The organism is Chitinophaga rhizophila, from assembly GCF_019492185.1.
Taxonomy (GTDB): domain Bacteria; phylum Bacteroidota; class Bacteroidia; order Chitinophagales; family Chitinophagaceae; genus Chitinophaga; species Chitinophaga rhizophila.
The window spans coordinates 807,399-865,069 of the sequence record NZ_JAICCF010000004.1; the positions used below are offsets into that span (position 1 = coordinate 807,399).

Annotated in this window: 10 protein-coding genes (2 of these 10 cut by a window edge); all 10 read right to left on the reverse strand. The window is 45.9% G+C overall.

Annotated features, from left to right (window positions below):
* Tightly spaced (at most 35 nt apart), the 10 genes in view from K1Y79_RS22945 to K1Y79_RS29460 form a layout consistent with a single transcriptional unit that may run on beyond the window.
* A protein-coding gene (locus K1Y79_RS22945) for a serine hydrolase domain-containing protein (RefSeq protein WP_220252535.1) crosses the window boundary here: on the reverse strand, positions 1–835 show its 5' portion. 650 nt of this gene lie to the left of the window's left edge; only the first 835 of its 1,485 coding nucleotides appear in the window; its start codon is at positions 833–835; its stop codon lies off the left edge, out of view.
* Between the two features lie 35 nt (positions 836–870).
* Complete coding sequence (locus K1Y79_RS22950) at positions 871–3,966, reverse strand: cyclic peptide export ABC transporter (protein WP_220252536.1); 3,096 nt, start codon at positions 3,964–3,966, stop codon at positions 871–873.
* Positions 3,967–3,978: 12 nt separating this feature from the next.
* Positions 3,979–8,346 (reverse strand): SDR family NAD(P)-dependent oxidoreductase, encoded by a 4,368-nt coding sequence (locus K1Y79_RS22955; RefSeq protein WP_220252537.1) that lies wholly within the window; start codon positions 8,344–8,346, stop codon positions 3,979–3,981.
* Positions 8,347–8,364: 18 nt separating this feature from the next.
* Positions 8,365–15,783 (reverse strand): non-ribosomal peptide synthetase/type I polyketide synthase, encoded by a 7,419-nt coding sequence (locus K1Y79_RS22960; RefSeq protein ID WP_220252538.1) that lies wholly within the window; start codon positions 15,781–15,783, stop codon positions 8,365–8,367.
* A 10-nt stretch (positions 15,784–15,793) separates the two neighbouring features.
* The gene (locus K1Y79_RS22965) at positions 15,794–23,464 is read right to left on the reverse strand and encodes a non-ribosomal peptide synthetase/type I polyketide synthase (protein WP_220252539.1); all 7,671 of its coding nucleotides are present in this window, start codon (positions 23,462–23,464) and stop codon (positions 15,794–15,796) included.
* A 4-nt stretch (positions 23,465–23,468) separates the two neighbouring features.
* Positions 23,469–29,882, reverse strand: coding sequence for a non-ribosomal peptide synthetase (locus tag K1Y79_RS22970; protein WP_220252540.1), 6,414 nt, complete (start codon positions 29,880–29,882; stop codon positions 23,469–23,471).
* A 17-nt stretch (positions 29,883–29,899) separates the two neighbouring features.
* Positions 29,900–41,290, reverse strand: coding sequence for a non-ribosomal peptide synthetase (locus K1Y79_RS22975; RefSeq protein WP_220252541.1), 11,391 nt, complete (start codon positions 41,288–41,290; stop codon positions 29,900–29,902).
* A gap of 13 nt (positions 41,291–41,303) precedes the next feature.
* Entirely contained in the window at positions 41,304–44,417 is a 3,114-nt protein-coding gene (locus K1Y79_RS22980) for a non-ribosomal peptide synthetase (RefSeq protein WP_220252542.1), read from the reverse strand.
* An 18-nt stretch (positions 44,418–44,435) separates the two neighbouring features.
* On the reverse strand, positions 44,436–46,292 hold the full coding sequence (asnB, locus tag K1Y79_RS22985; protein ID WP_220252543.1) for an asparagine synthase (glutamine-hydrolyzing): 1,857 nt from the start codon (positions 46,290–46,292) through the stop codon (positions 44,436–44,438).
* 20 nt (positions 46,293–46,312) lie between these two features.
* Positions 46,313–57,671, reverse strand: partial view of a non-ribosomal peptide synthetase gene (locus K1Y79_RS29460; protein ID WP_220252544.1) — the 3' portion only. 446 nt of this gene lie beyond the right edge of the window; 11,359 of the gene's 11,805 nt are visible here — the last part of the coding sequence; its start codon lies off the right edge, out of view; it ends in the stop codon at positions 46,313–46,315.

Genomic DNA, 57,671 nt, shown 5'->3' on the forward strand with positions numbered 1-57,671 from the left:
TCTTGCGCGATAAATGCTTTTCATCAAACATACGCGTGATGAAATTGCCGTAATCAGTGGCAGTGGTGTTGATACCACCAGCAGGCACCGGCTGCAGATTCTTCCATTTATCTATCTTTTTACCCAGGGCGGTGTGGCCAATGGCATAGTTATCAGGGCCGCCGTTACGAAAACTTGTGAATGTATTAGGAAGTCCCAACGGATCGAATACGATACGTTTCATATACACCTCGTAAGGTTCATGGAGGATAGTTTCCAGTACCTTGGCAAGATATTCATAGCCTTCTCCCGAATAAATGAATTGTTGTCCGGGATTGGTTACGATCTCAAGTGTATCAGGATTATTATGGTCCTTCCAGTTTTCTATGCCGGAAGCATGACACATGACCATTCTGGGCGTAATCTGTTTGTAACGGCTGTCATGCTCCAAGGGCGGATATGGCAGGTATTCATACATCGGCTTATCCAGGTCTAGCTTACCCTCATCAACAACTTTATATACGGCATACGACAGGAAGGTCTTTGAGACAGAGCAGGCCTCAAATACAGTTGCTTTATCAACTTTGGATTCGTGACCTGCATCTTTGTAGCCGTAAGCCTGGTCATACACGATTCTGCCATCACTGATTATTGCCAGTGAAACACCGTTTACACCTGTCTCCTGCATGATATGCGCTACTTCCTTGTCAAAATATGCAATGTTGATCTTCTTGTTATTGGCCCTGAAGGTTGCCTTACGCTGCCCGAAAACATCCAACGAAAGGAATATTAGAAATAGTAATGCCAATTGGCAATAGCCTGCAGCAAAGCCTGAGATCCGTGGGTTGTTCTTCATAACAAAAATGATAATCGGGTTAATGGGTTTGCGGGTTAAAGCGCTTCCGTGGCAAATATCACCTCTCCGTTATAGGCTTCTAGTTTGCCTCGGTTCATTTTGAATACTTTGTCGGCTACATCGAAATAGTTATCGTCATGTGTAATGGCGATGACTATTTTCCCTGCTTTCTTCATTTCAGGCAACAGCACGCGGTAGAAGAAATTCCGATAAGAAGGATCCTGATCAGCGGCCCACTCATCGAAGAGGAATATCTGCCGGTCTTCCAGGTAACATTGGAGTAAGGCCAGCCGTTTTCTTTGTCCGCCGGACAGGCTGATAGTACTATAGTTATTCTCCTTAATAACAACTTTCTCTTCCAAATCCAGTAGTCGCAGGTAACGTTGTACTTCCGCTGACCTGTTACCAAGGTCTACATTGTATAGCTTATCGAAGAGATGTGCCGGACTGAAAACAGCCGAATAGTACTCGCTGAGCTCATATGGCTTTACTATGGTATCATTGATGAGTACATGTCCGCTATCCGGTTCATACAGTCCGGTAAGTAATTTGGCAAGCGTTGTTTTACCACTTCCGTTCCCACCGATAATGAAGATGATCTCGCCTGCGACAGCTTTCAGGTTAACAGGGCCTACCATGAATGGATGTTGTTCGCTCTCAGACTTGTACTGGTAGGAAACGTGTAAGGCTTCCAGGCTATGTACCTGTCGCTGAAGCTGTGGAGCCGGCGCACTAAGGTCCATATTAGCAGGAATATCTGCCTGGAACTTCCGGATGCGTTTCCAGGCAATTCTGAGGCGCATGATAGAAGGAACAGAATTGAGGATTTCATTTACCGGGCCAATGAGGTACAATAATACAACGACGAAACTCATTACCGTGTAAGACTTGATACCAGGAAACAATTTTGGTATACCGAAGGAGACTACCCCGAGTAATACTACCAATACGAGTTCTCCGATAAGGAAAGCGTTGACGAACCGAATCTCTGCCGTATTCATTTTTACTTTGTATTCTTCCGCAGTGTCACCCACATCACTTCTGTATTCCAGTTTCTTATTCCTTTGGAGGCTGATTTCCTTATACCCATCAATCATTCCGTTTACCAGGCGCATAAATACATTCTGTACGTCGCGGGCTTCTTCAAAGTAAATATTGGTAGAACGGCTAACCAGGTAATATATTGTAGTCAGCGACAGGATGATAAACACAGTGATAGCAGTAGCCCAGAAAGCGATAGATGCAAGGTAGATAAAGGCACCTATGGCAGTGAACATACTGGTGGCCAGCATGATAAACGTACTGATAGAGGAGCCAATTGTGTCAATATCATCATTTAATGCCGTATATATTCTACCTCTGTCTATTCTTTCAAACTTCTGGTAGGAAGTAGAGAATATCTTCTCTATCAGTTTCAGCTTCAGTTCGTATACAAGACTGCGGGTGATCTTTATCAGGTTGATCTGCACAAAGCGTCTGCCGGCAAGATATACTACAAGCGTCAGCGCGTAATAGTATAAGAGAAAGCGGAAAGGCATATCACTTTCAAAAGAAGAAGTCACTATGACAATGACAGACATATTCGCCAGACCGGACAGGATACTAAGCAGCAGGATCTGCGGCGCTTTACGCTTGTATACATTCGTACCGGGAAACAACAGGCTGACACAGAAAACGACGTAGCTGACTGCCAGCGCCGCCAGTATCATGATTACTGCAACCTGAAAACTTACAGGTGCCCAGACGATAATTGCCGGCCAGGTAAACTGCATCAGTGCATATGGCAATGCATACAGGCCATACACGAAGGGCAGCATTGCCAGCAGAAGCAGCACCATATTTCCCAATGTCTTCATCGTAAGCCCTTTGAAACGGCGCTCCTTGTTTATGATATCCCTTACAAACCAGATGGCAAAGGCAACCATGACCAGCATATAAAGCGCCATAACCAGGACGATGGTTGAGAAGAGTTTATCAATACCGGAATCATGGTTAAAAGACTTCTCCGGCGTTTCACCGCTAAGCATCTTCATGACCTCATAACCAATCAGGGGCGTAAAGGTGCTGTTTGAGTTGGCGAGAACAGCCACACCGTACTTTTGCTTGGCCCTCATGGCCATATAAGCCGTATAGTTTGGATTCAGGCCGCCATGATATACTTCCCCATTTCCACTCAATGAAACCTCCCATCCCATTGCATATGAAGACAAGCGATCGTATACATAGTCATACATATCATGAGGCAGGACAGTTTCATCACGTTGATGTGTAACAACTGCCTGGTCATAGAGCGGTGTTTTCAGGTAGCCAAGCTGAAATTTCATCCACGTAGCAAAGTCGCGAGCGTCGGTAATGACGTAGCCTGCAGCATAGTTCCCACGGAATACTGGCGCTTGATAAGCCCTGGGTGTCCAGAAGCCGATTTTATAGCCAACAGCCATTCTTGCGCTATCGACTGGTTTACCAACTGAAGTATTAGCCAGGTTTAAACGGTCGATCACCTGCTGTTGCAGGTAAGATTCAAAGGATTGGCCACTCACCTGTTGTACAATCAGCGCCAATACGTCATAGTTGATAGTAGCATACAGGAATTTCTTTCCCGGTGGATTATCCAGTTTGATACCTACCACTTGCCTGACTGTATTCTCCAGTGCATCATCAGCAGCAGATTCAGGTATGGAAGCAATCGTACGCCAAGGGATACCGCTGGTATGGTGTAAAAGATGCCTTACTGTTATAACAGCGGGTTTACGATTGTGTACAGCATTGAACCAGGGAATATATCGCTGAACAGGCGCATCAGGTTGTATCTTACCCTCACTGATTAACTGTTGTACTGCAAGTGCAGTAAAAGCCTTTGTACAGCTACCGATTTCAAATAGTGTACTATCAGTTACCGGTCTTTCGTTTTCCAGATCAGCATAACCATAGTGTCTTATCATCTGCTGATTGCCACTTACGACGATCAGGCTCACACCAGGTATTTTACCTTCATCCATCAGTTGCGTAATCTTGTGATCAAGCTTCTTCAGGGTGCTATCTGCAAAGACCTTTTGACCAAGTACTGTCATCGGCCCACAACAGGCTATCATTAACAACCATATATTCAGGCAGAAGTGTTTTCCATTCATGATGTCGTGGGTTTAAATAAAGCTTTCTTGTTTCATCCGGTTATGCATCTGCAATCTTTGTTTATCTGCGGCAGATTTCTTAAGTGCATTGTCCACACAAGCACTTATTTCTTTTATGGATGGGTTATCGAGAAATTCAGTGAACGAAATACTTACCTGGTAATGTTGCTGAATGCGGTCTATCATAGTCAACGCTTTCAGTGAGTCTCCACCTATCTCAAAGAAGTCATCATCAGGCTGAATATTTTGTATACCGAAAAACTCTTCCCATAGTTGCGTCAACGATGGAGCAATAGAAGTCGTGTTAGTATTTGACGAGGGCCTGGTGTACTGCACCTTTGGCTGCACACTACTCTCCTTCTCCATATTCTTCTTTTCCCTGGTTACCCATTGCTGTAAGCGTAGCTGCAGGTCAGAAACAGATATAACTACCCGGGGAAGATGGCGCACACTCATCAGGCGTTGCCATACCAATATCAGCTCTTCCTTGTTGATACCATTACTGTCTGCTTCATCATATGTCAGACCATCGAAGTCTATGCTCATCCACCGGCGTAATCTACCCTCGCTTACACCAGAGCTAATGTAGCTATCCAGATATGCATTGGCTGGCGCATATGCCCCGAATCCTATTCCACCCAGCACAGTCGAGAGAGAAGATGTTGCTACGAAGAAATCCAGGTCGTAGTCGGCAAAGACAGCGCCCAATACCTCCATTCCATACACTTTTGACTTGAATTGGGCTTCATATTCCGCACCCGTCAGTGTATCGATACCGTTATGGCTATGACCACTTACGATACCTGCTGCATGGATAACACCAGTGATCCGGCCTCCTAGTTGCGCCTCCGCATCTGTTACCAGTGCTGCCACTGATGCCCGGTCTGTCAGATCGCAGGTACTGTAGATTACCCGGCATCCCTGTGATTCAAGCGCCGCTATCCTGGCATTACTGTCTGCAGACAGTGCTGACCTACCAGTCAATATCAGACCAGCTGCCTTCCCGGCAAGCAGGCCCGCACTCAGGCTATACCCAAAGCCACCCAGACCACCTGTTACCAGGTAAATGCCGCCGGTGTTTATTGAAGTTTCTGTTGTTGTTAATGGTTCATAGTGTTGTTCCCAACGGTGGCCATGGCGAAGACTCACTACCCGTCCTCCTACTGCTGTATGTAATTCTGCCACTAGCCCGGACAACCAATCCGCCTCTGACATACTCACATCTATATGCCGCGTTTGCAAAGAAGGATATTCCTGGGACAGCACTTTCAGCAACACACCACCCATTCCTGCCGCCAGTGACAGGGAACCTTTGTCCAGTACTCGGTGTACATCGCTACTCACCAGCACCAGTTCTTTGATGCCCCTGCCTGTACGCGCAATGTGCAGTACACTGTAAAGTCCTGCATCATAAGATGTATCTGACAGGCTCCAGGTATGAATCACTCGCTCTGGATGTAGGCCATGACCTTTCAATACGGTAAACAATGTCTCATAAGAACGCGCATCACTAATATTCAGTTCATAGCGGAATGGCGATAGCTCTCTAAAGCTGTTACCGGCTTCTACCAGTATGACATGGTCGCCCAGTTCTGCATATAAGGTATTATCATTGGAAAATAGTAACGTCATTCCGGCGGGTTGCGTAGAAGGTTGTGCCGCAGGCAGCAGCTTCCAGGTAGGCGTATAGAACCAGTCTTTTATCTCCTGGCGCTGGCTACCGGCGGTAGGTAGCAGCTCACGAAGTAGCTCACCTGCATCTACATCCACCGGATAGGATTGCTTATCAAATGAGTAAGTAGGCAGAGACAAACGGTTACGCTTTTCTGACTGGCTGAAGGCCTTCCAGTTGGCAATAACCCCATACTGCCATAACGCGCCAATACCTTGCAGCAAATACTGCTGATCTTCACGATGCTCACGGGCATGACTTACCAGCGATACCACACGATGACGTTCACGGTTGTATTGGGTATGAGAACGGACAAAGGTGCATAAAGCATTACCAGGACCTACCTCTACGAATACAATATCCCTGTCTTTTAGTAACTCACTTAAGGCAGCGCTGAAGCGCACAGGCTCTCTTAGCTGTGACACCCAGTAACCGCCTGGTAGGCTAGTCACCGTCGCTGCTGATAAGGTGGACACCATCGGTATCTTGCTACTACTATACTGGTATTGACCGGCCACAGCTGTGAAGTCCGCCTTTACTACATCCATCATGCCCGAATGAAAGGCATGAGAGGTATGCAGCAGTGTACTCTTGTAACCTGATGCAGTTAAGATAGATTCAAATGCTTTGATTGCCTCCGTCGGACCTGATACCACACATAGCTCTGTACTATTCACAGCAGCTAGTGATAAGTCCGGATGGGAAGCTAACAGTGGCAACAATGCTGCTTCTGTGATACTAATGCTCAGCATACTGCCTGCGGGGGCAGCCTGCATCAGCGCTCCTCGCTTCATCACTAGTCTCAGGCAGGCTTCCAGCTCCAGCACACCTCCCAGACATGCAGCCGCATATTCCCCAATGCTATGACCAATCACCTGGTCTGGTGTTATCCCCCAGGACATCAGCAGACGGCTTAAGGCGTATTCCATAATGAACAACAGCGGTTGCGCATACTGTGTCTGAACAGTCTGATCCTGGCCACCACCATCATTAAATACGATTGAGGACAGGTCTACTCCGTTGATACCACGCACCAGTTGAAAACACTGGTCAACCGTCTGGCGGAAGGTAGGCTCCGTTGTATATAGCCCCCGATACATATTCACATATTGAGCGCCCTGACCAGAAAACATAAAGACAACGGCAGGTTTAGCCTTATCTCCAGTAACCACCACACCTGCACCAGCTGCCAATTGCGCTACTGCATCCTCGCGGTCACGACACACTACTATGCTACGGTGGCTCATCACCGCACGACCCTGTTGCAGGGTATAAGCTACGTCTGCCAGGGACACCTCCTGCTGGAGATATTGGCCCAGATCTGCTGTATTGCGTGCTAAAGCACTCTTTGTTTTAGCAGACAGCAACAACAACTGCCAGGGACGGCTGGCAGAGGAAGCCACAGCTGTAGGAGCTTCTTCCAGCACAATATGCGCATTGGTACCACCTATACCAAAAGAGCTGACACCCGCACGTAAAGGATGTGATCCATGGCTCCAGTCTTTGAGCTTTGTATTTACATAAAAAGGACCGTTCTCAAAGTTGATAGCAGGATTAGGAGACTGGTAATGCAGGGTAGGTACCAACTGCCTGTGTTGCAGAGACAACACTGTCTTTATAAATCCAGCAATACCTGCAGCAGCATCCAGGTGGCCAATATTAGTTTTCACCGCTCCCAGCGCACAATAAGGTTGTTCACTGTCTCCAAATACACGCCGTAGCGCTTCTATCTCAATCGGGTCTCCCAGATGAGTGCCCGTACCATGTGTCTCAACAAAGCTGATACTATCTGGCGTTACACCGGCCATATTAATCGCCTTCAGTACCGCATTATATTGTCCTTTTACGCCAGGAGCAGTAAATGACATTTTATCATGACCATCGTTATTAATACCGCTGCCTTTAATCACAGCGTAAATATGATCGCCTTCAGCGATAGCATCCGCCAGTCGCTTCAACACCACAACACCGCCACCTTCGCCGCTGATAGTACCCGTAGCTGCTTCATCGAATGCCCGGCAATGTCCGTCACGGGAATTAATCATACCATCCTGATAACGGTAACCTCTGCGAGAAAAGCTATTAAGAGTAATACCACCAGCAAGCGCCATTTTACATTCGCGCAACAAGAGACTCATACATGCCCGCTGTATTGCGACCAGTGATGTTGAGCAGGCCGTATTTACAAATATTGAAGGTCCTTGCAGATTTAGTTGATACGATACCCGGGAACACAAAAACGTGATATTCCGGAGCTGGGAAGCTGAATACTCATCGACCCGTTTCTGCTGCTGATTGGTCAGGATAGTATAATTCTCCCAGTTATTATCAGGTGAGCCACCTGCAAACAACCCTATCTTATCTGCATAATTAGTTACATCATAACCGGCATCTTCCATTGCTGTCCAGCAATACTGATGGAACAGCCGGATCTGTGGGTCCATGAGAGCTGCTTCATCCGGGCGATATCCAAAAAAGGCAGCGTCAAAGCCTTCCTTACCTTCGAGATAGGCATTTGCATTAACATAAGATGGATCCTCTATTACAGCCTTGCTTTCGCCGGCAGCAAGTAATTCCTCTTTTGAAAAGAAAGAGACAGATTCAGCACCTGCCGTAAGGTTCTTCCAGAATTGGTCAATGTTCTCAGCTCCCGGGAACTGCCCCGCCATTCCAATTACAGCTATTTCTACGCCATTGTATTTACTCATAATAATCTGGGATTACGCTTATTTAAAAATGTCAATCATGGTTTTCAGTCCTTCTACTTCTTCCCTGGCCACCTGTTCAAACTGTTCCTGGGCTTCTTTACCTTCATCAATGAATGCTGCCAACGCAGCAATAGACGAATAGGTAAATAGTTCTGCTACCGAGACGTTTACTCCTAACCGCTCATTGACTTTCACTTGCAACTTGATAAGGAGCAGTGAATTTCCGCCGAGTTCAAAGAAGGTGTTATTAATACTGATATGCGATTTATGTAGACGTAACATCTCCGACCAGATGTCTGCAAGTAATTCCTGTGTATGTCCGTAGGGTAATGTTTGTTTTTCTGTTGCGAAACTATTAATAGTTGGTAACGCCCTTTTATCGATCTTTCCATTACGGTTTACAGGAAACTGGTCCATTCTTATAAAATGATCTGGAATCATATGGGCAGGTAACACGTTACGCAGGTATTTGTCCAGTAACATAACATCAGCTCCGGTTCCAGAGACATAATATGCGGCAAGTGCAGGCAGTACACCGGTTTGTATCACCGCAACAATACAATCTGTGATTTCAGGATGTTCTCTTAGTTTCGCCGCAATTTCGCCTGGCTCCACACGGTATCCTCTGATCTTCACCTGTTCATCTACCCGACCCATAAAGCCTATTTGTCCGTCGGGAAGCCATCGCGCGTAGTCCCCGGTATCATAAATACGTTCTCCGGTCAACGGAAAAGACACAAACTTCTTTGCAATCAACTCCGGATCATTCACATAACCAGCTGTCAGGCCGTCTCCACCAATAAACAATCTGCCCTGTGCTCCTATTGGGAGCAATTCGAGGTGCTCACCCAGGATGTATACACGAGTATTGTTAAGAGGACGACCTATAGGTAGATACGGGGCCTGTTCTGTTACCGGGGTCATTTGATATTCTATGGATGTGACAGTTGTTTCCGTAGGACCATATTCATTAAAGAATGTTGCTACAGCAGCATATTTTTCTGCCAGTTTGAATGAACAGGCTTCTCCGCCTGCAATAATCCGTTTAAGGCTGCTAATATTTTCAAGCTGAATACTCTCAAGGAAAGACGGCGTAGCATGTAAATGAGTAACCTGATGGTGCCGTAGGTATTGATTAAACAGGTAATTATCCAGGATTGTCTCCCGGCTTACCATAACTAATGAAGCTCCACTTAGCAACGCAAGCCAGATTTGTTCTACAGAAGCATCAAAGCTTATAGTAGAGAATTGTAATATCCTCTCTTTATCAGTAATATTAAATGTCTCCCTTTGAGACCAGATCAAGTTAACGATTGGACGATGAGGTACCATTACTCCTTTAGGCTTACCTGTTGAGCCGGAAGTATAAATAATGTAAGCAATATTGTCAGCAGTGACAGTTGGCAATGTATTTACCATTGATGGTCCGAAGGCCGGGATTGTCTTTAATACGTGCCTTACTTTACATTCATCCAACATTTGCTTTAAATGTTCAACAGGGTATGTAGCATCCAAAGGCAGATATGTAGCGCCGGCCTTCAGAATACCTAGTAGACCTATGATCAGATCTATCGAACGTTCAATCATTAGTCCAACAACCTCTCCGGGTAGTACACCATCATTTATCAGCTGATAGGCCAGATTAGTAGATTTATCAGCCAACTCCTGGTAAGTGATCTGCTCATCATTGAATATAACTGCTATGCTACTGGGCGTCTGCTGTACCTGGGCATCAAATAAACTGACAAGACTCTTATGGGTTGGATAGTTTGCCACAGTATTGTTCCAGTCGTATAACAAACAGTGCTTTTCTGACTCCGAAAGCATAATAAGTTCCCGTAGCGTAATCTTTGGATCTTCAGCTATTTCCTGAAGGATGTTCTTGAAGTAAGTTACAAACCGGGCTACAGTCTCTTCCTTAAATAAGGAAGACGCATATTCCAGACTTAGATATAATTGTTGGTTGTTTTCATATGCAGACAGTGTCATGTCAAATTTCGCTACAGCATGACCGGTGCTATAAGGTTTTAATGTCAATCCAGGTAATTCCAGTACAGACTTATCATAATTCTGGAATACAAACATGACGTCAAAAAGCGGGTTCCGGCTGGCGTCTCTTGACAAGCGCAGGTCACTAATCAATGACTCGTATTGATAATCCTGATTATCAAAGCATGATAAAGTCTTTGCTTTGATACCGGCTAGCAATTCCTTAAAAGTCATGTGTCCGGAAACATTATTTCTTAAAGGGAGCGTATTGACAAACATACCCATCACCTGTTCCACATCGCTGTTATGGCGACCAGCTACAGGCGTACCAACTACGAGATCCTGCTGTCCGGAAAGCCTTGATAACATGATATTATAAGCCGCAAGCAATACCATAAACATCGTTGTCTTTTCGGCTTCCGCAAGATGCTGTAAACGGCTGGTAAGGATTGCGTCAGTCTCAAAGCTCAGAATATTGCCTTCCTGATCTTTAATGACTGGTCTATTGAAGTCATATGGCAAGTCAATTACTGGCGGTATCTCCTCAAATTCTTTCAACCAAAATTCCCGCTGCGTGTTCATCCAAGGTTGGTCCAAAGACTGATACTGCCATTCTGCGAAGTCTTTATATTGAAGCTGTAGCGGTGCCAATGGCTGCTCCATATACAACGCCATGAAATCATTTATGAGGATATTTTCAGACACTCCATCCATAATGATGTGGTGTACATCAACCATAAGTACATGCTGCTGTTCGCTTATTTTGGCAACACCAATCCGGATCAGTGGTGCAATTTGCAGATCGAATGGTTGTATAAATTTGCTGATTACCGAAGAAACTGTTTTTGAATCAGTCCTCACTAAAGGAATATCAATTGTGATATCTGACGCAATTTTTTGCACAGGTTCACCATCCTGTACATCAAAGTAAGTACGTAGGTTCTCGTGACGAGCTAACAGCTGGTTGAAAGCCTTATTCATCTTAACAAGGTCTAATGCTCCTTCAAGCATTACTACCTGTGGGAGATTATAGGCTACAGACAGCTTATCCATTTCAAAAAGGAAGTATAACCGCTTCTGTGCTGAGGAAAGCACGTAGGAAGATTTTAAGTCCGCTTTGGGTATAGCTGAATATGCCTTTGTATTGGTATTGCCACCCTCAATATAAGCAGCAAGCTTAGAGATTGTCGAATTATCAAAAAACGCTTTTACTGCTATTTCAATGTTGAACATTTTATGGATTCGTCCAATCATTGTCAGCGCCTTCAGAGAATTACCGCCTATTTCAAAGAAATCATCGTCAGCTGTAATTCCTGTTTTCCCAAAAAACTGTTCCCAAAGCGTTACGAGGGCAGTTGTCACATCGCTTGCCTGCTGACCACCGGTCACCCGGGTTACTGACTCATGATCTTCTTCTATAGGTTCCCTGGTTACCCACTGCTGTAAGCGTAGCTGCAAGTCAGAAACAGATATAACTACCCGGGGAAGATGGCGCACACTCATCAGGCGTTGCCATACCAATATCAGCTCTTCCTTGTTGATACCATTACTGTCTGCTTCATCATATGTCAGACCATCGAAGTCTATGCTCATCCACCGGCGTAATCTACCCTCGCCTACACCAGAGCTGATGTAGCTATCCAGGTACGCATTGGCTGGCGCATACGCCCCGAATCCTATTCCACCCAGCACGGTCGAGAGAGACGATGTTGCTACGAAGAACTCCAGGTCGTAGTCGGCAAAGACAGCTCCCAATACCTCCATTCCATACACTTTTGACTTGAACTGGGCTGCATATTCAGCATCCGTCAGCGTATCTATACCGTTATGGCTATGACCACTTACGATACCTGCTGCATGAATAACACCAGTGATCCGGCCGCCTAGTTGCGCCTCCGCATCTGTTACCAGTGCTGCCACTGATGCCTGGTCTGTCAGATCGCAGGTACTGTAGATTACCCGGCACCCCTGTGATTCAAGCGCCGCTATCCTGGCATTACTGTCTGCAGACAGTGCTGACCTACCAGTCAATATCAGACCAGCTGCCTTCCCGGCAAGCAGGCCCGCACTCAGGCTATACCCAAACCCGCCCAGACCACCTGTTACCAGGTAAATGCCGCCGGTGTTTATCGAAGTTTCTGTTGTTGTTAATGGTTCATAGTGTTGTTCCCAACGGTGGCCATGGCGAAGGCTGACTACCCGTCCTCCTACTGCTGTATGTAGTTCTGCCACTAGCCCGGACAACCAGTCCGCCTCTGACATACTCACATCTATATGCCGCGTTTGCAAAGAAGGATATTCCTGGGACAGCACTTTTAGCAACACACCACCCATTCCTGCCGCCAGTGTCAGGGAACCTTTGTCCAGTACTCGGTGTACATCGCTACTGACCAACACCAGTTCTTTGATGCCCCTGCCTGTACGCGCAATGTGCAGTACACTGTAAAGTCCTGCATCATAAGATGTATCTGACAGGCTCCAGGTATGAATCACCCGCTCTGGATGTAGGCCATGACCTTTCAATACGGTAAACAATGTCTCATAAGAACGGGCATCACTCATGTTCAGTTCATAGCGGAATGGCGATAGCTCTCTAAAGCTGTTACCGGCTTCTACCAGTATGACATGGTCGCCCAGTTCCGCATATAAGGTATTATCATTGGAAAATAGTAACGTTGTTCCTGCGGGTTGCGTAGAAGGTTGTGCCGCAGGCAGCAGCTTCCAGGTAGGCGTATAGAACCAGTCTTTTATCTCCTGACGCTGGTTACCGGCGGTAGGTAGCAACTCCCGAAGCAGCTCACCTGCATCTACATCCACCGGATAGGATTGCTTATCAAATGAGTAAGTAGGCAAAGACAAACGGTTACGCTTTTCTGACTGGCTGAAGGACTTCCAGTTGGCAATAACCCCATACTGCCATAAGGTACCAATACCTTGCAGCAAATACTGCTGATCTTCACGGCGCTCACGGGCATGACTCACCAGCGATACCACACGATGACGTTCACGGTTGTATTGGGTATGAGAACGGACAAAGGTGCATAAAGCATTACCAGGACCTACCTCTACGAATACGATATCCCTGTCCTTTAATAACTCACTTAAGGCAGCGCTGAAGCGCACAGGCTCTCTTAGCTGTGACACCCAGTAATCGCCTGTTAGACTAGTCACCGTCATTGCTGATAAGGTTGACACCATCGGTATCTTGCTACTACTATACTGGTATTGACCGGCCGCAGCTGTGAAGTCCGCCTTTACTACATCCATCATGCCCGAATGGAAGGCATGAGAGGTATGCAGCAGTGTACTCTTATAACCTGATGCAGTTAAGATAGATTCAAATGCTTTGATTGCCTCCGTAGGACCTGATACCACACATAGCTCTGTACTATTCACAGCAGCTAGTGATAACTCCGGATGGGAAGCTAACAGTGGCAACAGTGTTGCTTCTGTGATACTAATGCTCAGCATACTGCCTGCGGGGGCAGCCTGCATCAGCGCTCCTCGCTTCACCACTAGTCTCAGGCAAGCTTCCAGCTCCAGCACACCTCCCAGGCATGCAGCCGCATATTCCCCAATGCTATGACCAATCACCTGATCTGGGGTTATCCCCCAGGACATCAGCAGACGGCTTAAGGCGTATTCCATAATAAACAACAGCGGTTGCGCATACTGCGTCTGAACAGTCTGATCCTGGCCACCACCATCACTAAATACGATTGAGGACAAGTCTACTCCGTTGATGCCACGCACCAGTTGAAAACACTGGTCAACCGTCTGGCGGAAGGCAGGCTCTGTTGTATATAGCCCCCGGTACATATTAACATACTGAGCGCCCTGACCAGAAAACATAAAGACGACGGCAGGTTTAGCCTTATCGCCAGTAACCACCACACCTGGACCAGCTGCTAATTGGGCTATTGCATCCTCGCGGTCACGACACACTACTATGCTACGGTGGCTCATCACCGCACGACCCTGTTGCAGGGTATAAGCTACGTCTGCCAGGGACACCTCCTGCTGGAGATATTGGCCCAGATCCGCAGTATGACGTGCTAAAGCACTCTTTGTTTTAGCAGACAGTAACAACAACTGCCAGGGACGGCTGGCAGAGGAAGCCAAAGCTGTGGGAGCTTCTTCCAGCACAACATGCGCATTGGTACCACCTATACCAAAAGAGCTGACACCCGCACGTAAAGGATGTGATCCATGGCTCCAGTCTTTGAGCTTTGTATTTACATAAAAAGGACCGTTCTCAAAGTTGATAGCAGGATTAGGAGACTGGTAATGCAGGGTAGGCACCAACTGCCTGTGTTGCAGAGACAATACTGTCTTTATAAATCCAGCAATACCTGCAGCAGCATCCAGGTGGCCAATATTAGTTTTCACTGCTCCCAGCGCACAATAAGGTTGTTTACTGTCTCCAAATACACGCCTTAAAGCTTCTATCTCAATCGGGTCTCCCAGATGAGTGCCCGTACCATGTGTCTCAACAAAGCTGATACTATCTGGTGTTACACCAGCCCACTTCTGCGCCATAAGGATCGTTTCCGTTTGTCCGTCGATAGACGGTGCCGTATAGCCAACTTTCCCGCTACCATCATTGTTTATACCTGTACCCTTTATAATGGCATAAATATGATCTCCATCCTGCAGTGCATTCTTCAAAGATTTCAGCACTACTACACCTACTCCATCACCAGCGACAGTACCACTTGCAGCTTCATCGAAGGCTCGGCAATGTCCATCCCTGGATGTAATCATACCTTCCTGATAAATGTACCCCTCTTTAGATCTATTCTTTAAAGATGATGCACCGGCAATGGCAACATTACATTCTCCCATCAACAGGCTCTTGCAAGCCATGTGAATAGCTACCAGGGAAGTCGAACATGCGGTGTCAACAAATACTGAAGGTCCCCTAAGATTCAGACCATATGATATTAGCGTCGCCATAAAGTTGGCGTTCCTGAGCAAGGAAGCGGAATAGTCATCAACTAGCCCATCGCTGTTAGCTAGTTGAGCATATACCTGCCAGTTAGTATTACTGGAAGCGCCTGCAAAAAGCCCAGCTTTAAATAAGGGGTCATACGTATCATATCCGGCATCTTCGATAGCCTGCCACACACATTCATGGAAGATCCTTATCTGAGGATCCATCAGCGCCGCCTCGTCCGGCCTGTAATTGAAGAATGCTGCATCAAAATATTGTTTACCATCCATGTAAGCATTTGCACCTACATAATCGGGTCTATTTACGATTTTCGGATCCCGGCCATCTCCAATCAATTCTTCCTTTGTGAAGAATTTCACTGATTCGATGCCCTTCTTCAGATTATCCCAGTACGCAGCCAGGTCAGGTGCCCCAGGAAACCTCCCGGACATACCAATAACTGCGACTTCCAGCCCGGTATATTTCTTCGATTCAGATGATTTTTGTGCAGTCATATACTAGAAATCAGGGTTTATTAAGGATTTCGTTAAACAGGCTCAGATTTGCTGTAGCCTCAAGGAAAGCTTCATCTACTCTCGCTGCCTGATGGCTTAGCTGATAATCACCTTTGCGAATAAAATCAGCCATACTGGCAATTGTGGGCAACCGGAACATATTAGCAACAGAGATTTTACAGGAAAATGCCTTGTTGACCCGCTTGTTCAGGGCAATTATATGGATTGAGTTTCCTCCTAATTCAAAAAAGCCGTGGTTTATACTGATAACGGACTTATCCAATTTCAGTAGCTCCGCCCACATCTCAATTAACGTTTCCTCAATCTCGTCAATCGGCCCCTCTGTATGCGGATCAATATCCAAAACCGGCTCAGGTAATGCACGTTTGTCTACCTTTCCGTTAAGGGTGACAGGAAAGCGCTGCATATGTACACATATAGCTGGTATCATGTAATCTGGTAGACGTGCCGCTAGATGTTGTTGCAGTAATAACTTATCAAACTGAGTCTCCGCAGCATAGTAGGCAACCAAATATTGATTTCCCTGATGATCTTTACTCACTACTACAGCATCCTTTATACCTTCCCATTGCAGCAGCGCCTGTTCAATCTCGCCGGTTTCAATTCTAGCGCCCCTTACTTTAACCATTGTATCCCTACGACCGGCAAGCACTATGTTTCCGTCATGGTCCAGATATCCGACATCTCCGGTAAGATACAATGTGTTATATCCAGGTCTGGTGATTACTGGGTTTGGCACAAACTTCAATGCAGTTAGTGCTGCATCACCCTGATAGCCTTTTCCGACTCCTGGACCGGCTATACATATTTCTCCTTTTACGCCCACAGGACACAAATGCCGGTGCGCATCAAGTACGTACACGTGGAAATTCGGCAGAGGTGTACCTATAGGCAGAGCAGCAATACCTGTCTCCGGCAGATCGGCAGGTATAATATAATAGGTTGCATCGTCAGATGTCTCTGCTGGTCCATAGGCATTCAACAATCTAATTGCAGGATAGTGTTTATACCATGCTACAGCTAATTCCCGATTTAATGCCTCTCCTGTAGAAATCATCCAGCGGAGCCGGCCTAACGGCAAACTACCCAACATGGAGCGAATCACGGATGGCACAACCTCAAGAACCGTAATATTACCCGTCGTCACAACTGCGGAAAGTCTCTCAGGATCTAACATTACATCGCGATCAATAATATGGGTAGAACCTCCAACTGTTAAAGCGAGCAGCATCTGTACAACATAGACGTCAAAACTACATTCAGCAGTCTGTGCCATACAATCGTCAGCTGTCATAGACAGTATTTCATTCAAACCATAAAAGTGATTCATCATTCCTCCATGATGCAATAAAACCCCTTTCGGCATACCCGTAGAACCCGAAGTAAATGCGAGATAAGCAATCATATCTGGTGTGACCTCTGACGGCCGCAAAGGATATTCTACATTAGCATCAACTTCTTCTGCCAATATTACTGGAATCACAGTATGAAGTAAATTGGTATGATGCTGCGTCGTAATGATGATTCCAGGGTTACACGCTTCCAAAATCCTCGCTATACGCTCCCCTGGTTGTCTGGTGTCAAGAGAAACAAAGACGTGACCTGACTTTTGCACCGCGAGCATCCAGGCTAATAGCTGAATACCTCGATCCATAAGTAATGGTATAACTGTTCCCCCTGCCAGTTCTTTTGACTGGATGAAGCCTGCAAGCCTATCCGACAATGTATCTAACTCCTCGTACGTTAGTATTTCAGAATGATGAATTACGGCTGTTTTAGCAGGGAACCGGAGCACATTTTCCTTAAATAGGTCTATAAATGTCTCCGTCGGATAACTACGGTCAGTATCATTAAACTGATATAGAATCTGATTCCTTTCTTCTTCTGGAAGGATATTAATATCTGCCAGTAAAATGTCCTGATTTGACACAATGTCTTCAATTACCTCATTGAAATAATTCGCAAAACGCTGGATTGTGGAATCACGGAATAATTCAGCAGCATAGGCAAAATTTAAGGCTAACTTGTCGTCCACTTCAAAAGCAGATAATGTCAGGTCAAATTTGGACATACCTACCCCATGATGATAGGACTCCAATATCATACCTTCAAGTTCAAGTTTCCTGCCTTCAAAATTCTGATATACGAAATCTACGTCGAAAAGCGGATTACGACTGGTATCTCTGTCAATTTTGAGGTCTTCAATCAGTGTCTCGTATTGATAATCCTGATTTGCAAAGCAAAGCAGTGTATGTACCTTTACATGTTGAAGAAATTCGCGGAACGACAATCCACTTGCCGGCTTGTTCCTCAACACTAACGAATTAACAAACATCCCCACCATCTGTTCCAGATCTGCATGAGGACGACCCGCTGTAGAAGTACCTATGATTATATCTTCGCTGCCACTGAGTTTTGACAATAAAACATTATACACCGCCAGTAACAGCATAAACATAGAAACATTCTCCCTATCAGCGATTTGCTTAAGCTGGCCTGTTACTACAGGTGACAGCTCGAAGTCAAGAAAGCCGCCAACATGGCTTCTAGTCATTGGACGCGGAAAATCGACCGGGAGTTCCAATACAGGTATTTCGTCTGCAAACTCCTTCATCCAGAACACACGCTGCTCTTGTAATACAGATTGCATTAACTCTCCTTGTTGCCACTCTGAATAGTCTTTGTAATGAAGCTTCAACGGTGGCAATACGTGATCATTATACAATTTCATAAAGTCACTGACCATCACGCCTTGTGACACACCATCTGCAACAATATGATGCGAATCAATTATCACCAGATGCTGTTCTTCACTATGAGTCATGATGCCAACCCTGATCAACGGAGCAATTGATAAATCAAATGGCTGTACAAATGCCCGAATCATTGACTGAAGATCTCCATCTGTACTCTCCAGCGCCGTTACGCTAAAATCAAAATCGTCCATCACTATTTGGCGCGGCATATCATTGTCAAATATAAAAGCAGTACGCAAGCTCTCATGCCGCTGAATCAATCTGATGAACGTCTGTTCAATTTTCTTCTTATCTAACCTGCCATGCATCCAGAATACCTGCGTCTCATTATATACTTCTCTATTATCCTCCAATATTTGCAGAAAGAATAATCGCTTTTGAGCAGAAGACAGCACATAATCACGCTGAGGCGGCGCAACTGGTATATGTCGAAGCACGTTATTTGTCTCGTAGTTTTGTCTGGAATCTGCCAATTGCTGCACAGTTGGATATTGGTAAAGGTCACCAATAGTAAAATTTAAGCCCAGTTCCTTGTTTAACCTCGCTAACAAGATCATTCCCTTCAGAGAGTCACCGCCCAACTCAAAAAAGTTGTCTTGCGGTCTTATGTCGGATTTACCAAAGAAGCTTCCAAATATCTGAAGAATAGCATTTTGATAATCTGAAGTATTCTGTATAGCAAGAATAGGCGCTGGTGTTTCACCAACAACATTAGTTAGAGTAGCATGCTGATGTCGTCTTATCTGATATTTCAGACTGCCTTTAGAAATTGTCGCAACCGGAAGCCTCTGTCCCAGACATTGATGAAATACACGGATACCCTCAGACGGGTAAATTGCATCCGCGATAAGTGCGTTCACCGCAATTGTATCGTGGATACCAGTTTCTCTGACCCTGGTTTTGAAGGTCATACCGACATCCAGCCAATCACACCAATTAATCGTAAATGCATGCACACTGCTCTTCCGATGAATGTAGCGGGCGTAAGCCTGCAAAAACTCATTTGCAGCATTGTAAGCGACCTGACCGAATTTGGACTGATACAAGACATTGCCAACTGAAGAAAACAAGGCCAGAAAATCCAGCTGAGAAAAATTAAGATACTTTTCAAAAAGTAACAGCCCATGAATCTTAGATCTAACATACTGCATTAAGCCCTTTCCGTCACGATTCATCATAATACCTCCAAAATCAACTTCTCCTGCTGCCCAGATCAGGCCATTCACAGCAATACCTTTGGATTGCAGGAAATCAAAAAACAATTGTACCTGCTCTTCATCTGCTATATCTGCCTGGAATAACGTCACCTGATGCCCTGTCGCTCTCATTTCTTCCATGGACTGCAATACTTCTGTCCTATTTTCTATGGAAGACCTGTGTACGATCACCACATTTGCATCGTGTTCCATCACAATATCCCTTGCAACTGAAAATCCCATACCACCAGTACCTCCGGTTACCAGATATGTATTCCCAGCTACGATTTGAACGCCGGAAGCATAGCTCTCATTTGGCACAAAGGTCTTAAAAGATGGCGTCCAACGTTGACCATATCTATAGGCCACGAAAACGTCATCCGCATAATGATGTAACTCATTTATTAATAACGATACATGTTGTTGCAAAGCCACATCAGTAGAAAATGGATACGGAATATCTATAACCCTGCACCGAATATTCTGCTGTTCCACGGGGATAATTTTCGCGGGTGCATGAATGGCACATTTTAATGGATTTACCTGGTCAGCATCCATCACGCCTGCCAGATGATTGCCTGCCACCACTATCTGCACAGAATGCGTAAACCTGGCTCTTGCAATAGCACCAGCCAACAGCCCCAGACCAACATAACCTTTACTTAATAGAGGCGATATTGCCTCAAAATCAGCATCCTCCGTATGATCGTCTAATGAAGCGCAATAAAAAATCTTTCCTATAGGTGCAAACTCTAGCGCCAGTTGTTGAAATAAATCATCCCATGCAGCGGCAGAGTCAAAATCAACTTCCCAGGAATGATCACTAAACCGTACACAATCCTTTCCTGGCTGCACCATTACAATATTTGTCCCGGCCTTATGCAAAGCGGCTTTTAGCGCTAAACTGAAATTTTCATATCCTGCAATGATCAGGCAGGTGTCGTTAATGATGGGTGTTGCTGCATTGGGAGCCAGACTGCTTTCCCAATACGCAGCATTAATATGCACTTCTGAAGAAGGAATCTGCCCTGCCAATTGCTCCACAATAAGCTTTTCTGCATCAACATCGGCAGTGTAGGCTGTTTTATCAAAAACATATCCGGGCACGGACACGCGTTTCCTCTTTTCTGTACTATAAAAATTGTCCCATTGAATAGATACGCCCAATCCCCACAACTGACCGACTTTACTTATCAGATATTCCTGATCGTTTCTGACTTGCTTGATCTGTCTTACCGTATTCACTACACGATGTACCGGTTGCATAGACAGGCTCTCCTGCACATAATTGCACAGAGATCTGCCGGGGCCAACTTCTACTAGCACAGCCGGCCCTTTCTCAAGCAAATAGTCAATTCCTGCGGAGAATTGTACTGTACTCCTCAAATGCTGGGACCAGTACCCCGGACGACTGATCTGCTCAAATGTCACCGGCTGTCCGGTAACGTTTGATATATAAGGTATACTAGGAGTTCCAAAGGTGACATTCTTAAACTCTTTCTCAAATTCAGCAAGCACTCCTTCCATTAGTTTAGAATGGAAAGCATGAGAGGTATGTAACCGTTTTGCCTGACGGCCAGCTTTAGTCAGGTCGGCTTCAAATTCCCTAATCGCATTTTCGGTGCCGGAAACTACAACTGACGACGCACTATTAATAACAGCAATCTCCAAGTCATTGTGATATTGCAGTAATTCTCGCACCTGTTGCTCTGACATCGACAGACTAAGCATAGCGCCCTTTTCCGCCTCACTCATTAGTTGGCCACGGCGTATAACAATCCGGATAGCATCTGTCAGGCTCAAAACTCCACTAAGTGCCGCCGCAACATATTCACCAATACTATGACCGATCATACTTGCAGGACGGATTCCCCAATGTATTAGCTGTTGCGCCAACGCGTAGGATATAATAAATAAAAGTGGCTGTGCATATTCAGTTTCCTTTATGTCATTGCCATTGATATCGTTGGGGAACAAAATGCTATGTAAATCAACATTGGTGAATTGCGCAGCAATTTGCAAACATTCGTCCACTTTCCCTTTAAATGCAGGTTCCTTTTGATACAGGTCCCTGCACATATTTGCATACTGAGCTCCCTGACCAGAAAACATAAATATTATCTCCTGGTAATCTTCCTGTGTTCCTAAAGACTCATAGTTTTCTCCATGCCCCGCTTCCAGGGAGATCAATGCTCCCTCCCGGCTATTAACTGTCAGGGCTTGCCTGTATCTGAACCGGCTCCTGCCTTTCTGCAAAGTATAGGCTACGTCTGCTATGTTAATATCTTCTTGCCTGTTCAGAAACTGACGGAATGTGTCAATATTATTTCTTAATGCAGAAGGAGTCTTAGCGGAAAAAAGCAACAGCTGATGTTCCCGGCTACCTGTACCGGCTACTGAAGTGGGAGCTTCCTCCAGCACTACATGCGCATTCGTGCCACCAATTCCAAACGAACTTACACCCGCTCTTAAAGGTTTCCCATCCTTCTTCAAGTCAGATAAATAAGCATTTACATAAAACGGACCCAGATCAAAGGGAATTTTGGGATTTGCTGATTCAAAGTGCAAACTGGCGGGTAGCTGCTTGTGTTTCAATGACAGAACTGTTTTTATGAAACCTGCCACACCCGCTGCACTATCCAAATGCCCTATATTACTTTTTACAGTCCCAATGGCACAATGTTTTTGCAACGTACCGCCAAGACTTACAAAAGCTTCATTAAGCGCAGCTATCTCTGCCGGATCACCCAGATTAGTTGCAGTTCCGTGCGTTTCAACATAGCTGATAGTATCTGGATGTACTCCTGACATTTTGATTGCTCTGCGGATAACATCGGCCTGACCTTTCACACCTGGTGTAGTAAAACCAGCCTTGGCGCTGCCGTCATTGTTAGTTGCCGCACCACGGATTACGGCGTGAATATGATCACCAGCATTAAGCGCATCCTTCAACCTCTTAAGCGCTACCACTCCAACACCCTCTCCTCCGACCGTTCCACTTGCCGCACTATCGAACGCTCTGTTCTTTCCATCTCTCGAGTAAATCAGTCCTTCTTTATAAAGGTAACCTCTGATACTATCATTAGCGATACTGACACCTCCGGCCAATGCCATGGTACATTCCCCAAGTAATAAGCTATTACATGCCTGAACAATTGCTACAAGTGAAGAAGAACAAGCTGTCTGCACAAATACAGCTGGCCCACGCAGGTTTAGTTTGTAAGCCACTGTCGTACAAAGAAAACTTACCATTCTCAGATGTGAAGCGGCAAAGTCATCTACCTGAGCACTCCTGTTCTTTAACCGCGCATATAGCTCCCAATTAACATTGGGTGTACCACTGCCAAATAATCCTATTTTCACAGACGGGTCATCACTTACATAACCACTATCCTCTAAAGCATTCCAGCAACATTCATGAAAAAGTCGTATTTGTGGATCCATCAATTCCGCCTCATCAGGCGTATAGTTGAAAAAAGCCGCATCAAAGTATTGTTTGTCTGCCAGAAAGGCATTTGCTTTTACGTAATGAGGATTTTCCAGTAACATGGATGAAATGCCGGCAGCCGACAATTCCTCATCGGTGAAAGTCGTAATACAATTTTTTCCACCCTTGAGATTCTCCCAATATTCACTTATGTTGGCACTGCCAGGAAATCTTCCGGAAAGTCCTACAACTGCTATTTCTAAACCTGTATATTTTTCCATACTACTATCCAATTTGATTTAATATGTCAAGGGTTTCCTGCATATGCTGTATTCCATCATCTTCGTCAGACTCCTGAGATGTATCGTGACCTTGCAAATGTTCTGCAATGGCCGCTATTACTGGAAACCTGAATACACTGGCTACAGGAAGCTGCACCTGAAAATGTGTATTGATCCTGTTAACCATCCTTACCAGCCTGATAGAATTTCCTCCAAGATCAAAGAAATTCATATTCACACCTATCTGACCAATATCGACTCCCAACACGTCTGACCAAATACCTGCAAGTTCCCGTTGTAGCTGGCTGACAGGCAGCTGCCTTACAGCCAATTCTTCTATGCGGTATCCTGGTAAAGCGATCGTATCCAGCTTACCGTTAACCGTCAGCGGCAAACTCGTAAGATGAACAAAGAAAGACGGTATCATATACTCAGGCAATCTATGGCGTAGGAACGTTTTGATTCCATGCGCCTCCAAGGGCGTAATGGCTAAATAGTAGCAGACTAGCAACGGGTCTGTCTCAACCTCTTTTACCAATATAGCTGCTTCACTAATATGTTCATGTTGACACAACTGGGTAACAATATCTTCCGGCTCTATACGATTACCGCGAAGCTTAAGCTGACTATCCCGTCTTCCGTGATAAATAAGTCCATATTCAGGATGATATACCGCTACATCATTACTCCGATACATCCGCCCGTATCCGTGCAATGGAGAAGATATAAACGCTGAACTTGTCAATTCTTCCTGCTTGTAATAGCCATTAGCAAGTCCAACACCTGAAATGTAGATTTCACCTTCTACTCCAACCGGCACAGGATGCATATATCTGTCTAACAGGTGAATCCGCATATTATCAATCGGATACCCGATTGGCACATTTACACTGTCATCATTAGGGTTATACTGATAACACATACAACCAACGGTCGCCTCTGTAGGCCCATACTCATTGTAAATTTTTACGCGCCCGCCGAATCTTACGTGAATGGCTGCCGCAACGCGGCTTTCAAGCTGCTCTCCTCCTACTATCAGTGTATGCAAAACATTAGAATCTCCAACTGGAATTTCTGCCAGTATTTTCAGATGAGATGGGGTCATCTTCAGGATCGTGCTGCGATTAGCCTTAATCACCTGCTCAAGTAACATAGCACCACTATCTTCGTTATCATACAGAACCAGCCTATTTCCTGAAATCAGGGGCATAAATAGACTCGTCACGGTCAGGTCGAAAGCGATGGATGTGTGTAATGAATAAACATCGGCAGTGCTACCGGAGTAACGTCGTAATGCCCAGGTGAGGTAATTTAAAAGTGACCGGTGATTAATCATCACACCTTTAGGCACTCCTGTTGAGCCGGATGTATATATTACATAGGCAAGGCCATCACTATCAGGCAATGAAGTTAACTTCTCACCAGGGGCATCATGAACGTAATTATCTACGTTGATCAGTCCCCCTTGTTCCCATACATTTATAAACCTTGAACGGCTAATGACTGTTTTCACACCCGCCTCTTCAAAAATAGTTATCACCCTATTCATCGGGTAGTCAATATCAACAGGCACGTAAGCTGCGCCTGCTTTTAATACGCCTAAGATTGCTGCTATAAGAAATGGTTCCCGGTCTAACATAATACCTACCAGATCCCCTACGCCAATTCCAGACATATTAAGTTGAGTTGCAAATTGATCGGACAACCGATCCAGTTCCTGATATGTTATCTCCTTGTCACGATATTCGAGCGCTATTGATGTTGGTGCTGCAACTACACAACGATTAAACAACGTTATCACGGACACATCTTCAACAGGAGCTTCAATGACACCCTTATATAAAGCCAAATGTTCTTCCTCACTCAATATCCTGATATCCGACAATAGGATGGCAGGATCGTTGACAATAGTTCGCACAATATTCTTGTAATAGACAACAAATCGATCTATCGTACTCTTATCAAAGAGCTCAGTTGAATAGGTAAAACTTAGGTGCAAATCATCTACCGATTCACTAACAGTATGTGTCAGATCAAATTTGGCGAAATGCTCTTTATGTAAATACGGCTGCAACCGCAAACCCGGTATCTCCAGCACTGTATCATCAGGATTGTCATAAGCAAACATGACATCAAACAATGGATTCCGACTTGTATCTCTGTCCAAAGAGAGGTCATCCACCAATAATTCAAATGGATAAGACTGGTGCTCGAAATGCTTCAGCGTATTTTCCCGTATATGCAGTAGAAAGTCTTTAAATGTGGCGTCGCCAGTAACAGTATTACGTAAGGCAATGGTGTTCACGAACATACCTACCAAACCTTCCAGGTCCGCATGGTAACGCCCTGATACAGGTGTTCCGATGATAATGTCATCCTGATTACTTAACCGGGATAACAATATATTGTACAAAGACAACATCACCATAAATAATGTGGACTGTGATTCCGCAGCAATTCTCTTCAATGCCGACACTTCCTCCCGGGTCAATGCAAATTGAACAGTATCACCCTTATCTCCTAATATCTGAGGACGTTTATAGTCAAATGGCAGTGTTAACACTGGCACTTCTCCTGAGAATACATCCAGCCAATAAGCCCGATTGTTGCCACGTACTGCTAATTGCCTTTCGCTCTCCTGCCATACTGCATAATCCTTATAACCGATACGAAGTGCAGGCAGGGTCTCTCCTGCATAGATCTGCATAAACTCCCGTATCAGTATTATCTGGGACAGTCCATCTGTGATGATGTGATGCATATCCATCAGTAACAGATGCTCTTCTTTAGAGATCTTTACTAATCCAACCCTAATAAGTGGTGACTTACCAATATCAAAAGGATGATGAAACTCCTCAATAATCTGCCTTGCACTATCTTCTGTTCCCTCATATATGCTGATTGTAAAGTCAACCGAGTTCGCAACCTGCTGCATTACGCTATCACCTACCGGAACAATCGCTGTACGCAAACTCTCGTGACGCATGATTAACTTGTGAAAACATGCAGTCAGGTATGGGATATCCAATCGGCCATATAATCGTGTCACCTGTAACATATTGTAGGCTAACGACTGACGATTGAGTTCATACAGGAAATAAAGCCTCCTTTGGGTTGAGGATAAAGGATAAGCTATTGCCGGTAACGCAGGATCAATCGGTATATGCTGCTCAGGTATCCTGGAACGGATTATACTTGCCAGACTTCTGATGTCCTGATTGGTAAAGATCTCCTTTACCGACACCGGTACTGAAAGCGCCTGTTGGATCTTATTTGATAAGATTGTCACCTTCAGTGAATGGCCGCCCAGCTCAAAGAAGCTTCGCGTAACACTGATACGCTCTTCTTCCACCTTCAATACCTCTGACCAGATAGCTACCAACCTCGATTCCAGCTCATCCCCGGCAGGTACAAAGCTATCTTCCTCCCCTACTACCGGGGCCGGCAATGACCGGCGGTCAATCTTCCCATTACCGGTCAACGGTAATGACGATAAACGCATAAAATAGGATGGAACCATATGCTCCGGTAATTTGCTGGATAAGTACTGACGCAAACTACCATGGTCCAGCTCTGATGATGTCACGTAATACGCCACCAGGCTCTTCTCACCTGACTCCTCATACGGATGTACTACACTAGAGCTGATGCCAGCGTAACCTGACAGATGACTTTCTATCTCTCCCAACTCTATTCTAAAGCCCCGGATCTTCACCTGGCTATCAATGCGACCCAGATACTCCACGTCCCCACTGGCCAGCTGACGCCCCTGATCCCCGGATCGGTACAGCAGACCTGCACCATAAGGATTATCTATGAACCTACGGGAGGTTAATTCCGCTTTGTTCAGGTAGCCTTGCGCTACCCCAGCCCCACCAACATACAGCTCTCCTAAAACGCCACGAGGCACTGGCCGCATCTGTTCATCCAGAATATATAACGACAGTGTCGGAATAGGTTTCCCAATGTTGCTCAAATCCTGATCAAGATCTGCGGTGGTCAGTTCTTTATAGGTAACATGTACGGTTGTTTCCGTAATACCAAACATGTTGATCAGCTTCACCTGTGGGTATGTCTCATGAAACTGACGCAGCTTAGAAGGCACCAACGCTTCACCTCCAAATATTACATACCGAAGCCGAAAATCTTTCCGGGGACCTGAACTTAACTGATAGAAAGACCACGGGGTCTGATTCAACACCGTTACCCCTTCTTTCTCCAGCACTTCCAGGTAGGCCAGCGGATCGCGTGCCACTATCCTGGGTATGATCACAAGACGACCTCCATATAACAATGCCCCATACATCTCCCATACGCTGAAGTCAAAACAATGACTATGAAACATCGTCCATACATCGGACTCATTAAAATCAAACTGGAACGCTTCATTGAATAACAGCCGTACCACATGACTATGACCGACCATCACTCCTTTCGGATTACCCGTAGTCCCGGAGGTATAGATGATATAACAAAGATCTGCAGGACCGGAACCAGTCGTCCTGTCCAATGACCCGTCATAGGCAATACCATCTTCTATATAATACACCGGCACACCATAAGATGCGGCGTCCGTTACGTCTTTAGTACTTAACAACAACGGCGTTCCACTGTCTTCAACCATGTACGACTTACGCGATTCAGGATAGGTGACGTCAACAGGCAGGTAAGCACCACCTGCTTTTAGGATACCCAGCATGCCTATCACGGTTTCCATACCCCGATCTACCAGCAAACCAACAATTACACCTGGTTGTACACCTGCATTACGCAGATAGGCGGCCAGACACTCGCTGGCTTCATTCAGTTCACTGTAACTCATGGTCCGGTCGCCGAAGATCAACGCCGTCCTGTCTCCATGCAAAGCGACCTGCTTTTCAAATAAACTATGTACTGTCTCCGATACTGGAAAAGCTACCTCACTAAAATCAAGTGATTGCAGCAGCTGATGTTCCTGCGCCGCTGTCAATAGACGTATACTTGATATAGTCCTATTAGGATCAGCGATAACGCTGCTAACGATCTGTTTGAAATACCCGGCAAATTCCTGAATCGTTGACTGTTGAAATAACTGTGCGTTATATTCTATACTCAGACGTATATGATCTACCGACTCGTTTACAGACAAAGTAAGATCAAACTTTGATACAACTTTTCCTGTATCATACGAAGACAATTGTAACCCCGGCATTTCCAGGACTGCAGCATCTGCACTTTCGTAAGTAAATACTACGTCGAATAATGGATTCCGTTGCAGATTACGAACAATCTTCAAATCATCTATCATTTGTTCGTACTGATATTCTTCATGGTCCAGACAGCCTAATACGCGTTGTTTTACGGTAGTAAGAAATGCTGAAAAAGGCATTTTTCCAGAGGGGTAATTCCTGATAGGAAGCATGTTAACAAACATGCCTATAATATTTTCCAATTCAGGATGTGTACGTCCGGTAACAGGCGTACCAACTACAATATCATCCTGGGAGCTTAAAGCGCCCAGCAGAATATTATACAGCGCCAGCAGCATCATAAACATAGTCACCTCATTCCCGGCAGCCAGTTGTCTGAGGGCTGCTGTCGTAGCAGTGTCCAGCTCAAATGAACATATAGCGCCCTCGGTACTGCGAACAGGTGGTCTGGGGAAATCTACCGGTAATTCCAGCACAGGCGGAGGCGTTGCGAATACGGTTTTCCAGAATGCCTGATGATTGATCATATCCACAGACTGCATCCTTCTTTGCTGCCATTCTGAGTAATCCTTATACTGTAGTTTCAAAGGAGCCAATTCCTGACCCACATATAACTGCATAAAGTCATTAATCAGTATCTCCTGTGAAACACCATCAGTTATGATATGATGCATATCAATCATCAACAGGTGTTCTTCAGCTGAGATCTGCGTAAGTCCCACCCTTATCAATGGTGCCTTCGAGAGATCAAATGGCTTTCTGAACTGCTCTACATTATCGCATATCGCAATATTAAGGGTTATATTCTGCGCAATCTTCTGCACAGGTACGCCATCGGCTATTTCAAAATAAGTACGTAATCCTTCGTGCCTTTCCAACAGTGAGTTAAGAGACTGGGTAATACGGGCTCTGTCCAGTTGTCCCTGAAGCCTTATCACCTGCAGCATGTTATAACTCAGCGAAAGCCTGTCCATTTCATACAGAAAGTATAATCTTCTGGCGGCTGATGAAAGCGCATAGCTATCCTTATCGGCTACCGGCACTGGATAATCAATATCCTCCTTACCGGCAATTCCGTTAATATAGCTAATCAGGGAGTCTTTATGCTGCTTGATCTCTTCTAGCAGCTCCCTGGTAAGCACACCATTGGGAGCACTTGCTTTAAGTTTATTATCGACAAGCTTTAATTCAACTCCCAGCTTTCTGAGTTTCGAGATAATAGCGTTCATAAGAAAATTACAATCCGTTAATCAATTAAATATTCTTCATCCGACAAATTCTTCTGCTTCTGCTGCTGCTTTACCCATAGCTCATTGTCAATATACTCAGCAGCATGCTCTATCGTATTGTATTCAAATAGCTCCTTGAGACTCATATGCACATTAAAAGCATGATAGATCCTGTTTCTCAGTGTCAGCGCATTCAGTGAATGACCTCCCAGTGTGAAGAAGTTAGCCTTGGCACTGATCGAAGACACCTCGATCTTCAGTATGTCTGCCCAGATATCTGCCAGCTGCTGTGCAGTACCTGCCGACGGTGATTCATATTCATCCATACCTCCAACAGGGTCTGGTAACGCTCCCGTATCCAGCTTACCATTACTTGTCAGCGGTAACGACACCAGATGCACATAATGGGACGGTATCATATATGCTGGTAATACATCACCCAGTGTGATCTCACACGCTTCTTCCGATACATAATAACATACCAGTTGCTGATGACGTTCCAATACAACCGCTTCACGGATCCCGGCATGCTGACATACATGGTGTACGATCTCACCGGGTTCTATCCGGTATCCGCGGATTTTCAGCTGACTATCGCTACGCCCCGTGAACAGCAGACCACAACCTGCATCATAGATCCCCGTATCCTTACTACGGTACATCAATGTGCCGGGCATAAACGGATTCGGTATGAATACTTCCGCTGTCAGTGATGCTTTACCATAATAGCCCTGGGCTACACCCGCACCTCCTATGTACAACTCACCTACAGCTCCTGCTGGTACCGGGCGTTGATAGCGGTCCAGCAAGTAGATCTGTGTATTGGCGGCAGGGTAACCTATGGGCACATTGACATACTCGTCTGACGGCTGGTATACGTAGTACATACAGCCTACTGTTGCTTCCGTCGGACCATACTCATTATAAATCGATACCCGACCCTCAAACTGGTTGTATACTGCCGCAGCTACCCGGCTTTCCAGCTGCTCCCCACCTACTATCAACGTCTCCAGCGAGTGGCCTGCAGGTATTGATATCTCTGATAATAACTTCAGATGCGATGGTGTCATTTTCAGAACAGTCAGACGCGCATCTTTTATCACTTCTTCCAGCAATAAAGGATCGTGACTGCTGTACAGCAATAAACGACCACCTGTAACTAATGGCGTAAATAAACTTGTAATCGTCAGATCAAAAGACACGGAGGTATACAATGCAAATACCGCCGGACTTGATTTGATATATAGCCCTGCTGCCCAGGTGATGTAGTTCACCAGTGACCGATGAGAGATCATTACTCCTTTCGGTACACCTGTAGAGCCGGATGTATATATCATATATGCCAGTCGGTCCCCTCCTGCAAGCACAGGCTGTACTGCCTTGCTATCCATGGCAAGATCCTCCAGGACGAGTACCCGGAAACCTTCACATTGACCGGCATAGGCCTCACCGGTTATTACAGCTTTCACTTGTCCATCTGTAAATATGCCAGCTATTCTGCCGGATGGATAGGTGGTATCCACGGGTATATAAGCAGCCCCCAGCCGGAGAATACCCAGCACACTGTACACAAATCCCGGTTCGCGGTCCAGTAACACACCTACGAGGTCTCCCTCTTGAATACCAGCTGTTGATAAGGCTGCGGCTATACCATTAGACAGCGACTGTAATGCTGCATAGCTTATCGCCTTTCCTTCGTGCTCTATCGCTATAGCATCAGGTGTTCTGGCCGCCTGCTGATCAAACAAGGCAATGATAGACAGCTCTTCTTCAAATGCCTTAGCTGTATTGTTATAATTACCCAGATCGGTTGACAGCGATAGCTCTTTCACTCGCAGGGATGGATCATTGACTACTACAGTCATCAGCTGCTCAAGATGCATCATTACCTGTCCGATAAGCTGCTCGCTATAAATACCGCTGTTATAATCGAATCGAATAGTAAATGGTGTTCCAGGTACAATAACTACCGATAAATCATAATTCGTCTGCTCAAAAACATGCATATCACTTATGCGGTAATCACTGCTGTTGCTACCTACCTCTTCGGATACCGGGTAATTCTCATAAATCAGGATATGATCTAACAATTGCCTGCCTAATTCGCTTCTGCTTTGTATATCCGGCAAGGTATTATAATGGTACTCCTCACTGTCCAGCAACTGCCGCTGAACACGTTGGAACACATCACTGATGCTATCTTCGCCGGACGTATAGATACGTACGGGTACGGTATTGATAAACAGCCCAAGCATTGATTCTATTCCCTCCACTTCTGCTGGCCGGCCCGACACCACAGATCCAAAGACTACATCATCCTTGTCATTGTAAAACTGTAGTAAAAAGCCCCAGATACATTGAAGAATTGTATAAACGCTTACACCATATTTTACCGAAAGCTCATTCAGCGAAGCTGCCTGTGCATCCTGTAATGTCAACAGCTGACTGGAAGGAACAAATGCATTACCGCCAGAAGAAATGCCCTTCTTAGGTAAGCCTGCTGGCAGATCATATCCTTTCAGGTAATTGTCCCAGTAGGCAAGTCCTACCTTTGGATCGCGTTCTTCCAACCATTTAATGTACGCCGCATAAGGCTGTACAGGCTCCAATGCAGGACGACGTCCTTTCACTGCAGCATCATACAGTTCATTAAAATCCCTGATCAACAGTCCCATACACCATCCGTCCATCAGGATATGATGCATACTCCATATAAATCTATATGTATCAGCTGCTGTCTGCACAATCGTCAATCTCATTAAAACATCCCTGTTGAGCACAAACTTCCGCTGCTTATCCTGCTCCTGACATCGCGCAACTACGACTGCCGCCCCCTCCTCCAAACATGCTCTCCGCATGTCAAGGAATGAAAAATCCACCGTTCTCTCTTTGAGAACAACCTGCAACAACTGGTCGTAGCCCTCATACAAAAAGATTGTTCTTAAAATATCATAACGGGATGTTAAGGCTTGCAAAGTGTTTTCTACTGCCCGCACATTTAGCTTACCGTCCAGGTTATAGCAGATTTGCTCAAAGTAATGATCTGCTTCGCTGTCATACAGGGTATGAAACAACATCCCTTCCTGCATAGGCGATAACGGATAAATATCCTGCAATGCATATTGTGATTGCAGCTGGTCCAGCACCTCCATAGAAATGTTGTTGCCCGTGAGATCTGACGGACTGAGTGCTGCATGCGTTTTATCCAGGCAATAGTTAATGATTGCCAGGAGGCATGCTTCAAAATGCCCCAGCAATCCCTGTATCGTCTCGGCCGCGTATTGAAGGCTACTGTATGATATATTGACATGCAGTACCTCGCCGCTGATCATACCGGTAATGTCCCAGTCATATTCGCGCGTCTGTTGTGGATCAATATCATAACCTCTGCCCAGGTCGGATATCCGGTAATACTCATTTGATGTATCCGTATCAAATTGACCGAGATAATTAAAGCTGATACCAGACCGTTCAGCGTCTGCTGACCGGTATAGCAGGTAATCAATTCCCTTATTTGGAATAGTACGCAATGACTCTTTTACATTACGTAACCTATCTCCCCAGTTACTCCCTTTTTGTTCCAGCAAGACTGGGTATACACTTGTAAACCAGCCGATAGTCCGGCTTACATCTACCGCCCCGACTACGTCTTCCCTGCCATGCCCTTCCAGATCAATACGCACCTTAGACTGTCCGTATTGGAGAGATACCGCTGCCGTAAAAGCGGTTAATAATACCTCTTCTACTGAAGTCCTGAAGGAATCCGGCACCTCTCTCAGTAGTTGGCGGGTATATACCTCGTCTACAGAGAAACCTGTATGACGTACGTCAACACCACGATTCTCACCTGAAGGTATATCCCTGGCGATCATTCCGCACTGATGATTCTCAAATTTTTTCCAGTATGACTGCCCTTTCTGATAACCAGGAGTGGCCATATACTGTTGCAGATGACCTGCCCAGGAAAGAAATGACGCTGTTCTGCCTGGCAAAGAAAATGGTTGCTTCTGCAGCACCTGCTCGTATAATGTTGTAATATCTTCAAAAAGTATACGCCAGGATACCCCATCTATCACCAGGTGATGTATGACTATCAGCAGATGACTACCCTCTGCAAGATGAAACAGGCCAAGTTTCATCAGCGGTCCTGCAAACAAGTCTATACCGCTTTGTAAGTCTGTGCAGGCATCTTCGCTATAGGATGCATATTCCGTCAGAGATATAGGGAGATCAGGTGATTTAGTATCAAGTTGTAACCCAGCCGGACCTTCTTTCAAAACAATACGCAAAGCATCGTGATGCAATTGGAGGTAAGTGAAAATCTGTCTTACTACATCCCCTGAAATGCCAGCAGGAAAATGCAGCATCACGGATTGATTGTAATGCGCCTTGGCGGCAATTGCACCGTTCAGGTAGTATTTTTGTACCGGAGTGAGTACAGATGTACCCTGCACAACCTCCTGCTTAACTTTCGTCCGTAATACCTTCATGCGTCTGGCTAACGCTCTGATTGTCTGATTGGCGAAAATGTCTTTTACAGACAATTCATACCCGGCAGCACGTACCCGGGAACTGATCTGAATGGATTTGATAGAATCTCCGCCGAGAGAGAAGAAATTGTCAACAATGCCGACGCGGGCAACCCCGAGTATCTTCGTCCAGACTTCAGCGAGTAATATTTCTTCTTTTGTCGAAGGAGCCTGATATACTTCTTCCGCAAAAACCGGTTCCGGCAATGCCCGCTTATCTATTTTCCCGCTCAGCGTAAGGGGGAATGTTGTCAAATGAACATAGGCTGCCGGTACCATATACTCGGGTAACTTACCGGATAAATAGCCCGCCAATAGGTCACTCTCTATTTCGGCTGGCGCTGCGTAATATGCTACCAGGTATTTTTGTTCCCTGTTTTCCCGACATACCACCAGCGTCTGGCTGATACTGTCAAATTGCTGTAACAGTGCCTCTATATCTCCCGCTTCGATTCTGGCTCCACGGATTTTAATCATGTTGTCAACGCGACCACTCAGGTAAATCAGTCCCTGCTCATCCCGGTATCCAATGTCACCAGTACGGTACATTCTGCTATATGCTGCATCCGCTGCATATGGATTAACTACAAACTTTGATGCAGTTAAAGATCTGTCTTTGATATACCCTTTTCCTACTCCCACGCCTGCAATACAGATCTCTCCACTTACTCCGACCGGGCAAAGTCGAAGAGAGGAATCCAGTATATGAATGTGGAAATTAGGCAATGGATATCCCACAGGCAGATTGATGCTACCTTCTTCCTCCAGATCTTTCGGAACAATATAATAGCTGACATCATCTGAAGTTTCAGCGGGTCCATAAAGATTTATCAGCTGTATATCAGGGAAGGATCTGTACCACGCCAGCGCAAGCTCTCTTGTCAATGCCTCTCCGGTTGAGATAACGCACCGCAATTTTCCCAGTTGTAAAGGTCCGGCATTCGCTAACATGCGGATTACCGATGGTACAACCTCAAGTATAGTTATATCTCCTGCTATCAGTTCATCAGAAAGACGGTTTACATCTAACATTACCTCTCTGTCCACAATATGCGTACACCCACCAACTGTAAGCGCCAGTAACATCTGGACGAGATAAATATCGAAACTACATTCTGCTGTCTGTGCGAACCGGTCTGCGGCCGTAAGCTGTAATAGATCGCGCAGTCCATAAAAATGGTTGACCATTCCTGCATGATCCAGAAGTACTCCTTTGGGCACGCCGGTTGATCCGGATGTATAAACGATGTATGCGATATCTTCTGCTGATCGGATTACAGGTTGCCAGTTTTCAGCATTAGGCAGCTCATCCGAAATTGAATCTGCCAAAATCGTCTTTACATTGACACCTAAGCCAGATGCATACTTTTCCTGTGTAACCAGCAGGTAAGGTGAACAATCATTCAGTACGCCCGCTATACGGTCTGCCGGATGGCGCGTGTCAAGTGCAATAAAGACACCTCCCATCTTCTGAACACCTATAATCCATACTAACAAATCAATAGTACGATCCATTAATAAAGGAATCACAGCCCCTGGCACTGCGCCTGCTGAGATAAGCAATTGCGCTATGCTGTTTGACCTGGCATCTAATGTCTGGTAATCCAGTTCTACTGACTGATGCTTTACGGCAATAGCTTGTGCATGATGCTGTACCTGTTTGCTGAAAACTTCTGTAAAAGTAGCTTCTCCATACGGTCTGCCGGTATTATTAAATTCCTGTAATAATGCATACTTTTCCTCTACCGGTAGCATGGCAATATCTGACAACAACACATTACGATCATCAACTACCGCGCGTACTATTTGTTGATAGTATGTCGCAAAACGCACTATTGTATTCCGCTTAAACAAATCTGTGGCGTACTCAAAGTCCAGGTGTAAATCTTCGCTTGATTCAGTCACCGTTAGCGTCATATCAAACTTGGACAATAACTCATTATGGATGTATGGCTGAAGCTGTAATCCTGGTATGGCTAATGTGGCCACGTCAAAATTCTCATACGCAAACATTACATCGAACAACGGATTACGGCTCGTATCGCGTTGTACTGCCAGATCTTCAACCAGCAACTCAAAAGGATATGACTGGTGCTCAAGATCTTCAAGCGTACGCCTGCGCACATCCGCCAGGTAAGTCATGAATGACTGGTTCCTTCTGGGATAATTCCGTAAAGGAACTGTGTTGACAAACATACCTGTCAATGGTTCAAGGTCTGCATGGTATCGTCCTGAGACTGTTATACCTACCACTACATCGTCCTGATTACTCAGCCGGGACAACAGTATATTGTACAGTGATAACATTACCATAAACAATGTTGCCTGTGATTCCGTAGCCAGACTCTTAAGACCGGCTACCTCTTCCCTGCTAAGCGTAAAACGTACAACGTCGCCTTTGTCACCCGGTATGAGCGGACGCTTATAGTCCAGTGGCAGTGTCAATACTGGCAGCTCTCCTGAGAATACATCCAGCCAATAAGACCGGCGGTCTGCACGTATTGCCAGTTGACTTTCACTTTCCTGCCATACCGCATAATCCTTGTAACCGATACGAAGTGCAGGCAGGGCCTCTCCTGCATAGATCTGCATAAACTCCCGGATCAGTATTATCTGTGACAGTCCATCTGTGATAATGTGATGCATATCCATCAGTAACAGATGCTCTTCTTCAGAAATCTTCACCAATCCAACCCGGATAAGCGGAGACACGCTTAAATCGAAAGGTCGATGGAATCCTTCAATGATGCGCATGGCACTATCTTCGGTGCTTTCATATATACTGATTGTAAAGTCAACCGAGTTCGCTACCTGCTGCATTACGCTATCACCTACCGGCACAATCGCTGTACGCAAACTCTCGTGCCGCATGATTAACTTGTGAAAACATGCGGTCAGGTAAGGGATATCCACCCGGCCATACAATCGTGTCACCTGTAACATATTGTAGGCCAATGACTCACGATTCATCTCATACAGGAAGTAGAGTCTTTTTTGAGCTGATGATAATGGATATAACGCTGCCAATGGAGCTACCGGAACAGGATAATAACTCCCAGGAAGGCAGGAGCGAATGTAAGTTGCCAGACTTCTGATGTCCTGATTCGTAAAGATCTCCTTTACCGGCACCGATACTGAAAGCGCCTGTTGGATCTTATTTGATAAGATTGTCACCTTCAGTGAATGACCGCCCAGCTCAAAGAAGCTTCGCGTAACACTGATACGCTCTTCTTCCACCTTCAATACCTCTGACCAGATAGCTACCAACCTCGATTCCAGCTCATCCCCTGCAGGTACAAAGCTATCTTCCTCCCCTATTACCGGGGCCGGCAATGACCGGCGGTCAATCTTCCCATTACCGGTCAACGGTAATGACGATAAACGCATAAAATAGGATGGAACCATATGCTCCGGTAATTTGCTGGATAAGTACTGACGCAAACTACCATGGTCCAGCTCTGATGATGTCACATAATACGCTACCAGGCTCTTCTCACCTGACTCCTCATACGGGTGTACTACACTGGAGCTGATGCCAGCGTACCCTGACAGATGACTTTCTATCTCTCCCAACTCTATTCTAAAGCCCCGGATCTTCACCTGGCTATCAATGCGACCCAGATACTCCACGTCTCCACTGGCCAGCTGACGCCCCTGATCCCCGGATCGGTACAATAGACCTGCACCATAAGGATTATCTATGAATCTACGGGAGGTTAATTCCGCTTTGTTCAGGTAGCCTTGCGCTACCCCAGCCCCACCAACATACAGCTCCCCTAAAACGCCACGAGGCACTGGCCGCATCTGTTCATCCAGAATATATAACGACAGTGTCGGAATAGGTTTCCCAATGTTGCTCACATCCTGATCAAGGTCTGCGGTGGTCAGTTCTTTATAGGTAACATGTACGGTTGTTTCCGTAATACCAAACATGTTGATCAGCTTCACCTGTGGGTATGTCTCATGAAACTGACGCAGCTTAGACGGCACCAACGCTTCACCTCCAAATATCACATACCTAAGCCGAAGATCTTTCCGGGGACCTGAACTTAACTGATAGAAAGACCACGGGGTCTGATTTAACACCGTTACTCCTTCTTTCTCCAGCAATTCCAGGTAGGCCAGCGGATCGCGTGCCACTATCCTGGGAATGATCACAAGACGACCTCCATATAACAATGCCCCATACATCTCCCATACACTGAAGTCAAAACAATGACTATGAAACATCGTCCATACATCGGACTCATTAAAATCAAACTGAAACGCTTCATTGAATAACAGCCGTACCACATGACTATGACCGACCATCACTCCTTTCGGATTACCCGTAGTGCCGGAGGTGTAGATAATATAACAAAGATCTGCAGGACCGGAACCAGTCGTCCTGTCCAATGACCCGTCATAGGTAATACCATCTTCTATATAATACACCGGCACACCATAAGATGCGGCGTCCGTTACGTCTTTAGTACTTAACAACAACGGCGTACCACTGTCTTCAACCATGTACGACTTACGCGATTCAGGATATGTGACGTCAACAGGCAGGTAAGCACCACCTGCTTTTAGGATACCCAGCATGCCTATCACAGTTTCCATACCCCGATCTACCAACAAACCAACGATCACACCTGGTTGTACACCTGCATTACGCAGATAGGCGGCCAGGCGCTCGCTGGCTTCATTCAGTTCACCGTAACTCATTGTCCGGTCGCCGAAGATCAACGCCGGCCTGTCTCCATGCAAAGCGGCCTGCTTTTCAAACAGACTATGTACTGTCTCCGATACCGGGAAATCTACCTCACTATAATCGAGTGATTGTAACAAAGACTGCTCTTCCTCCACCGGCAGTAGGCGGGCTGAAGACAAACTGGCTTCGGGAGCAGTCAGCAGACTGTTAGCAAGCTCATAAAAGTGCCGTGCAAAGGCTGATACAGTGTCTGCATCAAAATATTCGCTATTGTAGACCAGCTTACCCTGTAATACATCTCCATCTAACTGCAACAGTAGATTAAGATCATATTTACCATAACCAAGGTTAGTTTCGACAACGCTGATGCCTGCAGGCAAAGCAGTGCGTTCCTCAAACTGGTAAAGCACGTCAAACAGTGCCGTTCTGGCCATATCTTTTTCCGGTGCCAGATCTGCCACCAGTTTATCAAAAGGCATCTCACTATGTGCCAGACAGCTGTCGTAGATCTCTGCTAATTGATGAAGATATTCCGTAAAGGAACCTGCTTGTGGCACAAAACTTCTTATCACTATCAGGTTAGCAACGGGCCCTATCATGCCGGACAACCCCGCGTGCCTGTTATCTACACTGGTACCAATCACAATCTCCTCGTGCCTTGCATATCTGTATAACAGTACTTTGAATATGGCCATCAGGATTACCCGGGCACTGATGCCTGTTGCAGCCTGACAAGCCAGCAATTCGGTTGTTACCTGCTGTGGAACAGCGATATCAACGATACCAGCTTTATAAATATGAATTTTAGCTCTTGCCCTGTCTGTCGGCAGTTCCAGTGCTTTCAAGCGACCACCTGATAACATGCGTTTCCAGAAAGGAAACAGGTGAAACTCCAGCTGCCGGAAACCCTCTTTTTGCCATTCTGAGAACCTGTGATAAGGAAGAAATGGTGTTGTATTCTCCTCAAACAATTCACGGGTCAGTGCATGTATAGTAAACCGGTCTGCTACCGCATGGTGCAATACGATGATCACACGTTGGCCGCCATCCCATTTGTTAATCAATGTACCTCTGATCAGCAATTTGTCTAATTCAAACGCCGTATTAATCTCATCGCTGGTTAACCTATCCAATTCCTGGTCTGAAGCAGCAGCCAGACTCCGGAAGCGAAAGTCAGGTTTGTCCAGTATGTGTTGCTGTATACTGTCTTCAATATTGATAATAACAGTCCTCAGTATCTCATATCTGGCCAATAGGTGCTGCATACGCCCTTCCAGCTGTGCTGACTGTATAACATCTTTGAGCTCAATAATCAAAGGAATATTATGATAGACAGGCCCCGCAGTATACAGATCACCTGCTTCAAAATAGTCAATAAACCACATGCGCTCCTGGTGGTAAGACGCCAGTAATGTCGCTTCCTGCTGACCATTATTTAAACCACGAAAGATTGCATCCTTTTCTTCTCCTGTCAGTAAGCTAATCTCCTTCAGCGACACCCGCCTTTCTGCTATACATTTCTGCAGCAGATTAAAGAACAGGTCAGCAATGGTGCCTGCCAGATCTGGTGTATAAACTGAACTGTTATACTTCAATTCCAGCTTCAATGCACCATTTCTAGTGTTAAAGCAGAATAATAAGCCAACTGGCAAATGCGCAAACTGCTCCTGCACATGCAATTCATCTGTGAGCATGCCTATGGCCGATGAGAGTGGTAAATCTGCCAGCGCTTTTCCGAACATCCGTTCCAACGGGAAATTTGCATAACCCATATCTTTCACGAGATTGTCCTTAACAGCGGTCACCACACCTGCAAAAGTCTGCGTATCAGTCACATGCATCCTGAAAGGAACAATGTGCTGACTATCGCTCTCATACACTGGCGTAAATATCATCACGTCAGTAACAGTTGTATACTTATTAGCCAATGCACCAATGGCCGCCATCAATACTATATGCTTAGCCGCAGGTGAACCGGCAATCGCATTAAACTCACGCGTCAGCGAACCTACTGCCTCAATAGTATGAGTTTCCATCACGGAATCTCTCCGTATGGCTGCCGGGGCATGCTGATTGAAGTAACTGACAATCTGAAAATCAGACAGCCGGTTCTTCCAGTAATTCCTTACAGCAATGTTGCTATTTATATTTAACGCGGAAAGATCCAGCGTGGATTGTTGACTCATATGATGGCGTTAACTAAAGGTTGAGAATGATATTATCTGTCACAGGGCTGTCCGGAACAGCATTGTAACCTGCCAGTGATACTAGTGTGATATCCGGATTGGCAGCAATGCTACTGAACAGGTTTATAAATCTGTCTACCAATAGTTCCGCATCTCTTACCGAGAAATATGACAATTGATATTCAAACCGGAAGTCATAACCTTCTCCGTTTCCGGAAGCAAATAATGTGACCGGATATTTTGCCGCCGCATTGTTCAGCTGATATGGCTCAAATAATGCGTGTTCCGCAGTAGCTCTGTCTTCAAAATCCTGATATACAAAGACTGCTTTAAACAGTTCGTTCACCCGCTTATTCCTGGAAGCGTTTAACTCGCCTAGTATATCAGACAGGTCAAACTGTTGCCGGCTGATTACCTCTACCAGATGATGATGGATGGCTTTCGCAAACTTTCTGAAAGTCAGATCAGTATCAAGCTGGAACCGTACTGGCAGTGTTTTAACAAACATACCTGTAACTTCTTCCAGCTCATGCTGGATACGTCCGGATGTGCCCAGCCCCAGTATCGCATCTTCCTGACCAGTCAGCAATCCGATAAATATAAAATAGGCTGCAAACAGTCCGGATGATACCGTCATCTCTTCTTCTTGCAATACACGCATAAATGACGCACGTTGCTCTTTGCCTATCCGGAAGAATATATTATCACCTGCATCAGGATCCGGCCCGGCATTTACGACGGTAACCGGAAAGTTCGTTACTGGTAACTCACCCTCAAACTGATTGAGCCAGAACTCGCGCTGAGACATATACAGCTCAGACTTTCTGAACTGGTATTCCCACTCGGCATAGTCCCGGTACTGTATAGGTAATGATGCAAGCTGACTTCCGTTATACAGTTTTATCAGGTCATTGAACAGGATCACCTGGGAAATACCATCGCAGATAATGTGGTGGATATCAACGATCATCATTGTGTATGCATCTTTCAACCGCACAACGGCACAACGTAATAACCCAGGTTTCGCAAGATCGAAAGGACGAATAAAACTATCTATGACCTCCGGAATCGACGCTATATCCGTCTCGATGGTTTCCAACGTAAATTCGACATCTGATGCAATTGTTTGTAACAGCTGACCATCCGCAATTCCAAAACCGGTTCGCAGACTCTCATGACGTTGAATAAGCGCCTTCAACGCAGCCGTAAGCCTTTCCAGGTCTAGTGCTGCATCTACTTTCCAGGCGACTGGCAGATTAAATGCTACACCTGTTTTATTCAACTCATAAGTGTAATAAATTCGTTCCTGTACAGCAGAAACGTGATAAGCTGCTTTATCTGCTGCTTTTTCAATGGTCATCTGGTTGTCTGCATGGCGCTTACCCACCATCCGTGCCTGTTGCTGGATTGTCAGGTGATTAAACAATTCACTCAACGAGATCCTCACATTGAACTCTTTGTGAATCCTCCCGATCAGCTTCATGGTATTCAGCGAATTGCCTCCAACCTTATAGAAACTATCGTCGGTCGAAAACTCCTTATCACCCAATGTATCCTTCCACACTGACAGTAAACGTGCTTCTATATCGTTTTCTGGCGCTATAACCTGCCGTTGTGACATCTGATGCAGCAACTCCTTATAATTGATCTTACCGTTGCTTAAAAGGGGTACATGTGCCACTTCTCTGAAATCACCCGGAATCATGTACGCCGGCAGCCGGTCCGCTAAAAACGTTTTGCTCAATTGCCTGATATCTCCCTCCATAACTGCCCCTGGTTTCCGTACCAGGAAGGCTACCAGGTATTCGTTGTTATGCTCATCCTGGTGTTTCATAACCACTGCCTGTTCCAGATAACCGGCATCCAGCAACACGCGCTCTATCTCGTCGAGTTCTATCCGGGCACCTCTGAGCTTCACTTGCCTGTCTTCCCTACCGATCAGATCGATATTGCCATTGATCAGCATGCGGGCAATGTCTCCCGTTCTGTATGCCTGGGCTTCGTCTTTTGTACCGGCATGTATCGTTATGAACCGCTCCTGAGACAACGCCGGCTCATCCAGGTAGCCGTTCGAGCTATATGCTGATATAATGTATAATTCACCTGGTATGAGTTTTTCACACGGGGTCAGATCCTTCTTTGCTATCAATATTCTCGTACCTGGTATAGGCTGACCAACAGGTATACGTGGCTGATTGGCATCTGTCGGTTGGATCCTGTAGAAAGTACGGATCATTGTTGTTTCTGATGGACCGTACAGGTTCACCAGTGAAATACGTGTATCGAAGGTCTGGTACCAGGGTTTGAGATCCGCCGGATTGATTTTCTCTCCCGATAACAATACATGTTGCAGATTCTCATAGTCGGCGGCCGTAACCTGTTCATTATTGATCAGCCGGAAAAGACTGGGCACACAATGAATCAGGTTGATCTTTTGTGCATTGATCCATTGAGTAATGAAGCCAGCGTCTCTGAACGTGTCTCCTGCCGGTGGCACGCAGATAGTACCACCTGCCATCAGCGGCACAAAGATGTCGCGGAGAAATGCATCGAAGTACGGACTAATGAACTGACTTACCCGACACCCCCGTTGTATATCAAACGCTGATATTTCCCAGGAAATAAATTGCGCCAGACTCTCGTTTCTGCCAAGTATACCCTTCGGCGTGCCTGTAGAGCCGGAAGTAAAATATACATAGATATTGTCTGACGCATCAAATACAGGATACTCAACAAGTTCTGTATTTGCTTCTGCACTGAAAATATCTTCTATCGTAATACCATGTTGTACCAGCACTTTTTCATTTACACTCCCGTATATATAATATTGCAGTTTCAGCTTGTCTGTCATGCTATCCAGCCTGTATTGCGGCAGATTACTATCTATCGGCACAAACACACAGCCGGCATTTAGTATGCCGATGATGGTGGTAATCAATTTCGTTCTGTTGTCTAGTGATATACCTACCATCGTACCCTTCCGGATACCCTTGTTTATAAGAAAACGGGTTACCCTGTTGGCGTCCGCCAATAACTGTTCGTAAGACGTGGCAACGTCTCCGTCAAGGATGGCGGTTTCTCCCGCATATTTTTTTAAACAACTGATCAGTTCATGCTGAAAAATCATATGTCATTTATTAAATAGTTAGTTAAAATATTGCTCCTGAAGAATACCAAACGTCAGCACCGTCATCAGTACATCATTTTCAAAAGGAGCATTAATTGTAAACCCGTCTGCTGAATATTGCTGCTTGAGCATTTCAATGGTCTGTGGATTGAAAATGCCCTGCTGTTTTATTCTGTCAAACGAAAGTGTATCCTGAATAAATTCGATGTTTCTTCTAAGCAAATAAGGACTTCCCGGCGCTGTAAAACCAAACTTCTCTCTTTCTACTATCTCTTTTGGTATAAACCTGCTACCCATCTTTTTAAGGATATATTTCTCCTCCAGCTCATACAGTTTCAGCGACGAGGGTACCGTTGCGGCAAAAGCCACAAAATCCTTGTCGAGGAACGGGTATCTGACTTCTACAGAATTGGCCATTGCCATACGATCACCATGATCAGCCACCAGATGATCTACCAAACGGAGCTTGTAGTCGATATATGCTCTTTTGTTTAATATGTCCCTCCCGGCTATCCGGTTTTTATTAATAACGAAGTGCCTGAGACAGTTAATCTCATCAAATTCTGCTGCAATATCACCGGAGTATAACTGCTTCTTTTGCTCACATAAAGCCTCGAAATTCGTTTCGTAAAAATACGTCGGGTCACCCCACACCTGATCGCGCCACGCAGCTTCGACTGGGCTTACATCCTGGCCGGAACCCGCCATGGACCTGATTTTATCGAAGCGGTAACCCACATAACCGGCAAATAGTTCGTCCGCTCCTTCTCCCGAAAGAATCACCTTAATATCCCTGTTTCTAACAGCGGCCGATAATGACAAGGAAGCGGTATTATAAGATTCCTTAACCGGGCATTCGGAGTGATAGACTGCCTGTTGCAAGCGCTCACTGATATCTTCAAAAAAGAATGTTTTTCTGTTGATATTTGCCTGCATTTGCTTGGCAACCAGTTGCTGATATAATGTCTCTGAAAGGCGTGCATCTACAAAGTCAATCGAAAATACCTGCTTTGAAGCGGTGGCATCCAGCTGATGCACTTTCATGGCAATCATAGAAGAATCCAGTCCGCCACTTAAATACAACCCATACGGCACATCTGCCCGGAGGCGTAACCTGACGGCGTTTTCAAACAGTTCTTCCAGCCTGTTAATATAATAGGACGGCGACTGCTCTTCCATCTGTCCCTCTTCCGGGAATATCAGGTCCCAGTATTCGTTATCAGTTACCACACCATCATGCGTTACACTCAGGTAATGGCCGTTCTCCAAACTGAAAATATCTTTAAACGTCGTCCTCGGACTAATCAGCCCCGGAAAGGTGAACACCTGATCCAGACCAGTAAGGTCCACACGCGGTGTTACAAGCGGATGTTGTAAAATAGCTTTGATCTCTGAGGCGAAGATGAATGTATCCCGCTGCACAGTGTAGAAGAAGGGAATAATACCCATATGGTCCCGGGCACAAAACAAGGTCTTCCTCTTTTTATCATATAGTGCAAAAGCAAACTGTCCGTTCAGTTCATTGAGAAATGTCATTCCCTGCTCTTCATACAGATGTACAATCACTTCTACATCTGAAGCGGTACGAAAACGGTGTCCTTTCTCCCGCAAACTTTGCCGGAGCTCGATGTAATTAAATATCTCTCCATTACACAACAGTACCACACTTTCATCTTCATTAAAGATCGGCTGCATGCCATTATCCAGTCCGATGATACTTAAACGGGTAAAACCAAGCGCAACATTGTCAAACTGATGTACAGTCTGACTATCAGGTCCGCGATGAAGTAATTGCTTGTTCATATCACGGATTACCTGTTCATTATATCCTGTTGTCTGCTCCTTAAATCTGACATAGCCGCAAATACCACACATATTAAATAGCGTTTAGTGATTTATACATTTACAGCTGTTTCAAGCCGGATATTGTCAATGGACATTTCGTCGTTATTTATGATTGCTGCCATAATATGCTGGTAGTAACCTGCAAACATCTCTATCATGTCTGCTTCGTATAGTAAAGTGCTGTAGATAAAAGCTATGGATAAGCCGTTCTCTTTTTCCGACACCTCTACTTTGAACTCGTACTGAGTTGTATCATGCTGCCTTGTCAATACCGGAACAAAACCTATTTCCCCCAGTTCTTTGTCGCTATCCAGTGTATTGGCGAAAGCAAAATGCACATCAAATACCGGGTTACGGCCATCCCGCTCATCCTCGTCTACCAGAGCCACGATCTCGTCGAACTGATACTCCTGATGATCAAGTGCATCCAGCATACAATCTTTGACTTCGGTCAGGAAGGAACGAACTGACTGCCCTTCGCTGATGTTTACTTTTAATGGAAGAATGTTCACGAACGTGCCAACTATGTCCTGTAACGCATCATGGCTCCTGCCAGCAGCATCTATACCCACAATGAGAGAAGTATTACCACAAAGTTTATGTAGCAGTATATAGTAAGCAGACAACAGGAGAACATATGCTGAGGTGTTAGTTGATACCGCATACTGCTGTAACTGCCTGTACTTTTCTTCCTGTATACCTAGTGTTGTAATGGCGGCCGGATGTACTTCCGGGAAATTGCGCTGCTGCATAACGGGCAGATCCAGTCTGGGTAGCTCACCCGACAACTGCTGTTCCCAATAGTGCCGTGCTTTCTCCTTATCCAGGTCTGTGATGCTGCTGCAATAGTCGAGATAATTATATGCTACCGGCGCAGGCGTTTTCCCCTGGTAGAGATCACGGAAGTCGCGGATCAGTATATTAAGAGAAATACCATCGGAGATAATATGGTGTACATCAATGAGCAGATACTCCTGCCATATCGCGTAACGCATCAATGGTGCCCTGCCCAGATCGAAGGGTACAATAAATTGGTGCCAGCGTTCTTCCAGCGAAGAAGCATTTACGGTTTCCGCCAAGAGCGTTTCGCCTGTCATGTCTTGGTGTACATACTGTGCAAGTCCATCTTCACCTAACTGGAAATAGGTTCTAAGTGCTGTATGCCTTTGCAGCAACAAGCCAAACGCCTGGTGCAATCTTTCGAGGTCTACCGCGGCTGTCAGTCTGAATACCACGCCAATATTGAATCCCAGGTTAGCAGGATTTAACAGCTGCTGGTAATACATTCTTTCCTGTGCTGCTGATGCCGGGTAGAAATCCCTTACACCTGCTTTAATCAGCTGCAGTCCTGTCAGGGACTGCTGGCGCTCGATAAATGCGGCCATATCAGCTAACACGCTGTTTGCAAATACATCCCGTAGCGTGATATTACTATTAAAATGACGGCGTACAAGATTCATCAGGCGCATTGCCCTGATAGAATGACCTCCCAGTGTGAAGAAGTTAGCCTTGGCACTGATAGAAGACACCTCGATCTTCAGTACGTCTGCCCAGATATCTGCCAGCTGCTGTGCAGTACCTGCGGCCGGTGATTCATATGCATCCATACCTCCAACAGGGTCTGGTAACGCTCCTGTATCCAGCTTACCATTACTTGTCAGCGGTAACGAACCCAGATGCACATAATGGGACGGGATCATATATGCTGGTAATACCTCACCCAGTGTGATGTCACATGCTTCTTCCGATACATAATAACATACCAGTTGCTGATGACGTTCCAACACAACCGCCTCACGGATCCCGGCATGCTGACATACATGGTGTACGATCTCACCGGGTTCTATCCGGTATCCGCGGATTTTCAGCTGACTATCACTACGCCCCGTGAACAGCAGACCACAACCTGCATCATAGATCCCCGTATCCTTACTCCGGTACATCAATGTGCCGGGCATAAACGGATTTGGTATGAATACTTCCGCTGTCAGTGATGCTTTGCCATAATAGCCCTGGGCTACACCCGCACCTCCTATGTACAATTCACCTACAGCTCCTGCTGGTACCGGGCGTTGATAGCGGTCCAGCAAGTAGATCTGTGTATTGGCGGCAGGGTAGCCTATGGGTACATTGACATACTCGTCTGACGGCTGGTATATGTAGTACATACAGCCTACAGTTGCTTCCGTCGGACCATACTCATTATAAATTGATACCCGACCCTCAAACTGGTTGTATACTGCCGCAGCTACCCGGCTTTCCAGCTGCTCCCCACCTACTATCAGCGTCTCCAGCGAGTGGCCCGCAGGTATTGATATCTCTGATAATAACTTCAGATGCGATGGTGTCATTTTCAGAACAGTCAGACGTGCATCTTTTATCACTTCTTCCAGCAATAAAGGATCATGACTGCTGTACAGCAATAAACGACCACCTGTAACTAATGGCGTAAATAAACTTGTAATCGTCAGATCAAAAGACACGGAGGTATACAATGCAAATACCGCCGGACTTGATTTGATATATAGCCCTGCTGCCCAGGTGATGTAGTTCACCAGTGACCGATGAGAGATCATTACTCCTTTCGGTACACCCGTAGAGCCGGATGTATATATCATATATGCCAGCCGGTCCCCTCCTGCAAGCACAGGCTGTACTGCCGTGCTATCCATGGCAAGATCTTCCAGGACGAGTACCAGGAAACCTTCACATTGACCGGCATAGGCCTCACGGGTTATCACGGCTTTCACTTGTCCATCTGTAAATATGCCAGCTATTCTGCCTAACGGATAGGTGGTATCCACGGGTATATAAGCAGCCCCCAGCCGGAGAATGCCCAACACACCGTACACAAATCCTGGTTCGCGGTCCAGTAACACACCTACCAGGTCTCCCTCTTGAATACCAGCTGTTGATAAGGCTGCGGCTATACTATTAGACAGAGACTGCAATGTTGCATAACTTATCGCCTTTCCTTCGTGCTCTATCGCTATAGCATCAGGTGTTCTGGCTACCTGCTGATCAAACAAGGCAATGATAGACAGCTCCTCTTCAAATGCCTTAGCTGTATTGTTATACTTACCCAGATCGGTTGGCAGCGATAGCTCTTTCACTTGCAGGGATGGATCACTGACCACTGCGGTCATCAGCTGCTCAAGATGCATCATCACCTGGCCGATAAGCTGCTCGCTATAAATACCGCTGTTATAATCGAATCGAATAGTAAATGGTGTTCCAGGTACAATAACTATGGATAAATCATAATTCGTCTGTTCAAAGACCTCCATATTGCTGATATTATCTCCCAGGCCGGCTGACACCGGGTAGTTCTCATATATCAGAATATGATTCAGCAGCTGACGGCCGGACTCGCTGCGGCTCTGTATATCCGGCAGCATATTGTAATGATATGGCTCGCTATCGAGCAGTTCCCGCTGAATACGCTGAAAGACATCACTCACGCGTTCCTCGCCGGAGGTATGTATACGTACCGGCACTGTATTAATAAACAGTCCCAGCATGGATTCAATTCCTGCTACCTCTGCCGGGCGGCCGGATACTACAGATCCGAATACCACATCGTCCCAATCGTTATAAGTCTGCAGTAACAATCCCCAGACACACTGGAAAACGGTATAGACGCTTACACCGTACTTCACCGATACTTCATTCAATGTACCCACCAGTGGTTGGGGTAACTCCATTATCCGGGACACCTTTTTTGCCGGCACTACACTTTCTACCTTCCCGGGCAACCCTGCGGCAAGTTGATATCCAGCCAGATACTGGCTCCAGTAGGATAACCCTTCCTGAGGGTCGCGGTCCTGTAGCCATCTGATATAGTCCGCATAAGGACGTACCGGCTCTAACACCGGCTTGCGACCGTTGACGGCGGCTTCATATAATTCTTTAAAATCTCCTATCAGTAAGCCCATACACCATCCATCCATCACTATATGATGAAAACTCCAGATGAAAGTATATGTATCGGGAGCTGTATGTGCTACTGCCAGTCGTAATAACACATCCTGATCAAGCGCAAACTTTCGCTGCTTATCCTGCACCTTATACCGGTCAACAGCAGTTGCACCTTCTTCCCTGGCATCCAGATAGACAAAATCCGGTGCCTGTTCTTTAAGTACCAGCTGCAAACCCGGCATGTCTCCTTCATGCAGGAAGATTGTGCGGAGGATATCATACCGCTGTATCAGCGATTTCATTGTCTGCGCAACTTTGTCAATCTCCAGCGGCCCATGTACGGTATAACTGATTTGCTGGTAGTAGGGATCGTCCTGTCCGTCGTATAATGTATGGAAGAGCATACCTTCCTGCATTGGCGACAGTGGGTACACATCCTGCAGGTGATATTGTGACTGCAACACATCCAGCGTTTCCATAGGCAGACCACGGTAGGTAAGATCTGACGGACTAAGGGCTGTATGTGCCTTATCAAGACAATAACTGATAACTGACAGGAGATCTGACTCAAATTGTTGCAGTAAGGTCTTCATTGTCGTTTCCAGGTATTGGTCAGCACTGTAGGACATACTGATCTCGAGTGCATCATTGATGATGATACCTGTTACATCCCAATCATAATCGCGGGTTGCAAGTGGGTTTACCTTCAGTCCGTCAGACAGTGGCGAAAGCTGATAGTCGCTTTCAAACTGTCCCAGGTAGTTAAAACTGATGCCTGCGGTATCTGCATCAATTGGCTTACACAACAGGTAGTCAATTCCTTTATTGGGAATGTTACGTAATGTTTCTTTCACATACCGCAATCTGTCACTCCAGGTCGCTCCATTCATTTTCAGTACTACCGGGTAGATGCTGGTAAACCATCCTACTGTGCGACTCACCGCTGCGCCACCTGCCACTTCTTCTCTACCATGCCCTTCCATATCAATGCACACATGTTCCTGCTTGTAGTACCCGGCAAGTGCTGTTGCGAAAGCTGTCAATAAGATCTCCTCTACGGAGGTTCTGAAAGTGTCGGTTACCTCCCTCAGCAACTGATGGGTAAGTGCCTTATTTAATGAGCAACGTACCTGCTGTACATCTATTCCGCGATTAGTACCTGCAGGCCTATCACGCTTTATTAATCCTTTCAACTGGTGCTGCTGCCAGTATGCGCACGCCAGCCTATGCGCAACACTGCCTGTATATTCTTTGAGCTGTGCAGACCAATGAAGGAAAGGCATTGTTTTAGCAGGCAGAGAAAATGGCTGACGCTGCTGTGCCTGTGTATGTAAGGTGGCAATATCGTCAAGTAGTATGCGCCAGGATACTCCATCGATCACCAGGTGATGGATGGCAATCAGCAGATGGCTTCCGTCTGCAATCTGGAAAAGTCCCAATTTCATCAGTGGACCTTCGACCAGGTTAATACTTCCCTGTATGGCAGTGCAGGCATCTTCTGTATACGCAGTATGCACTGTCAATGATACGGAATGATCTGCCGGTTTATTAGTTAGTAGCAGCCCATCAGCTGTCTCCTGAACTACCATACGCAAAGCATCGTGATGCAGTTGCAGGTATCCAAAGATCTGCTGTACAAGCTCTGCTGAAATGCCTTCGGGGAAATGGAGCATCACAGACTGATTATAGTGTGCCCTTTCGGCTATTGAACGCCCAAAGAAACAATGTCGTTGTACAGGCGTCAGCTGCGATTGCCCGGTTACTAATCCCTGCTCGGCTGAAGTCTTCAGGACTTTCAGCTGCGTTGCCAGTCTGTCAATCGTCTGGTTAACAAAGATGTCTTTTACTGACAGCTCGTAACCTGCTGCCCGTACCCTGGAGATAATCTGAATAGACCTGATACTATCCCCGCCTAAAGAAAAGTAATTATCTGTTACTCCTACCGGTGATACCCCTAATACCTTCTCCCATATGCCTGCCAGCAACTGCTCCTGCATGGTGCCGGGTGCCTGGTAGGCTTGTCCGCTGAATACTGGTTCAGGCAGCGCACGTAGATCTGCCTTCCCGTTATTAGTGAGTGGAATATGCTCCAGGTGCACAAATGCCGCTGGTATCATATATTCCGGTAGTGTTTCGGACAAGTGCGTCCTCAGCAGGTCAGCAGCTAGCTCCTGCGGCGCTAGGTAGTACGCTACCAGGTACTTATTGTCATTGTGTACCCGGCATTGAACGATTGCATTGGTAATGTGCTCATATGCTAACAGCGCTGTTTCAATCTCTCCCAGCTCTATCCTGTTTCCACGGATCTTGACCTGATTGTCTGCCCTGCCTGAGAATATCAATATACCATCGGCGCGCCAGTAACCGATATCTCCGGTCTGGTACACCCGTTCATTTGCTATAAAAGGATGAGGTATGAACTTTTCGCTCGTCTTTTCAGGATCATTCAGATATCCTGCTGCCACGCCATCCCCGCCAACGAAAATCTCTCCCGGAATACCAACACCCTGCAACCTGCCGTACTTGCTTAAGACATAGACGGTCGAGTTGCTAACCGGTTTACCGATAGGAACTGTATATACTGCGTCTTCATTTATCAGGAACTTAGTAGAAAATGTGCCGTTTTCCGTCGGACCGTATGCATTGATAAGGCGTAGTCCGGGATGTAAACGTCTTACTTCGTTGGCAAACTGCGGACTTACTACGTCACCTCCTACCATCAGGTAGCCGAGTGGTGCGAATATATTGGGATCCACCTGCATATGCTGGTTGAAAAGCGAGGAGGTCAGCCACATAAAGTTGATCCGCTCCTTCGCCATCAGCGTTCCTAGTTCGTAGGTATCCAATACCACTGATTTGTTTGCAAGGAAGAGCCTAGCGCCATTCAGCAGACATGCCCAGATATCATAGTTGATAATATCAAAGGTGAATGCTGACGTCACCAGCAACCTGGTATTTTCGTCGATGTAGCAATCTACGTCGTTCTTCACCATCCGCAGAATGTTACGATGTGTTACCGCCACACCTTTAGGTAATCCGGTAGAGCCGGACGTGAATAACACACAAGCAAGACTTTCTCCTCCTGTTGATAGTTTTTGAACGTCAGCAGCAATTTCAGGCAGCTGACCAGGATTCAGTACTATCAATCCTGCGGGCAACGGCAAATTATCTGCCTCTTCTGCCATAAACAACCGCACATTACCGGTTGACAGCATATGTGCAATGCGATTAGCCGGAAAGTCAGGGTCAATGGTCAGATAAGCACATCCTGCTTTAAGTGTACCCAGCATTGCAGCTATTGTATCAATCGTTTTCACTGCGACGATCCCGATCCTTTCTCCAGGTTCAGGGTGATAACTACTTAATACCCTGGCGATCCTGTCAGCACGGCTATTCAGTTCATGGAACGTAATATCGCAACCGTTTGCTGTCAGTGCAATATTGTCTGGCGTCAGTCTTACCTGCGCTTCAAACTGCTCATGCAACGTACTATTACTCGGGTATGGAACACTGGTATTATTAAATGCATGAAGTAATTGCTCCCGCTGCGAAGTAGACAGCATATCAAAGGTCAATACCTGCCTTTCGGGAGCGATCGTTATCTCTGATAATAAGTTTTTGAAGTAAGCGATGAACCTTTCAATGGTTACGGCAGAGAATAAATCACTGTTATATTCCAGTGAAAAAGACAGGTGATCTGCTACTGCCTTTCCTGTTAATGTAATATCAAACTTAGCCACTACCTGCTCATTATCGACCGGTGTGAAGGTCAGACCTGGCAGTTCAAGGACTGGCGTATCAAAGTTTTCAAATGCGAATACTACATCAAACAAAGGGTTCCTGCTGGCATCCCGTTCTATCCGTAACTGCTCGATGAGATCTTCATACGGGAATAGCTGGTTTTCAAAGCAAGCCAGCATCTTGTGTTTTGTTACCGACAGGAATGCGCTGAATGACTGTTCACCTTTTGGCTGACATCTTACCGGCAATGTGTTCACGAACATGCCGATCATCCCTTCCAGATCTGCATGTACCCTACCGGATACCGGTGTACCTATCACAAAATCTTCCTGTCCTGCAAGCCTGCCCAACCAGACACTACAAGCAGCAAAGAGTAGCATATACAACGTAGCGCTCTCTTTCTCTGCCAAAGCCTTCAGCTTATCCGTTATTTCGCGGTCTATCTCAAAGGCAGCAATTTTACCTTCATGGGTTCTGATCTTCGGGCGTGGATAGTCGGCAGGGAGGTTTAAAAGCCCTGGTAACGTTTCATATTCTTTCAGCCAGAAACTATTCTGTGTCGCCACTATTGATGCCTGCGCAGGCGATTGCTGCCAGACTGCATAGTCCCTGTACTGCAATTTCAGCGGTAGCAGCACTTCCTTATTGTATAACCGGATCAGGTCACGGATAATGACAGCCAGTGATACGCCGTCATTTACGATGTGATGCATGTCTACCAGCAACAGATGTGTATCCTCATCAGTGCTGATCAGCCCCACCCTTATTAACGGAGCTTCCTCCAGTATAAAAGGCTTTCTGAAAGTATGAATAGCTGATGTCGTATTAAATGTTACAATCTCAAATGGAACATTAGCCGAGACCTGCTGCATGGGTATACCATCCACCAACATAAACGTTGTGCGCAGACTCTCATGGCGCTGCAACAGACCACGAAAAGCATCTTCCAGTCGTTCTCTGTCCAACCTGCCCTTCACCCGAAATGCCTGGAACATATTATAAGCCAGGGAGAAACGGTCAAACTCATACAGGAAAAACAACCGGCGCTGCGCTGCCGATAGCGGATAATATGGTGCATCCGGTACTTTGTCTATCGCAGCATAAGTAATGCGGGTCGCTGTATTGATCTGTTCTGCCAGCAACCTGATAGTCGGCTTGCTGAATATGTCATTTATTGAGACTTTGACCTGGAATGCTTTGAACATTCTGTTCATCAGCAAAGTGGCATTGAGCGAATGACCACCCAGCTCAAAAAAGTTATCTGTTGTACTGATTGTTTCAGGATCCCTCTTCAGCAGCGCAGCCCATATCGTCTGCAGGGTTGCTTCCACCTCATTTGACGGCGCAACGTACTGACGGCTGCTGACTAACTGTGGTAACGGCAACGCGTGCTTATCCACTTTACCGTTCGCATTCAAAGGCAGCTGAGACAGTTGCATAAAGGCGGCTGGCACCATATACTCGGGTAATGATGCCGACAAATATTCCTGCAGTCCCGTTGTTGACAGTTCTTCACCGGCCACATAGTAAGCTGCGAGGTATTTACCATCTCCCTCCTCAAGGGCTACAACAATTGCCTGCTCGATAGCAGGGTATTGCTGTAATACATATTCCACCTCACCAGGTTCCACCCGGTTACCTCGGATCTTTACCTGGTTATCCGCACGTCCCAGGAACATAAGGTTACCATCAGGCAGCCAACGGCAAAGGTCTCCCGTTCTGTAAAGACGATCTCCCTGTACAAAGGGATTCGCTACAAATTTTGCAGCTGTCAGCTCAGGATCATGTAAGTAGCCGATCGCTACTCCATCCCCTCCCAGGTACAACTCTCCCGGCACACCCAATGCCGCCAGTTTACCGGTATTATCTAAAATGTAAGCTGTCGTATTATTGATAGCACGACCAATTGGCAGTGTGTCATGCTGATAGGACGCATTTACAGGGAATGTGGTAGAGAAAGTGGTATTCTCCGTCGGACCATACGCATTTAACAATACCAACCCGGGATGGGCATCTCTCAGCTCATTGACAAACCTTGTCTTCAGCACATCTCCACCCGTAATGATATACTGCAATGAGGTAAATATGCCCACGTCGGCCTGAATATGCTGATATAGCAATCCGGAGGTCATCCAGAGCGTATTAACGTTATAGGCAGCAATTGCCTGTCCTAACAGGTCAGTATCCAGTATATGCTCTCTTGGTATAATAAATAACCGGCCTCCATTCAGCAATACTCCCCATATTTCAAAGGTGATGGCATCAAATGCCGGCGCTCCTGTCTGTAGTATGCGTGTCTCTCCATTTAATGGCACATAGTTAGTTTCCTTCACCAACCGGACAATGTTCCGATGGCTGACCAGTACCCCCTTAGGACGGCCGGTTGAACCAGAGGTGTACATCACATAAGCGGGATCTGTTGCCGAAAGGGTGTCTCCAAAAGAAACTGCCACAGTTTTCGCTGCTTCTTCGATATCCATCTGATGCACTTCCTCCTGCAGTACATCGGCATATGCCGCTTGTACCAATGCGATCCGGGTCTTTGCTGATATCAGCATGCTACTCATGCGCTCTTTGGGGAATACAGGATCTAATGGCAGAAAGACTGCTCCTGCTTTGAGAATACCCAACATGGCAATAATGGCGTCTACGGAACGGTCTGCCAGTATAGCAACTACCTCTCCGATTCTTACCTCCTGCTGGTATAGCCAGCTGGCTACTCCGTCGGAGAGCAGGTCCAGCTCTCTATATGTCAGGGATCTTTCACCTTCTGTTAATGCTACGCTTTGCGGTGTCAGGGCTACCTGATCACAAAACAGTGCATGTACAGTTTTTCCCCCTGGATAAGCTACCTGCGTATCATTGAAAGCGTGAACAATCTGTTGCTGCTCCTCTTCATCTAATAAGGTAAACGTTTCAGCACTGCTATCACCGTCTGTACATATAGCAGTTATTACCCGCTCAAGGTGACGGGTGAACAGCTGCACATAGTCCGCTCCTATGATAACAGTATTGTATGTCAGTTCTATCGTAACGGCGTTGCGCAGAAAAAAGGTCACTACCAGTGGTATGTCTGTCTGCTCATATACAACATTCAGACTTAACTGCAGTGCGGCGCTGTTATCCACCAATGCCTCATCCAATGGGTAGTTTTCTATTGCCACCAGCGAATTGAAAAGCCGGTCTGCGGGCTTCAGCCCTAACAGCTGACGGATCTCTGCGTAAGAGACGTGGCCATGTTCCTGCACATTCAACAGTATATCATGCACCGATTTCACTAACTCCTGTAATGACTGCTGTCCGGTCACGACTCTTACCGGCACTGTATTCACAAAGTTACCCATGACCTGGTCGATACCACTTACAGCTGCTTCCCTACCGGAAAGTGGCGTACCGAATACAATATCCTTGGTACCACTATATTGCTGAAGCAACAACCCGTAAGCAGTATATAGCAAGGCTGCCTTACTTACCCGGTTTGCCCTTGCGAAGGCATCCAATGGCTGTAACTCGATCGTGGAGGTATGTTTCCTGAAGCCTACCTGCCGGGTAGTCAATGGCTGACTGGTAAAAAAGTAGGACGCCTGCTCATAATGCGCCAGGTATTGCTGCCAGAACCGGGTATCTGCCAGGTTACTCTTCCGGGCTGCCTGCAATATCTGCTTAAACGGTGTTTTCACCAGGTTTACGGGCTGCTTACCGGCTGCCAGCTGGTAATAGGTGCTGAATAGTTCTTTCAGCAGCAATCCT

Bases quoted from the DNA above. Each gene is read 5' to 3' on its own strand.
- K1Y79_RS22950 (WP_220252536.1), bottom strand. From the start codon at position 3,966: ATGAATGGAAAACACTTCTGCCTGAATATATGGTTGTTAATGATAGCC.
- K1Y79_RS22955 (WP_220252537.1), bottom strand. From the start codon at position 8,346: ATGAGTAAATACAATGGCGTAGAAATAGCTGTAATTGGAATGGCGGGG.
- K1Y79_RS22960 (WP_220252538.1), bottom strand. From the start codon at position 15,783: ATGACTGCACAAAAATCATCTGAATCGAAGAAATATACCGGGCTGGAA.
- K1Y79_RS22965 (WP_220252539.1), bottom strand. From the start codon at position 23,464: ATGGAAAAATATACAGGTTTAGAAATAGCAGTTGTAGGACTTTCCGGA.
- K1Y79_RS22970 (WP_220252540.1), bottom strand. From the start codon at position 29,882: ATGAACGCTATTATCTCGAAACTCAGAAAGCTGGGAGTTGAATTAAAG.
- K1Y79_RS22975 (WP_220252541.1), bottom strand. From the start codon at position 41,290: ATGAGTCAACAATCCACGCTGGATCTTTCCGCGTTAAATATAAATAGC.
- K1Y79_RS22980 (WP_220252542.1), bottom strand. From the start codon at position 44,417: ATGATTTTTCAGCATGAACTGATCAGTTGTTTAAAAAAATATGCGGGA.
- asnB (WP_220252543.1), bottom strand. From the start codon at position 46,292: ATGTGTGGTATTTGCGGCTATGTCAGATTTAAGGAGCAGACAACAGGA.